The organism is Sphingobium jiangsuense (assembly GCF_014196495.1).
GTDB lineage: Bacteria > Pseudomonadota > Alphaproteobacteria > Sphingomonadales > Sphingomonadaceae > Sphingobium > Sphingobium jiangsuense.
The window spans coordinates 1-56,208 of sequence record NZ_JACIDT010000023.1; the positions used below are offsets into that span (position 1 = coordinate 1).

The following is a 56,208-nucleotide window of genomic DNA, read 5'->3' on the forward strand; positions in this document are numbered from 1 at the left end:
ATACAAACTGGCCTCCCTCGCCAGTCAGCCCTTGAATCACATCCCGGCCCCCTTGGGAATCCCCCAATGATTCAATCTATTCCCCGAACGCTCTAGCGGCAATCAGGGGGAAATCCCTGCCGCAACTGCCAGCGAACCGGACACCGACAGCGACAATGATGATGAAGAGGAAAACGGGTTTTATACCGGCATGATTGGAAGGGATGGGTGACAGCCATCACCCTCCTTTCCGGTCGCGGGATCGCTTATTGATGATGACAGCTGCTGGTGAGCCGATCCATCGCAACGGCAAAGCCAGCCATATTTTCCATGATATCGGTGAGGCGCGGCACCTGGTCGGGGAAATATTTTTTCATCCAGCCGAGGCTGCAAGGCACCAGTGATATGGCGCGGTCCATCTCCTCTATGGCCGCCAGCATATACTGCTCCCCGCGCTTCAGCATCCGCAGCCTGTAGGTGAAATCCTGCACGCCTTGCGCATAGGCGGCGTTGAAGAAGTCGATGTCGATCCATCCCGCGCCCGATTTGAGGGGCCGCACATCCTTCACGCGAATCGGCGAGTGATAGGCGGTGTCGCCATAGCCCGGATACATGGTCATCCCGTACCATTTGCCCTTTTCCAGCGTGAAGCGCGTCACGACGGTTCCTCTTCCCTGCGGGCCGCGTCGAGCAGCGCGGCGATCGCCTCCTCCCAGTCCTGTGCATGGTCGGGCAGCAACTGCCCCAGCAGCGGCGCCGCGGTGCCGTTGGTGCTGACATAGCTCTGGGTCTTTCGGGTGACCTGACCCCCGATCAGGTCCGCCAGCCGTGCCAGATAGGCGAGCACCGCCTCCTGCGGGGCGGTGCCCTGCACATAATTGGTCCACAGCTTCCCGTTCTTCTCGATCATGCCCAAGTTCACCGGCTTTGCCCGATCGGGAACAATGGCCCTGAGCGTAAGGGCCGCCTTGAGATCGGCATGGACGCCCAAGGGCTCCAGCCGGTCCAGGAACTGCCTCAGCGCAGCGGGCAGGGCCGGGTCCTGCTGCGCCAGCGCCTCATGGAACATCTCCTCGCTGATCGACTGCGCCTTCGGATTCGCCTGTGGCGATATGGGCTTGACCGAGGGCAGGCCGCTGTCGTCGATCACCACGATGCCCCGCTCGATCATCACCGTGCGGGCGAGGACGCCGGGCAGGGCGATGAGGCGGCCCGTCCCGTCGCGCCACAGGCCGATCTCCACCAGCGCGAAGGTGAAATGCGCCCCGGCATGGCTCTGGAGCAGATCGGCCAGCGCCTCTGTCTCCTGCCGGATGCCGTCACCGACCACCATCGCCAGAAAGCGCCCGCGCCGCAGGTTGCGGGACAGCGCATCGATGAACGCGGCTTCGGGCAGCGCATCGGGATGATGGGACACCAGCCTGTAGAGGCTTCCCTGCTTCTCTCCCCTTGCCCGCAATACCACTGCCTCGAACCGGTCCCAGCCCATCGCCATCAGCGCGGCGACATAGTCGAGCGTCTGGGCGACCACCTTGCGCCGGGCCTCCGGGTTCCGCCAGAGCTTGGTCTCGGCAAACACGATCTCCCCGGCAGGCGTCAGGTAGAGATTGTCGATATTGCCATGGCCGCAGGCCACTTCCCGCGCCGCCGGAATCAATGCGCCGAAGCCCGGTTCGATCGCCGATACCGGCAGCAGCGACGGATGCCGCTGGATCAGGGCCTGAAGCCATTTCTCATCCTGCTCATATCCCCCCAGCGAGCAGGGAACCAGCGGTTCGACACCACCATCGGGGCCGATGGCCACCGGCGTGCCGGTGGCCCTTTCTCCCTTGGCTGTTATCTCTCCGCCCATCCGGGTCATGACCTGCGCCATCATCAGATCTTCCCCGCCGCGGCTGCCCGGTTCTTCTCGATGATAGCGTCCATGATCTTTCCATATTCGCTATGTTGATAGGTCAGCAGATACCGTTCGAGATGCTGATACCGCTGTTCCAGGGTTATCGAGCTGACAGGGTTCGTCCAGCGTGTGATCATATTGTCATAGGTCTGGCCGGCCTGTGTCTGGAAGGGCTCTATGATGGACTTGCCTTCGCCGTAATTGCGTTTGAGCGCATCGAGAATTGCCGGGTAAAATTGATTGTTGGCCTTGACGCTGATCTGGAACAGCCGCCACGCGCCGTTGGCAATGATGAAGCGGAAGGTGGGAATTCCCGTGCCGGACCCCAGATCGATGAAGTGATTGGTCAATCCGCTGGGAGGGTAGAGGGCAAACCATTCGCAACTGACGATGTACCCCATCTCCGGTGGAGTGGACTGCCAATAATGGAGTCCCTTGGGAAGCACGTCGTTGCTGCAATATACCTGCGTTCCGCTTTTCCCATCAGCGGGAACGGGGATGGCCCTGAACTCTTCGAGCGTGATGCCGAGTTCCACGCCGCGCATGGCGAAGGGCTTTGCAGTGGCAAGCGAAGGAGCAGCGGGTGCAGCCATTACAGGCGACGGAACGGCAAGCAGCGTTGCGGCGATAACCGGTATTATGGACATCCTCATGGGTCTGGACACCTCCTCTATGGCGGTGCCCACCCCGGACGCCGCCCCTGTTGACGGGGCGACGGCCGAAGCCGGATGTTGGAAACCTGGCCATAAGATCAGGCGCGTGTATCTTTACCGGCAAGCCGGCTGGACATGCATACACGCCACCCGGCCTCCAAAACTGGTGACCGAGTTCTTATGGCTGGGGTTTCCACGCCCCACTCCCGACCTATCGGGAGCAGCACGACCATTGCTCGACAACGACCGACAGGCAAGTGAAAAGCGCCGATGAGTATCGGTGTCCGCCTCTTTGCTGGATATCGGGCTTATTCCGGAAAGCTGCTGTCTGTGGGCTTGTTGAAGAAGCCTGTCTGCGGGCGGTCTGTTCATACCGGGATAAAAGGGCGGCAGCTTCAGGACGGACGATTGGAGTGGGAGCGTTCATGCCCACCGGCATTTGATATTTGCCCCACAGAAAAGCTGTATCTGGACTTCGCCGGGCTATTCGGGCTTCGTCCTCCCATGTCAGAGGATGACGATATACAGCGCGAACTCATTGCCCGGATGTTCTGCCTCATTACGATCACGGCCGAGGATGCGGCGGCGTTGGCCACCGAGGGTCCGCCGCGCGAACGCGTCGTCATCGCCGCGCCCCATGTCTGCCGCTGTTGCGGCTCGAATCGTCTGTGCAAGCCGGGGGACGATATCACCAAGACCCTTGAGGGCGTGCCGCGCCAGTGGAACGTGGTCCAGACATGCGGGAGAAGTTCTCTTGCCGAGCCTGTGGAAAGATCACCCAACCGCCGGCGCTATTCCACGTCACGCCTCGTGGACTCTTCGGTCCCAGCTTTCTGGCGATGCTGCTGTTCGAGAAGTTCGGCGCGCATCAACCGCTTGACCGCCAGCGTGATCGCTGTGCCCGGGAAGGCGTGGACCTGAGCCTTTCGACCCTGGCTGATCAGGTCGGCACCTGCACCGCCGCGTGCTGATCGAAGCCCATGTCCTGGCCATCGAGCGGCTGCATGGCGAAGATACGACGGGGCCAGTGCTGGCCAAGAGCAAGACCAATACGGGCCGGATCTGGACCTATATTCGGGATGATCGACCTTTTGGCGGACCCGCGCCGCCTGCGGCAATCTTCCATTATTCCCGTGACCGGCGGGGCGAGCATCCTGTGGGCCATCTGCGCAGTTGGAAAGGCATTCTCCAGATCGATGCCTATGCCGGCTACAATGCGCTGTTCAATGGCGATCGCCTGCCGGCGCCGCTCATCTGTACTCTATGCCGGAGCCACGTGCGCCGCCATTTCTTCGAGTTGACCGATGTCGCAGCGCAGCTCGAGAAGCGCCGCAAGAAGGCGGCCGTCATCTCGCCGCTGGCGGTGGAGGCGGTCCGTCCTATCGACGCAATCTTCGATATCGAGCGCGCCATCAGGCGAGCAATCGATATTTCCAATATACGAGGGATGCCACTAAGCGTCGCTCCTCACTGCCGCGCTACGGATATGTTCAGCGAGGATATTGGGTATGCTAACCTGAGGAAAGTGTTTGCATGGCAATATTCCGATTTCAATTTGGGCGCGATGTGCCAATTGGACATTGCTAAAAAACATTCTCGCCTCGAACAAGCCGCCGATTGTCCATGTTATAGGTCTGTCGGTCAACATGGCGGGGTCAATGGGATCGTGCTTAATGCCTGTTACATATTTACGTATCCAGGTCGGGTAATTAAGCCAGAGCCGTTGATGAAAATCCTTACCTAAATCCTCCCACAATTTCGGGTCTTCATTCATAAGATGTGCGAAGAGTTGGGCGCATGCCTTCGAAACGCCCTCGTCATCTAGTGTTGCGAGGTTATGAAGCGGCGAGTCTTCGCCGCCTCCGGGGAGCGCCGCCTCATGAACCACCGCCTGTTTGACAAGGTGGGGATAGTCAACAACGAGATCGAGTGTTGCCAAGCCTGCCGAACTGCACCCATAAACAGTTGCATTCTTGATGTTGAGGGCTTCAAGCAGTTGGGCCACCTGACGGCCCAACGCGACCATCGAAACTTCGACCTCTCCGCTGATTTCGCTACGCGAGAATCCCGGCGTGTCGAATGTAGTTACACGGAATTGCGACCTCAAATCCGATACTACTCGGTCGAAAGATCCACAGTCACCTTCTCCCGACGGAACAAGGACTATATCAGGTCCTTTTCCGCTTTGTTCGACGTGCCAAATTATTGACCCGGCGGGCTCCAGCGTCTTAATCTTAAATTCCACCTGAAATTTCCTTGTGTCTCGTCAGGGTAAAGGCGGTGGACTCAGTCCTCTCGCTAGAACCTTGTCGACAGTCGAGCCCCATAGGTGCGCGGCTGTGCGTTGATCGAAACATAGAGGTTCGACCCCGGGACCTGCGTTGCGAAGGTCTGATAGCGATTGTTCTCGATGTTGCGCACAAACGCCGTGACGGACCAGCGCCCGTCATCAACGACAAGCGAGGCCTGCGCATTGGAAACCCAGGTGCTGCCTTGGTAATCCTGTGCCGTCAGAGTAAAGTTCGTGTACCTGCCGGAGCGATATTGCGTGTCGGCATCCAGCACGAGTGCCAGATCGTCGCTCAATACGAGCCGCTGTTGTGCAGCGAGGTTCACGGTCCATTTCGGAGCGTTGAACAGCGGGAAACCCGCACAGTTAACGGTGAATGGCGCTCCGGTCGGGCTTGCCGCGGGTGTGGTCGCGCACCCCGTATATGGCGGCGCGGGCGTTACATAGGTGAACGATGTATAGCGGCTGTCGAGATACTGCACGTTCGCCATAAGGCGAGTCGTGGCGGTGACCTGAGCAAGTGCTTCAACCTCGACGCCCTTGGCGACCGAACGCCCGATGTTGCTCGTCAGCAGTCCGACGGCGCCGACCGAGTTGATGCCCAGGAACGAGAGCTGCTGATCGCGATACTTCCAGTAGAAGCCTTCGATATTCAACTGCAGGCGATTGTCGAGGAAGCGGTTCTTGGAGCCGATTGTATAGGCTGTGATATGCTCCGGCCCGAAGGAGGCGTCCGGGTTGAAGCCGCCGGCGCGATAGCCCGTCTCAAGGCTCGCGTAGAGAAGCGACCGTGGCGCGACGTCGAATTCGACGGCGGCGCGATAGGTTATCTTGCTATCGTTGAACCGACCCGTTGCCGTCGTGTCGATGCGGCGAACAGAACCGCCATTGGCGATCGGCAGGGTAGCGAGATTGGCGGCGGGCCGCACTGGCTGACCTTCGAAGCTGGTCGTGTAGGGAAGCAGCGCCACATTCGGGCAGCCGCCCGACGCCGCGGGGATCGTGCACAGCAATTGCAGGGTCCGCGACGAACTGCTGAAGTTCTTACGCTCGCTGGTGTAGCGAGCGCCGCCGGTGAACCGCAGCGTGTCGGTCGCATTGAACGTCAGGCGACCATAGACCGATGGCGAGCGGGTGCGGACCTTGCTGATCTGGAAGGCGGCTTGCGAACCCGACGTGTTGTGCACGTCATCGTCAATGTCTTCGCTGAAGTAATAACCGCCCAGGATATAGTCGATGGTTCGGCCCGTCGGACTGACCAAGCGGATTTCGAGCGATGTCTGGTCGGCTTCGGCGGTATTGCCGATCTGCTGACCCGCATTGGCGCTCAGGATGTCGCGCAACGAGTGCCGCCAGGCGGGAATCACGCTGATCGTACCGAACGAGGTCTCGTAATCAATGTAGGCGGCGACGCCGTAGAGGTCGGAATCCACGTACTGCCGGAAGGCGAGCGGGTCGTTGAACCGGCCGGCGATGGTCCCGGCCGCGCCGGTCTGCCGGTACGCCTGCGCCGCCGGGGTGTACAGGCCTTCTGAGACGGGCAGATTCGATGGGGTGAAGGCGAAGGCTCCGGCCGCCGGATTGAAGGCGAACCGCCCGATATAGGTCGCGGCCGTTCCCGTGCCGCCTTGGTGAGCAAAATCCGCTGCGATGCGTATCGTCAGCTTGGGATCGAGCTCGACCTTCAATTGTCCGCGCAAACCGAGGGTCTTGTCCGAGCTGGTCCCGTCGCGCAGATACCCGTCATGCTGCGAATAGATGCCGGAGAAACGAAGTCCGGCGTTATCTCCAGCCGCGACGTTGATCGCGCCTTCGACACTGTAGGCGTCATAGTTGCCGTAGCTCGCAGTACCGTAGCCCGAAAACTCGCCCAGACGCGGCTGCGCCGGCAAGATATTTACGGCGCCAGCGGTCGCGTTGCGGCCGTAGAGCGTGCCCTGCGGGCCTTTGAGCAATTCAACCCGCTCCAGGTCGTAAAAAGCCCCGGTGGTCGAGCCCGAGCGGCCGACATATACGCCGTCGTAGTTGAACGCGACCGCCGGATCGCTCGTCGGCGAGACCGAAAAACTACCCACGCCACGAATGAAGATGAAATTTCCGGTCGAGGCATTTGCAACCTGTAACGCCGGCACATTCTTCTGCAACGTATCGACGCCGACGATGCCATCTTCCAGAAGCTCCTCGCCGGTCACAACCGAGATCGCGAGCGCCGCCTTCTGCAGATTTTCATTACGTTGCTGAGCGGTTACGACGATATCATCGAGCCCCGCTTTGTTCGAAGCCTGCGCCGCATCCGCTTCGCTGGCATCCGCCGGATTCTGTGGTGACGCGCTTGCACCGGGTGCGCTGCGGTCGAGCCGCGGCGGCGTCGACTGCGATTGGCCCTGGGCGTTGGCCGCCGCTGGCCAAAGGACAGCCGCGCTGGAAAGCAACAGCCAGGTCTTGTGCGCGTTCAACATATCCCCTCCTTCATCCGACGCCACCTTTTACCGGCGGCTTGTCAAACCGATCGCCTCGGCTGGAGCGATCTTGTCCAGGCCCCTCCTTGCGCGGCCATCTGACGGATGCCGAGAAAGAATTGGTCTACCAGGCTGCCGAAATGCCTCCCGCGTCGGCATCCGGGAAGATGGCAAATACCCGGTGTTGTTAACCGGCGGGCAACAGGTCGAATGGACACATCCGATCGACGCGCCGAGGATCGAAGCCGGCACGACGATGCGGCCGATGACTCCCTCTCGCGTGGTGCGCAACCGGCTTCTGGTCAAAGTGTTGGGGAAATGCGCCCGTCAGGTCGAACCGAGCAAGGTCGATCGGTTGATCGAGGATGGCGACAGTCCGGATTTCGCGCACGGCATGACGGCGCTCCACGTGCCCGGTCACTGCGCCGGCCAAGTCGCGCTGCCGTGGCGCCGAGACGGCGGCTCCTTTTTCACCGCCGACGCCTGCGTCAATCGAAGCGGCCTCCAATTCGCGGCGGCTACAGAGGATCCCCGACCGGCGTTGACCTCGTTGGCGAGACTGGTCAAACTTAAATTCGTTAAAGCCTGCGTGGTGCATCGCCCACGGATCTTGTCGAGCGGCGCGCAAAAGTTTCGGCGGATGAATTTCGACACCTTAAATTTAATTCGAACAGCTTAGGCGGTGGCTTGCATCTCAACGGCGCTGATCGTCGGCGGCGGTATCACGGGAATGAACGCAGCGACGCGCTCGCAAACAGAGGGTCGCCGTCGACGTCGTCGCATTGCCGGCGCAGCCGCAGAGACATTGGTCGAGTTGAGGATTTACTACGAAGCCTACGCCACGGGTACCCCGTTCGGTCCGGACTCCACCGCTGTGAGCCTGCGCGATTCGACCGGATGCATTGTGAACCCCGGACCGAAACGGTCCGCCTGGCCCCAGCGCTGTCGACGGCACCGCTGTCTATTGGCCGGCGTTTCTCGAGGTCGCCACCAGACGGGCCGAACAGCTGGGCATGCGCGTTCGCAAGGGCGTGACCCCCCAAGTGCGCCACCGGCATGGGGCAACTTCGCCTGACAATGCCGTGCTGCCTGATTGATGTCTGGCATCAACTGCCGTCAGGTGCGCGACAATTGCAGGCGCAAGGTCTTCACCGATTTAACGGTCCGGCATGGCTCGAGCGCCGACCGCTCCACCAGTCGAACTTCTATGGGTGAACAACAATACTCCGGCGGCGGCGGCGACGATCGCGAAGGTGAATGACACGCCCGTTCGTGACATTCCATAGCCGAACATCAAGCCCGCGAAGTACGGGCCGAGTCCACCTAACAATAATCCGAAGCCGGAAACGAAGCCGATGCCCGACACACGCATTAACGGGGTAAAGGCCGTCGCTATACTAGCGTAGAAAACGGCTGTCGAAGCGGACAGAAAAAAGCCGCAGGCGCCGGCGGCGAAGATCAACGCGGGCCCCGTCGGCGGAACAATGCCTAGTAAAACCAACGCAAGGCCGAAGCCGACCATAGCCGCGCTCGCGACACCGACCGGCCTGAACCGCGTGGCGAAAGTTCCCGCGATCAGGGCGGACGGCACCCCGACCAGACTTGTGGTGATAGATATCAAGCTTGCAGTCGACGGCGGGAAGCCGGCATCCGCCACCATCTGGGGTAGCCAGCTGATGATATAGAACGCGGCCGTGACGGTCAGCATGTAGACGACCGCAAACCGGATCGTGGTGCTCGCCATCCCCCGGGCAAAAAGTGCCCGATAGGAACTTCGCTCGGCTTCCGGACGCAATGGTGCTTCCGTAACCGCGGGCTGTTCCAGCCGCGCGAGCACGCCGTTCAATCGCTCAAACGCACTCTTCGGCCATCGGGCGATCAGAAAAGCCGGGGACTCCGGCAGCGCGATCAACGCCAGGAAGAACAAGACCGCTCCTAGCAACGCCGCGAGTCCGAACACCCACTCCCAGCCGCAGGTCTCGAGCAATGCCGCCGCCGCGAGTCCACCGAGCATTCCGCCCACCGAAACGCCGACGGTCGTCGCAGCAATCGCGAACGCTCGAGATCGACCGTTAGAAAATTCCGCAGCCACAGCCGTTGTCAGGGACATCATGACTCCGATCCCAAGGCCCGTGACGCCGCGGCTAATCCCCAACTCCCATATGGTTCGCGAGAGTGCTGAAGCGAGCGAGCCTAACGTCAGGAGCGCGAGCGCTAGTAAGACCATCGGCCTTCGCCCGACCACATCGGCAAGCGGCGACAATCCCAAAGAGCCCGCAGCCATCCCGATGAGACTCGATGCCAGCAATAGGCCCAAAATCTCCTTGGAAACGCCCCAAGCCTCACTCACTGCTGGCGCGACAAATGCCATTGCCTGCAAGTCATAGCCATCCAGCCCCGCGATGAGCACCGCGACGACAATGGCGACAACCTGAGCTCGGGTCATTCGCGCGTCGTCGAGCGATTGGCGAATACTCTCGACAGTGACTGGCGACCTCATATTTCATCCTCTCTGTTGGCTGCATGGCCAATTCATATTCAGCAACGGCCGCAATCCGGTTGAACTACGAGGTTATTCAAGCCACGATCTGGCCGAGTACGAAGCGCTGCTCGGCGGTGGGGGGAGTGAAAGGCATCTGATATTATTTTCCAGCAAATTGCTTGCAACGGTCCGAGGTTCAGAAACCGACGCGATCGCCGCCCTTGAGGCCCAGGATCTTCCGAGCGTCTTCCGGGGTCGCCACCTCGAGTCCCAATCCTTCGATGATCTGGCGAACGCGGCGCACCTGGGCGGCGTTGGTGTCGGCCAACGTGCCTGCGCCGAGCCACAGCGAGTCCTCCAGCCCGACGCGGACATTGCCGCCCATCGCTGCCGCCATGGCTGCGATCGGCATCTGACTCCGGCCCGCGCCGAGCACCGACCACCGATACTGGTCTCCGAACAGCCGGTCGGCGGTCCGCTTCATGTGCATGACCTCGTCAGGATGTGCACCGATACCACCCAGCAGCCCGAACACCGTTTGGATGAACAGAGGGCCCTTCACGAGTCCCTCACGGTAAAAATGGTTCAGATTGTGCAGGTGACTGGTATCGTAACACTCGAATTCGTAGCGTGCGCCAGTTTCGTTGAGTGTCTCCAGTGCGTAGCGAATGTCCTTGAACGTATTGCGGAACACGAGGTCTTCGGTGCCCGCGAGCATCGCGGGTTCCCAATCATGCTTGAACTCCTTGAACCGCTTCAGCATCGGAAACAGCGCAAAGTTCATCGAGCCCATGTTCAGGCTGGCGACCTCCGGCTTCCACACCGCTGCAGGCCTCAGTCGCTCTTCCACGCTCATAAATGGGGCTCCGCCCGTCGTAAGGTTGCACACGACGTCCGAGCGCTGCTTGATTGAGCGCAGAATGGGCTCAAAGGCTTCGGGCGACTGGTCGGGGCGACCGTCAGCGGCATTGCGAGCGTGCAGATGCACGATTGCTGCTCCGGCCTCCGCCGCCTCCACGGCGGAGTCAGCGATCTCCTCCGCCGTCACGGGCAGGTGGGGCGACATGGATGGCGTGTGGATCGACCCGGTAATCGCGCAGGTGATGATGATTTTCGAGGCTGCCAAAGATCAATCCTTCGGAACTTGGGCCGGTTCGTGACCGGCGTGAACGGGGCGGAAAGCGGAAATCAGCGCTGCCGCCAGCAGAGGCGTCGCGGCGAACATCAGCGACACGGTCGGTTGCCGCCGTCCGAGCGGCGCACTCCCCCGCGAGCCCGCCTGTAGCGACCAGGTGGCCGGGGTCACTACAGAACTCTCTTCATCGCGTCAGCTGTCGAGGCACAGCGCGGCCGGGATCGCGCCGAGCGCTCAAGACGCCTTCACCCGGTTCTCGATGGCGCCGATCCCATCGACTTCGCATCGGACCACGTCGCCGGGTTGCAGAAAGCGCGGCGGCTGCATGGCAATGCCGACCCCCGACGGTGTTCCGGTCGCGATCAGGTCGCCCGGATCAAGCGTGAAGGCAGTCGAGAGATAAGAGATCTGCTGCCACACATTGTGGACCAGTTCGCTTGTGTTGCCATCCTGACGCAACTCGCCGTTGACGAAGCAACGCAGTCCCAACACATGTGGGTCCGGGCGCTCCGTCGCAGGCGATGCTCGACGCGGTCGGCGCATTGCGGCGCGGCGGCCGCCTGGTCGATGTGGGCGGCATGAGCGCGCCCATTTCGGTCAACATGCACCAGCTCATGTGCGCACAGATCAGCCTGATCGGGTCGCTCTGGTTCACCGTTGCCGAAGGTCAGGACATGGCCGCGATGGCGGCCGCCGGAACCCTCGATCTGTCGGTATTCGATCACCGCGTCTTTCCGCTCGATCAGGTGAACGAGGCGCTGGCCCTCGCCGAACGGCGCGTGGGCGGCTTCGTCAATGTGGTGGTCAGGCCCTGAGAGGCGAGCGAGGAGGAGAACAGCTATGGTAAGACGCATCGTCACGGCGGAACGGGATGGCCGATCCTATGTCCTGTCCGATGGATTGGTTGAAAACACCCATGATTTCGTTTCCGTTCCGGGTTTCCGGACGACTCTTGCATGGATGGCGCCCGCTGTTCCCGCCTTGCCCTTCGATGGTGCCGACCCGGTCGCCCAGGTCACGACGATGGTGCCGCAGCCGCACGGCTCCACACTCATCATCGTGCAGTTCCCGCCGGACAGCGTCATGACCGCGCCGGACTTCGATGCCGCCGCCGCGGGGACGGAGCAGGCGCGATTCCTGCCGGGCCTTGCCGAAACATTCGATCCCGACGGCTCCGGCAAGCATCGGACACAGACGCTGGATTACGACATCATTCTGGAAGGCGAACTCTGGATGGAACTGGACGACGGGGAACTGCGCCATCTCAAGGCGGGCGATGTCGTGATCCAGAACGGCACACGGCATGCCTGGCGCAATCTGGGCGACAAACCCGCGCGCATGGCGGCCGTGCTCATCGGCGCCGATCGCTGAAAACATTTCGGCACCCTGAAACCGGCGGTGCCGAGGCCGGGACCGCACACCGCCCTGCAATGCCGCGTCACGCTGTACCGAAAGCTGTTTGAGATGAACGAAACCCCCCTTCATTATCATGATCTTGTCGACATGGCCGCGCTGCTGCGGCGAGGCGTGCTGTCGGCCGGCGAACTGATGGAGCATATGCTGGAGCGGATCGAGAGGCTCGATCCGGCATTGCACAGCTTCGCATTCCTCGATCCCGATGCCGCGCGGCGGCAGGCCAGGAACGCGGATAGCCTGCTGGCGTCAAATGCTGGTGGACCGCTGGCCGGTGTTCCGATCGCGGTGAAGGATATCTTCTGGACCGCCGACATGCCCACGGCCGCCGGTATGCCGCTTCACAGGGATTTTCGTCCCGATGAGGATGCGACCGTCGTTCGTCGGTTGAGGGAGGCGGGCGCTCTGATATTCGGCAAGCTCCAGATGACCGAGGGCGCCTTTGCGCTGCATCATCCTTCGATCGATCCGCCGGTCAATCCCTGGGGCGAGGGGTTGTGGACAGGGGCGTCCTCCAGCGGGTCGGGCGTGGCGGTCGCCGCGGGCCTCAGCTTCGCCTCGCTGGGATCGGATACCGGCGGTTCCATCCGGTTTCCATGCGCAGCCAATGGACTGACGGGCCTGAAGCCGAGCTGGGGGCGCGTTAGCCGCCATGGCGCCTTCGAGCTGGCCGCCAGTCTGGACCATGCAGGCCCCATGGCGCGGAGCGCACGCGACGTCGCCTTGCTCTACGGCATCATCGCCGGTCGCGACCCTGCCGATCCGACCAGTTGGGCCGGTCGGTCCGATCCTGTGGAGATCGACGCGGCCATCGATCCCGCGGCGCTGCGTATCGGTTATGTCCCGGCGGTTCATGAAAGAGAGTGCGACGCCGAACTGGGGGCGACGCTGGACGAGGTGGTCGGAGTCTTCCGGTCCATGGGCGCGATGCCCCGAGCGGTCGAGCCGCCCGCGCTTGTCGAGGGCGCCGCGCAATGGGAATTGCTGGCCGGGGTTGAGGCCGCCGTCGCCCATGCCGCGACCTATCCGCAACAGAGCGATCGGTACGGCATTGCGCTCAGCCGTCTGATCGGCCTTGGCCGGGACGCCAGCGCCATGGACTATCAGCGCGCCAACCTGATCCGCATGGCGCTGCGCGATGCGCTCGACGCCTTGCTGGCCGATATCGACGTGCTGATCCTGCCGGTCATGCCCTTTGCCGCGCCGACGCTGGAGAGGCTGGGTTCGCTCGCTGAAGATCCGGATGCCAATACGCGCCTGATCGCGTTCACCGCGCCGTTCAATCTGGGCGGGCAGCCTGCGATCTGCCTGCCTTGCCGCCCCGCATCCAATGGCGCGCCGCTTGGATTCCAGCTGATTGCCGCGAGGGGGCGGGAGGATATCCTGTTGCGCGCCGCCATGGCCTTTCAACGCGAGACGGGGTGGCATCGGCGCCACCCCGTGGACTGACGGGAGACGCGACCATGCCTTCGGCCCTGCTGTGCGCCTCCCACACCCCGCTGATGCGGGAAGGGAACATCGCCCCTGATACGGAACTCAAGGTCGCGGCCATATTCGACGATCTGGCGGAGCGGGTGCGCGCCTATGCGCCCGACCTGATCGTCCAGTTCGCGCCGGATCATTTCAACGGTTTCTTCTACGATCTGATGCCCTCCTTCTGCGTGGGCGCCGCCGCGACGTCCATCGGCGATTGGGGCACGCAGCCCGGCCCGCTGCCGGTGCCCGAAGATATCGCCCTTGATCTGGCGGCGGCGGTGCAGGCGGATGATATCGATCTCGCGCTGTCCTATGCGATGAAGGTCGATCATGGCACGACCCAGATCTGGGAGGAGATGTTCGGGACAGCCCGCCAATTCCCGGTCGTTCCTATTTTCGTCAACGCGATCGCCCCGCCGGTGCCGAGCTATCGTCGGGCGCGGATGCTGGGGGAGGCTGTCGGGCGCTATTTCGCGCAATCGGGGCGCCGCGTCCTGTTCGCGGCATCGGGCGGCCTTTCCCACGATCCCCCCATTCCTGAAATGGCGACCGCCGAAGGCGAAGCGCGGGCGCGCCTGATCGACAACCGTAATCCGACCGAAGAAGCGCGCGCCGCGCGTCAGGAACGCGTTCGAACGGCGGGCCGCGATGCGGCGGCGGGGGCGGGAACGCGTTTGCCGCTCAATCCCGAATGGGACCGGCAGGTGCTCGCCTGTCTGGCGGCAGGAGATCTTCTCGCCTGCGATCGCTTCGACACCGCCGAAGTCGCGAGAACCGCCGGGCTCGCCGCCAATGAAACGCTGTGCTGGATCGCCGCCTCCGCCGCGCATGCGGTTTATGGCGCGAGCGACACGCAGGTTCTTTTTTATGAAGCGATACCGGGCTGGATCGCCGGCATGGCCATGTTGTTCGGGACCACGCGCAACGGCGCCTGCCCCCAAAATCAGGAGAAACAATGAGATGAATGGCGATAGACCCTTTGGCAGCGTCTGGAGCGATCTGACCGGGGTGAGCTTCACCCAGGGTTTTCTCGACGCCGGTGGCGTAAGGACACGCTATCTGTCTTCGGGCGACCCCGACAAGCCGTTGCTGCTGCTGCATGGCGTCGGAGGGCATGCCGAGGCCTATTCGCGCAATCTTGGGCCGCATGGCGCGCATTTCTGGGTGGTGGCGATCGACATGCTGGGGCATGGCTGGACCGACAAGCCCGAGATCGACTATCAGGTGGGCGATTATGCGCGCCATGTCCTGAACGTGATGAAGGCGCTTGGGCGCGAGCGGGCGTCCTTCAGCGGAGAATCGCTGGGAGGCTGGGTCGCGACCCATATCGCGGTCCATCATCCCGATGTGGTCGACAGGCTCGTCCTCAATACCGCAGGCGGCTGGACCGCCCATCCGGAGGTGATGCAGCGCCTGAAGCAGCTTTCCAACGAAGCCGCAAGCGATCCCAGCCCGGAACGGATCAGGACCCGGCTGGAGTTTCTGATGTACGACAAGACGCTGGTCAGCGACGACCTGATCGAAACCCGACGGGCCATCTATGCGCAGCCCGGCTTCGCGGACACCATGCGCAGGATCATGTGCCTTCAGGAAATGGAGATTCGCCGCCCCAACATGATTACCGAGGCCCAATATCGATCCATAGCGGCGCCGTCGCTGGTGGTGTGGACCTCGCATGATCCCACGGCGACGCCGGAGGAGGGCCGTCAGATCGCGGAGATGATTCCCGATTGCCGCTATGTCGTCATGAACCGGTGCGGGCACTGGCCGCAATATGAGGACGCGGACCGGTTCAATGCGCTGCATATCGCCTTTCTGCGCGGGGAAGCGCTTCCCGCCGATGCTTTGGGCTGAAAGGCGGGAGGAGGGCTCATCATGGACCTGGCAGGCAAATATGGCCTTGTGACAGGCGCGGGCAGCGGCATGGGCCGGGCGGCCGCGCTGGCAATGGCGCGCGAGGGCGCCACGCTGCTGCTGATCGGGCGGCGCATCGAGCCGTTGGAAACCGTGGCGCGGGAGATCGAGGCCGCAGGGGGAGAGGCATTCGCATGGTCCGCCGACGTCACGATCCGCGAAGAAATTCAGGGCGCGGTGGCCGAAGCCGTGACGCGTTTCGGCCGCCTCGATCTCGCCTTCAACAATGCGGGCGGCCATGCGGATTTCAAGCCGATCGACCGGACATCGGAGCAGGAAAGCGAATGGGTCATCGACCTGAATTTCAAGGCCGCCTATTGGGGGGTGAAATATCAGGTCGAAGCCATGCGCGCCAATGGGGGCGGGGCTATCGTCAATAACGCCTCGATCTTCGGCCTGAAGGCGATGCCCGGCATCGCGCATTATGTCGCCAGCAAATTCGCGGTGGTCGGCCTGACCCGCGCCGTGGCGCTGGAAAGCGCGGATGCCGGGATCCGCGTCAACGCTATATGCCCCGGTGGCACGGAAACGCCCAATTTCCTCAGGGTAACCGGCGGCGATGCGCATGCGATGGATGACGTCGTTCCGATGAAGCGCATCGGTCAGCCGCAGGAGATCGCGGAGGCGGTGGTCTGGCTGATGTCCTCCCGCGCTGCCTATGTGACCGGAGCCACCCTTTCGGTAGATGGTGGAATGTCGGCCGGCTAACCGGTAACCGCGTCGGGAGCAGCCATATTCCCTTCCGGCGAAGGGAGATGGTGATGCTGCGGTTCAGGCAGATGAAATCGCCGCAGAAATTCGCCTCGGTCCATATCAATATCTACAGCCCCACGAGGATAGACGCCCAGCCGCTGGCATAGCGAGCAGCGATGCGGCCAGTGCCGAATGTGCCGCAAACCCGCTCGCTCTCGTCGCGCAGCAGGGTTCTGGATACGGTGTTTCGGCGCATATGATCGCCTATGATTCCACCGGGCCTGCGAAAGTTGAGTCCGCCTTCACACCCGTCGCCCGCTGCATCATCAGGCGCGCATAGGTTGCGCCCGCATCGATGTTGAGCGCACGCAATCTGGCGGCGGGGTGGGCGTTGATATAGGCCTGCTGCGCTTCCAGCACCTCGATATCCTGCTGCACCACCCGGCGCATCGCGGCGTTGAACCGCGCCTGCATGGCGGCATCGGCGTCGAGCGCGAAGTCGCGCGCCTGGATCAGGAAATAATAGCAGCTCTGTTCCGTCGACGGCGTGATGAGGTTGATGACCTGGCCGGTGACGCCCTGCGCGCGGTCGCCCCCGAAGCCGCCGCTGCCCACGGGCGCGACTCCGGAATCGATCAGCACCGTCGAGGGCAGGGTGAAGCGGCACACCTGCCAGCGGTCGACCCGGCCCGGCTTGCCCAGCATCTGCGCCCAATAGGGCGGCGGATCGATATCGGGCATGAAGCGCTCCAGAATGGCGGCGTCGGCCTCGCGCCGCGCGGCGACCGGCGCTTCCATCAATTCGGTCTGGCCGATGGTTTCGGGATGGACATAGGCCTCATGCGTCAGGTCCATCAGATTGTCGATGACGAAGCGGTGGTCGCACGCGATCGAGAAGGATTCGCGCGTCTGCGCCCAGCCGGGGCTTTCGAGCCAGGGCAGGTCGGGCAGCTTTGCCGGATCCGCCGCCGCATCGCCGATCCATACCCAGATCATGCCGTACCGCTCGGCGGTCTCGTAAATGCGCTCGACAGTGAGCGCGAGACTCGCGCCCTTGCCTGGCGCCTGCAGGCAGCGGCCGGTGGGACTGAACACCATGCCGTGATATTTGCATCGGATATTGTCGCCCTCGACCATGCCGATGGAAAGCGGGACGAGGCGGTGGGGGCAGCCGTCATGCATCGCGACGGCGCCGCCGTCGGACTTGCGGTAAAGAAGGATCGCCTCGCCGCAGATGGTTCGCGCCAGAGGCGCAGGGCCGAGCTGCTCGGCGAAGGCGGCGACATACCAGTGGTTGCGGATGAACATCTCTTCCCCTCCCGAAATTCTGATATTGAACTGACTTATAGAAAAATCAGGCTTGAGTTTGTCCATATCCGTCGTCTATGTCAATGTTTACGAGGTTTGATGCCATTTATAAAATAGATACTGGTAAGGAAGCTTTACGGGAGGATAGTGGCATATGCGGCCACCGCAAACGCAGATAGAACGCTATTGCCGGGCAGGTCTCTGGGGAACGGAGACGATCGATTCGCGCTTCCGCGCCAATGTCGCGCAGGTGCCGGATCGGTTGGCGCTGGTCGACGCCCCCAATCGCGAGAGCTTCACCGACGGCGCTCCCCGCCGGTTGAGCTATGCGGAGCTCGATCGCGCGGTGGACCGGGTCGCCGCGTTGATCCGCGCGCGCGGCGTGGCGCCGGGGGATATCGTCGTCTACCAGCTGCCCAATATCGTCGAATCGGTGATCGTGCTGCTCGCCTGCGCCCGTGCGGGTGCGGTCGCCAGCCCGCTGCTCGTCCAGTTCGACACCAATGAGATCGGCTTCGTCATCGACAAGCTGAAGCCGCGCCTGTTCATCGGCGGGCGGTTCAAGAAACGGGATCTGGCGGACAATGTCGCCGCGCTCTGCGACGCCGCGGGCTGTGCGCTGGTACGCGTGGAGGATCTGCTCATCGGGGAGGACGAGCCGCGCACCGTAGCGCCGTCCGGCCGCGACGCCGACGACGTCGCCACCATCTGCTGGACATCGGGCACCGAGGGGCGGCCCAAGGGCGTGATGCGCACGCCGAACAACTGGTTCGTGACCGGCCGGAACATGATCCACGGCGCCGCGCTGCGCGACGGCGAGGTGATCCTCAACATCCGTCCGCTGGTCAATATGGCGGCGATCGGCGGCAGCTTCATGTCGTGGCTGGGCACCGCCTCGACGCTGGTGCTGCACCATCCGCTCGATATCGGGCTGGTCGTCCGCCAGATCCGTGAGGAGCGCGTCACCGTCACCTTCATGCCGCCCGCCTTCTTCGTGTCGCTGCTGAAGGACGAGGAGATGCGCGCCGAGGCCGATCTGTCGAGCCTGCGGCTGATGGGCACCGGCTCGGCGGCGATCCCGGCTTGGGCGATCGACGGCATAGAGCGGGAATTCGGCATAGAGATCATCAACTTCTTCGGGTCGAACGAGGGCACCAGTCTGCTGAGCACGCCGCGCGAGGTTCCCGACCCGGCGATGCGCGCGACGCTGTTCCCCCGCTTCGGCCGGGCGGAGTTCGACTGGCCGACCTTCGCGCCCGCGCACGACTTCACCACCCATCTGGTCGACCCCGACAGCGGCGAGGAGATTGTCGAGCCGAAGCGGGCGGGCGAGCTGCGGATCGCCGGACCCGGCATTTTCGTCGGCTATTTCGGCGAGCCGGAGATGACCGGCGCGGCATTCGACGAGCAGGGGCGCTATCGCACCGGCGACCTGTTCGAAATCGCCGGGGAAGGCGAGCTGTCGCGCTTCTACCGCTTCGTCGGGCGGTGCAAGGACATCATCATCCGCGGCGGCCTCAAGATCGCGCCCGCGGAGCTGGACGATCTGATCGCGGGCTTCGATGATGCGGTCGAGGCGGCCTTTTTCGGCTGCGACGACGACCGGCTGGGCGAGATCGTCGGCGTCGCGGTGGTGCCCAAGCCGGGCCGCACCGTCACGCTCGACGATGTGATCGCTTATCTGAAAAGCCGCCATGTGGCGGTGTACAAGCTGCCGCAGGCCTTCCTGCTGCTCGATGCGCTGCCGCGCAACGCGCTGATGAAGGTGCAGCGCGACCGCCTGCGCGAGCTTGCCCGCGCCGGGCAGACCGGGGAGGAAAAGAGATGCTGATCGTCGCACTGCTGGTCTGGCTGGCGCTTGCGCTGGCATGGCGGCTGGCGATGCCCGCCGACGCGCGCGGGCGGCGCTGGAACATCGTCCATATGCTGCTGCCGGGCGTGGCGATTGCCGCATGGGTGCTGGCGCCTGCCGACCTGGAAAGGCCGCTCGCCGCGTTCATCCGGGGCGGCGGGGCGATGATCCTGCTGGGCGCCATCGGCTGGGCGATCGGCGAGGGGCGGCGCAACCACAGCATCATGGATATCGTCTATCCGGTGATCAGTTTCGGCACGGCGCTGGCCATGGTGGCGGGTTCGGCGCCGGAGCCGACCCTTCGCCTGCTTGTGCTGATGGGGCTGATGCTGGTCTGGATGCTGCGCCTCGCGCGTCATGCGACGGGCACCAATCTGCATGTCGAGCAGGATCCCTATGCCAGCCTGCGCCGCCGGTTCGGATCGCGCTGGCCGTTGTGGAGCTTCTTTTCGGTCTATATGCTGCAAGGCACGATCCTGTGGGTCTGGTGCCTGCCCTTCGCCTTCGCGGGGCAGGCCGGGGCGGCGGGGCTGCGGCCGCTCGACTGGATCGGCATCTTCGTGTGGGCCGTGGGCTTCGCCTTTCAGGCGATCGGCGATCATCAGATGAACAGGTTCAAGGCCGATCCCGCCAATCGCGGCGGCATCATGGACCGGGGCCTGTGGGCCTATACGCGCCACCCCAATTATTTCGGCGAAGCGCTGATGTGGTGGGGCTATTTCTGCTTCGCGCTGGCTCATCCCTGGGGCTGGCTCGCCGCGATCGGCCCCGCCTATGTCACCTGGTTCATGGGCTGGGGGTCGGCGACGCCCGGCAATGAGCGGCATATGCGCAAGACGCGCGGGCAGGCGTTCGAGGATTATGCGCGCCGCGTGCCGATGTTCGTCCCGCGCCCGTGGAAGCGCCACTCATGAGCGGGGTCCATCTTGCAGGCCGCGTGGCGGTCGTCACCGGGGCGGGCAAGGGGCTGGGCCGCGCCTATGCGCTCGAACTCGCGCGCGGGGGCGCGGCGGTGGTCGTCAACAACCGCCGCCATCCCGGCGAGAGCGACGCGGAGACATCGGCCGCGCGCGTCGTGGCGGAGATCGTGGCGGCGGGCGGGCGGGCCGTCGCCGACCATTCGCCGGTCGAGGCGGCCGACAGCGGCGAGCGCATGGTCGCGGCCGCGCTCGATCATTTCGGGCGGCTCGACATCGTCGTCGCCAATGCCGCCGCGCCGCAGGCCGCCAGCTTACACAAGCTGTCCCCAGCCGACTTCCGGACGATATTCGACGTCGGCTTCTATGGGACGCTGCATCTGGTGCAGGCGGCCTGGCCGCTGCTGCGCGATCAGGGCTATGGCCGCGTCGTGATGACCAGTTCGAGCGCGGGCCGCTATGGCCAGCATGGCCTCAGCGCCTATGGCGCGGCGAAGGGCGCGGTCGACAGCCTCGTGCGCACGCTGGCGAGCGAGGGCGCGGGGCGGGACATAAAGGTCAATGCGGTATCGCCCTATGCGGCGTCGCAGATGACCGCCGCGCATATGCGCGACGACGTGGCGCGGCGATTCACGCCGGAGCGCGTCGCGCCGCTGGTCGCCTGGCTGGCGAGCGAGGGCTGCTCGGTCAGCGGCCGGGTGATCGTCGCGGGCGGCGGGCGTTTCCGCCTTACCGAGACGGTCGAGACGGACAGCCTGCCGGCGGACGGCGATTTCGCCGATCTGCTGGCGCGGCTGGAGCGGCAGCCACGGCGTACCCATCCCCATTCCAACCATGCGTTCGACACGCTGCTGGTCGAATGCGGCCTTGCGCCCCGTGCGCCCCTATCAGAATGAGAGAAGCGATCCTTGACTGACATCGATAGAGAATCATCCCTCCGCCGCCGTGGACTGCTGCAAGATCGCTTGCGCCTGCCGGTGATTGCCGCGCCGATGTTCCTCGTTTCCGGGCCCGAACTGGTCATCGGGGCAAGCCGCTCCGGCATCGTCGGCACCTTTCCCGCCGCCAATTGCCGCACCAGCGAGGATCTGGAGCGCTGGCTGGCCGAGATCACCGCAGCGATCGGCAATAATGACGGCGCGGTGGACGGCGCCGCGCCCTGGGGGATCAATCTGGTCGCCCATCGCCTGAACAAGCGGCTGGGCGCCGATCTGGAACTGGCGGTGCGCTATAGGGCGCCGCTCGTCATCACCTCGCTCGGCGGCCCGCGCGACGTGGTGGACGCCGTGCACGGCTATGGCGGGCTGGTCTTCGCCGACGTGGTATCGGTCGCGCATGCGCGCAAGGCCGCCGCGCTCGGCGTCGACGGGCTGGTGCTCGTCTCGGCGGGCGCGGGGGGGCATACCGGCTTCCTGTCGCCTTTCGCCTTCGTGCCCGCCGTGCGGTCCTTCTGGGACGGCGAACTGGTCGTGGGCGGCGGCATCCATACCGGCGCGGCGGTGCGCGCCGCGCTCGCGCTGGGCGCCGACTATGCTTATGTCGGCACCCATTTCATCGCCTCGGAAGAAAGCATGGCCAAGCCCGGCTACAAGGAGATGCTGGTCGCTTCCGACGAGGCGGACATCATCGTCACCGACGCCTTCACCGGCATCCGCAACAGCATGCTGCGGCCGAGCATCGTCGCGGCGGGGCTGGACCCCGACAATATCCCGGCGTCGGAGCGCGGCAAGATCGACTTCGACGATCCGCACAACGGCGCGAAGGCATGGCGCGACATCTGGTCGGCCGGGCAGGGCGTCGGCGCGATCGGGCAGGTCGAGCCGATCGCCGATCAGGTGGCCCGGATGGAAACGGAATATCGCGCGGGCGGTTCGCTCGCCTGACCGGTAAGGATTGTCCAGGGAAAAGCGCCCGGCATCGTGGGATGCCGGGCGTTTCTTTTGCGCAGGGGCGGGGTGGGATCAGCCGGAATCGGCGGCCAGCGCGGCACTCGCGCTCGATGTCTCTGTCGTGCCCGCCGTCATTTCGTCGCGCCGGGCGAACAGGACGCTGCCCCGCAAGAGTGTTATCGCGGCGGCGGGAAGGACGACCAGCCCGACCAGCCATAGCGAATTGCCGACCGCATCCGGGCGGGCGAACAGCCTGTCGGTGAGCAGCGCGACGACCAGCGGCCCCAGCCCGAGGCCGAGCAGATTGCCGATCAGGATGAAGAAGCCGCCCGCCTGTCCGCGCAGCGTCGGCGGCGTGATGAGCTGGAGCGCGGCGGCGTTGAGTCCGGCCGGAAAGCCGACCAGCGCGATCGCGACGGTGCCGCAGGCGAAGGCGGCCCAGGGATGGGACAGCATCGTCGCGCCGGTGATCGCCACCAGCTGCGCCAGACAGGCATAGGCGGTGGTCGACAGCTGGCTTTCGCGGCTGCCCCGCCGTTCGCGCGCCTCGGCCAGCACGCCGCCGAGCCAGGCGCCCAGCGGTCCCATGATCATGATTGCGACGCCGAAGGCGAGTCCGGCGACCGCGGGCGGCATCTGGTGGACGCGCATGAAGGTCACCGGCAGCCAGGCGGTGATCGCATAGCCGAAGCAGATATGAAGGCCGAAACCCAGATGATGGGTGAAATAGAGCTGGCCGTGCGCGCGATACTGGCGCACGAACGCGCCGAAGCTCGCGCGCGGTCCGGCCAGCGCCGCATCGCCCGCCATCGTGCCGCGCGCCGGCTCGCGGCAGAACAGCAGCGCGAACGCGACCACGAGGCCCGGCAGCCCGGCGATGAAGAAGGCGATCTGCCAGCTCTTGATCGTCAGGCCCGCCCAGGACAGGGTTTCGAGATGGGCGAACATCTGCACCAGCGATCCGCCCATCGCGAAGGCCAGCCCGGCGCCCAGATACATGCCCATCGTATAGATGGCGAAGGCGCGGCCCCGGCGTCCGGCGGGATAGACGTCGGCGATCAGCGAATAGGCGGCGGGCGCCAGCGCGGCCTCGCCGACGCCGACGAGCATGCGCGCGACGAAGAGTTGCGGAAAGTTGGTGGCGAGGCCGCAGAAAATCGTCGCGAGGCTCCACAGGGCGACGCAGAGCGCGAGCACCCGTGTGCGGTTCGCCGAATCGATCAACCGGCCGAAGGCCAGCCCCAGCACCGTGTAGAAGGTCGCGAAAGCGAAGCCGTAGAGCAGGCTGAAATCGGTATCGGACAGCCCGAAATCGCGCTTGATCGGGTCGATCATCATCACGAGGATCTGCCGGTCCAGAAAGGACAGCAGATAGCCCGTCATCAACAGAAAGAGCAGATAGCCCGGCCGGGTCGATCGCAATCGTCCGCCGGCGTCCGAATCCAACATGCCTGTCACTTGCCTCTCCTCGGCTATGGTTTTGCCAACTATCGTTGACGAAGCTTCATTATGCAATAGGAAGATTGAGAGGGCCAAAAATACCGGAATATGAGCGTACTTATGCTGGGTATTGACAGGTATCGACTCGGTGATCTAGAAGATATCGCTAATGAAGCTAATTTGTTCCAGGAGTATGGAAATGGTCAAGGTTACGGTCGAAAACTCCTACGCGTCCGATGTGATGGAAGAGGGTAATGATTATCTGTCCGGCATTTTCGAGCCGGTTTTCGACGAGATCACCGCGACCGATCTGGACAGCGACCGGCCGATTCCGGCGGATATCGACGGCATCTATCTGCGCAACGGACATAATCCCCTCTTCCGGCCGCAGAGCGGGCGCTATCACTGGTTCGACGGCGATTCGATGGTGCATGCGGTGGCGTTCGAAAACGGGCGCGCGACCTATCGCAACCGGCTGGTGCTGACCGCCGGGCTGCTCGCCGAGATGGAGAAGGGCAAGGGGCTGTTCCCCAGCCTGCGCGACGGCTTCGCCGCGGAGGAAGGGCTGAAGAATAATTCGGGCACCGACATCGTGTTGCACAATGGCGAGATCAAGACGATGTTCTCCCGCTGCGGCCAGCCCTACAGGCTCGATCCCTATACGCTGACGACGCTGGGTCCGGACAGCTTCGGCGGCGCGTGGACCAAGGGTGTGTCGGCCCATTCCAAGACCGACGAGCGCACCGGCGAGTTCATCTTCTTCAACTACAGCTTCAACACCGCGCCCTATATGGAATATGGCGTGGTCAGCCCCGACAATCGCCTGCTCACCGTGACCGAGATCGAGCTGCCCGGCGCGCGCCTGCCGCACGACAGCTGGATCACCGAGCAGTATACGGTCCTGCACGATCTGCCGCTGTTCTGGGATCCGCAGTTGATCGAACAGGGCAAGAAGAAGCTGTCGTTCGACCGGTCGATGCGGACGCGCTTCGGCGTGATCCCCCGCTACGGCAAGGGCGACGAGATCCGCTGGTTCGAGTTCGAGCCGACCTATATGCTGCACACGGTCAACGCCTGGGAGGAAGGCGACGAGATCGTCGCCTATGGCTTCAGCCTCGAAGTGCCGGTGCCGGAGGTGCCGGAGGGCACGCCCAGCGTGAAGGTGCAGAATTATTTCCTGTCCTTCCTCTACCAGAAGCCCCGGTTGACCGAATATCGCATGAACCTGAAGACTGGCGCGTCGTCGGAGCGGTTCGTGGACGATACGATGGCCGAGATGCCGTGCATCAACAACCGGTTCATGGGCATCAAGAGCCGCTACGCCTATAATACGCTGGTGTCGCAGACGCCGCTGTTCGTGATGAGCGGAATCCAGAAATGGGATTTCGAGAAGATGGCGGAGGTCGATCGGTACGAGCTGCCCGAAGGCCGCTATATGGGCCAGCCGGTCTTCGCGCCGAAGGGCGATGCGACCGGCGAGGACGAAGGCTATCTGATCGCTTTCGTGAGCGGCGCGGACAAGTCCGAAGTCTATATCTGGGATGCACAGGCGATAGGCGCGGGGCCGGTTTCGATCGTCTTGCTGCCGCAGCGGGTGCCGGGCGGGTCGCACGCCTATTTCGCGCGCGGGCAGGATATCCGCGCCGCGCGCGAACGCCGCCAGCACCGCGAGGCCGCATGATGGCGGAGGTTCGGCAGGCCTATCTGTTCGACGCGATCCGGGTGCCGCGCGGCAAGGGGCGCGATACCGGTGCGCTGCACGGCGTGCCGCCGGTTGCGCTGCTGTCCGGCCTGTTCCGCGAGATGGCGGCGCGTCACCCGCAGACGCCCGCGGCGGTCGACGGGGCGGTCATCGGCTGCGTCACCCAGACCGGCGATCAGGGCGGCAATATCGGGCAGGCGGCGATGCTCTCGGCCGGGTGGGACGGGTCGGGCAGCGCCACCATGGTCAACAGCTTCTGCACTTCCGGCCTCACCGCGACGGCGACGGGCGCGGCCCGCGTCCGGCTGGGCGAGGCGGATCTGATGGCGGTCGGTGGCGTCGAGAGCATGTCGCGGGTGCCGATGATGTCGGACAAGGGCCCGCTGGCGGGCGATCCGGCGATCGCGCGCGCGATCCCGTTCATCCCCAATCCGATCATCGCCGATTATGTCGCGACCGTAGAGGGCTTCACCCGTGACGACATCAGCGCCTATGCCGCCCGCTCGCACCGCAAGGCCGACGCCGCCACCCGAAACGGCCACTTCGTCCGGTCGCTGATCCCGGTGACCGATGCCGAAGGTTCCGTCCTGCTCGACCGCGACGAGGCGGTGCGGGGCGACAGCACGCCCGAGGGCATGGCGCGGCTTGAGCCGCTGTTCGACGAGGCGCGGGCGGCCTGGGGGGATGCCGAGCTGATCCGCCGCTTCGGCGGCACCGACAAGGTCGCGCACATCCACCATGCGGCGGCGGCGCCCGCGATCGTCGACGGCGCTTCGCTCGCGCTGGTCGGCAGCCGCGAGGGCGGCGAGCGCGCGGGCCTCAAGCCGCGTGCGCGCCTTCTCGCCTGTTCGAGCGCCAACAGCCCCGCCGCCATGGGGCTGGGCGGCGGCGCGGTGGCGGCGCGGGATGCGCTGGCCAGAGCGGGCATGACCGCGGACGATATCGACCTGTGGGAATTCAACGAGGGCTTTGCCGCGATCGCGATGGCGTTCGCGCGCCAACTGAAAGTGCCGGAAGACCGGCTGAACGTGAACGGCGGAGGAATTGCCATGGGACATGCGATGGGCGCCACGGGCGTCAATCTGATTGGTATCCTGCTCGATGAGCTGGAACGCCGTGACCTCAATACCGGCCTGATCGCCATATCGGGCGCGACCGGCATCGGCGGGGCGCTGATCGTGGAGCGGGCGGTATGACGCGCGCGCGCATCCTGCCCGACTATAGCGTCACCGGCGCGGGCGACGTCACGATTTTCCTGCTGCATGGCGCGTTCGGGGCCAAGGAATATTGGCGCAGCCAGATCGGCGCGCTGTCGGCGGCAGGCTATCGGGTGATCGCGTGGGACTGTCCCGGCTACGGCTTCAGCCCGCTGCCCGACAATTTCGGCGTCGAAACCTGCGCGGAGGCCTGCGCGCGGCTGATCGACCATGAAGGCGGCGACGTGAACGTCCTGCTCGGGCACAGCATGGGCGGCATGATCGCGCAGCGCGCCTTCGATTACCGGACCGACCGCGTCGCCGGGCTGGTGCTGTCGGCGACCAGCGCCGCCTTCGGCCGCCCGGACGGCGAATGGCAGAAGGCGTTCGTGCGCGACCGGGTGGCCCCGCTCGACGCCGGGCAGACGCTGGCAGACTATGCGCCGGGCATGTTGCGCGCGATGATGGCGCCCGACGCCAGCTCGCCGGAGATAAAGCTGGTCATCGACGTCGTGTCGCAGATGCGCGAGGAAACCTTTCGCGCGGCGATCGAGGCGATCACCCGGTTCGACGGACGCGATATCCTGCCCAGGATGGAAAAGGTGCCGGTGCTCTGCGTCGCGGGCGAGCATGATCTCACCGCCGCGCCGCCCAAGGTGATGGAGAAGCTGGCGGACAAGATCGGCGGGGAATTCGTCTGTATGCGGAACGTCGGCCATTTCGCCTGGGCGGAACAGCCGGACGCCTTCAACCGGGTGTTGCTCGACTTCCTCGGCCGCCACTTCGCAAGCGGTGCGTGACATTCGCCGAAACAGGATGCTAAGCCCCCTTCGGAACTGAACTGGAGGGATTCGCGCGCATCATGGAAGCATTCGCCGGCATGGAGGCACGGCGCAGTTCGGTCTCCGCGACCTTCGATATCGTCGGCGATCACTGGATGCTGCTCCTGCTCGACCAGCTTTTCCGGGGGCGGACGAACTGGTCGATCCTCCTGCAAAAGCTCGAGGTTTCCCCCTCCACGCTCAGCAAGCGGCTGGGGCAGCTTATCGATGCCGAATGCCTCGAAAAGATCCATTCGGGCGGACGGGCGATCGACTATCGATTGACGGAGCGCGGCGAGGATCTCTTCTACACGCTGCTGGCGGGCGAAGAATGGCAGCGGCGCTGGGGCGGCGCCGATACGCCGCCGCTGTGGCGCCATAGCTGCGGCGCGCCGCTTTCGGTGCGCTCGGCCTGCCGGGCGTGCGACCGCGACGTCCAGATCGTCGAGGTCGCGTTCCGGCCAGGGCCAGGGACCAGCGATGCGATCGCCGCGCAGCCGGGACGACGGTTCCGCAACAACAAGGCGGGCGTATCCGACTGGGCCGATTCGGACCATCCGCTTGGCCTGCTGCTTCAGGTGCTGGGCGACCGGCGGGCCATGCCGCTGCTCGCGGCGCTCTATCTCGGCCTGCACCGCTTCGACGAGATAGAGCGCTGGACCGGCATTCATCCGGCGATCATTTCCGACCGGCTGCGCAAGCTCCAGTTGCTCGGCCTCATCAAGATGCGCCTCTATCAGGAGCGCCCCGACCGCTATCTCTACAGCCTCGCCGCGTCCGGGCGGGCGATGTTCTCGGTCACGCTGCAGATGATGAAATGGGGCGACAAATGGTGCTATGGCGAAGGCAATGAACCGCTGATCCTGACGCACAAGCCCTGCGGGGAACGGCTCCATTCGGACCTCCAATGCCGGAACTGCGGTAAGCCGGTCGCCTATCGCGACTGCCAGCCGATGGCCGAAGACTGACAGTCGACTGATCGAAAATCACAGCGCCTGTTCGGTCCCTCCTTGGGGGACCGGTTCGGTTGCGTGCGCCGGTCGCCGGGCACCGCCGCCGTTGCCGCCTGCCCGCCGGGCATGCTTTTGCCGACGCAGGGGCAATTCCTTCAATAAGTTCATTATCGAGACTTAAAGGGAAGGTCGGAAAAGCCGGCCTATTTTCGTCATTTTCCCCATATTTCTCCCCATTTTTGCAAAATTCCCTTTTCTTACGCTTGACAGATTGCGTGAATGAGGCAAGGTTTCTTCTATAACAATAGTAGGAGAGGGAAGTGACGGGATTCGCTTTGATGCCATCTCGCGGGACCAGGGTTGCCGTTGCCGGAGGGTGCGGCGGAATGGGGCGCGCGTTCGTGCGCGCCGCTGCCGATGCCGGTCTCGATGTGGTGGTGCTCGACCTTCCCGGCGCGATCGAGGCGTTCCCGCCGCCGCAAGGCGTGCGGGCTATCGCCTGCGACGCATCGGACGAGGCGCAGGTCGTCGCGGCGTTCGACGCCATGGCCAAGGATGCCCCGCATCTCGACGCCTTTATCAATTTCGTCGGCTTCACCAATGAGCCCAGGCCCCTTGAGGCGATGGCGCTTGCCGAGTGGAACGAGATCATCACCGGATCGCTGACCAGCGCCTTCCTGCTCAGCCGCGCGGCCATCCCGCTGCTGCGCGCGGCGGACAGCGCGGCGATCGTCCATGTGTCGTCCACCTTCGGCGTGTGGGTGCCGCAAAGCGGCTTCGGCCCCTATGCCGTTTCCAAGGCGGGGGTCATCAATCTGGTGCGCGTGCTGGCGACCGAGTGCGGGCCGGATATCCGCGTCAACGGGCTGGCGCCGGGGATCACCCGCACCGCCTTTCTCGACGGCGGCACGGGCCGCCCGGCGAAGCAGAAGAAAACCGATACGGAGATGGTTGCGGCGATGGTCCCGGCCAAGAGGATCGCCCAGCCGGAGGACATGCTTGGCGCGCTGTTCTTCCTGATCGGGCCGGGGTCGCATTATGTCACGTCGCAGACGCTGCACGTCAACGGGGGGCTTTGGTCATGACGGTCGCGCACCAGACGGTCACCAGTTTCATCGACGGCGCGTTCGTACCCGCGCGCGGCGAGCCGCTCGCCATCGTCAACCCGGCCGACGAGAGTATCGCCGGAACGTTGCACGAAGCCGACGAGGCCGAGGTGGCGGCGGCGGTGGATGGGGCAGCGCGGGCGTTCCGTTCCGGCCCCTGGCCCCGCATGGTCATGGCCGAGCGCAGGAAAGTCTTTCAGCGCATAATCGAAGCCGTGCGCGACAATATGGACGAACTGGCTGCGCTGGAAACCGCCGCGACCGGTCAGCCGATCCACTATTCGCGCTTCATCCAGTTGCCCCGGATCATCGCCAATTTCGAATTCTACGCCGAATGGCCCGCCTATGCGTTGGAAACCGCCACCAGCGAGCGCGGCCGGTCGCTGCGCTATGTGCTGCGCGAGCCGCTTGGGCCGGTGGCGCTGATCTCGCCGTCCAACGCGCCGACCGCGCTGGCTTCCACCAAAGTCGCCGCCGCTCTTGCCTTCGGCAATACATGCGTGGTCAAGACGTCCGAGAACACGCCGATGGCGCTCGCCCGCTTCGTCCAGTTGCTGCATGAGGCCGGGGTGCCGGAGGGCGTCGTCAACATGGTCAACGGGCGCGGGCAGGTGACGGGCGACGCGCTGGTGCGGCATCCGGCGATCAAGGCGGTGTCCTTCACCGGCGGCACCGCGACCGCGCGCCATATCGCGGCGGCGGCGGGGCAGGGGCTGAAGCGCGTCGACCTCGAACTGGGCGGCAAGTCGGCGAACATCGTCATGCCCTCGGCCGATCTGGACAAGGCGCTCGACGCGGCGTTGATCGCGGTGTTCACCAACAGCGGCCAGCAATGCTTCGCCGGGTCGCGGCTCGTTCTCCACCGGTCGATCGCCGAGGATTTCCTCGGTCGTTTCGCGGAGCGGGCGGACGCGATCCGGGTCGGTCATCCTTATGAAGAGGGCGTCGAGAACGGCCCGCTGGCGCATGCGAACAGCTACAGGCGGGTCGAGCGGATGATCGCGGAAGCGCGTGAGGATGGCTGCGCGGTGCTGGCCGGAGGGCGGCGGGCGGACGGTTTCGACAAGGGCTATTATTACCGCCCGACCGTGTTGCGCGCGCCGTCCAACGACGTGCGCATCTGTCAGGAGGAAGTGTTCGGCCCGGTCGCGGCGGCGATCGTCGTCGATTCGCTGGACGAGGCGATCGCAGTGGCGAATGGCTCGCGTTATGGGCTGGTCTCCTATGTCTGGACCAACGACCTGCGCGAGGCGATGCGCGCGGCGGAATCGATCGAGGCGGGATGGGTGCATGTGAACACGCCGATGCTGGCACTCGACCCGCGCTTCCCGTTCGGTGGCTATAAGGAATCGGGTGTCGGGCGCGACGGAGCGCCCGCGGCCCGCAGCTTCTTCACCGAGGAGAAGACGGTGAACTACGCGATGCAATTGCCCCCGCTGCCGCAGCTCGGCAAAGTTTAATCAATAAACATAGTTTTGAATTGCTCCGCTTTCGCGGAGAAAAAACCGGAATTTTGCGAGAAATGCGATTCCATATGGGAATTCTGCATCTTGATTATATAGTAACTTCATTATATGTATTAATCAAACGGCTGCGGCTCGACACGCGAAGCCGATGAGGGAGGATTAGCTGACATGACCAGATCCATTTGCTTTTTGATGACGTCCCTGACCGCGATCGCCGCGGCGACCGGCGCCCCGGCGCGCGCCGGGGCGGCCGCGCCGGAACAGCAGCAGCGCGCATCCATCAATGACGAGATCGTCGTCACCGCCCAGCGCCGCGAGGAGCGGTTGCAGGACGTCCCGCTGTCGATTTCGGCGGTCAGTGGCGAAGCGCTCGAAAAGACCGGCACGTCGAACATCAACGGGCTTGCGACCTTCACCCCCAGCCTGACCTATGCCGAATTCAATGCGTCGGACCCCAATATCTATATTCGCGGCATCGGCTCGCACTTCGACGGCGGCGGGCTGGAGCGCTCGGTCGCGGTGTTCGTGGACGACGTCTATCTGGGCCGTGCGGCAGGCGGCACGGCGGATATTTTCGACCTCGACCGGGTCGAGGTGCTGCGCGGGCCGCAGGGCACGCTGTTCGGCAAGAACACCGTCGGCGGCGCGATCAACCTGATCAGCGCGGCGCCGAACGCCACCACCCGGTTCAAGGCCGGTGCCGAGGTCGGCAGCTATGGCACGATCAATGTGCGGGGCATGGCCAATGCCGCGCTGACGGACGGCATCAACGGCCGCTTCTCTTTCGTTTCGCGGCGGCATAACGGCTATGCGCGCAGCGCGCTGACCGGCAACAGGATCGAGGATCTGCAAAGCACCGCGCTGCGTGGCGCGCTGTCGACGGAGCCGAGCGACCGGCTGAAGATCACCCTGTCGGCCGATTATTACAAGCGCACCGGCAAGGGTCTCAACAAATGGGCGGTCAGCCAGGTGAGCGACGCCTATACCCGCGCCAACGGCCCCAGCCGCCGCAACAACTATGTGCCCGACGGCCGTCAGGACAATGAGGCCTGGGGCACGTCGCTGCGGATCAACTATGATGCGGGCATCGGCGACATCACCTCGATCACCGCCGTCCGCGGGTCGCATTCGAAAATCGATGTCGCGCTGGCGGGCGTCCGCGTCGACAAGACCCGGCCCGACATATCGGCGCCGTTCAACCTGGTCAGCAACGCGATCGATGAAAAGGCGGTCCAATATTCACAGGAATTCCGTTTCGCGTCCGACTTTTCCGGGCCGTTCAACTTCCTTGCGGGCGCCTTCCTCTATCGTGAGATAGTCGATCGTGACGAGCACAGCACCATCGTCTTCCGCACGGCGGCCGCCGACCAGTCCGACGACTTCAGGACCAGGAGCAAGGCCAACAGCGTCGCGGCTTTCGTCGACGGCACGCTGAACGTGAGCGATGCTTTCTCGCTGACGGCGGGCATCCGCTTCACCCATGACCACAAGAAGTTCCGCAATGTCGCCAACAGCAACCGCTTTCCGACCGGCGGCTTTCCGTTCGACGTGACGGCCAAATATTCGTCGGATGCGACGACCCCGCGCTTCACCGCCAAATATCAGTTCAACCCCAATTCGATGGCCTATGCGACTATTTCCAGGGGCTTCAAGTCCGGGGGGTTCGACGGGCAGCCGACCAGCCGGCTCGCGGCGGTCTTCCCGGTGAAGCCGGAGCATGTGACCAACTATGAAATCGGCACCAAGAACAGCTTCTTCGACCGCAAGCTGACGCTCGACCTGTCGGCCTTCCACATGCGCTACACCGATCTTCAGGTGCAGAGCCTTGTCGATATACCGGGCTCCAACGTTCCCATCACCGCGCTGTTCAACGCCGGGAAATCCGACATCAACGGCTTCGAGGTGTCGGGGTCGCTGGCGCTGGCGCGGGACACGCGGATCGGCTTCAACTATGGGTATCTGGACGCCAAGTTCAAAAGCGATCTCATCATCAGCGGGGTCAACGTCAACGGCAAATATCTGGAGCGCGCGCCCAAGCATACTTTCGGCGTCACGCTGAACCACAGCAGCGAGCTCAGCGATAATTTCGCCCTCGACGTGAACTCGGGCCTCACCTATTCGGGCAAATATTATTCCGAGATCACCAATAACGAGAATGCCGCCGTCAGCGCCTATGCCGTGTGGGATGGCGAGGTGCGGCTGCGTTCGACCAGCGCGAACTGGTATGTCGGGGTGTGGGCGAAGAACATCACCAACACCTATTATCCGACCTATGTATTGCTGACGGCGAATACCGGCTTCGTCAACTATGCCGCGCCGCGCACGATCGGCGGAACCTTCGGCATCGAGTTCTGATCAGCTAAAAGAATGGGGTTGGAAGGCCGATATGCCGGCCCTCCAACCCCTTTCGCTGTTTCAAAACGTCGCCCGAGACTATCCGGCCGGTGATGATGATGCATGTGCGCTTTTTACCTGAACCTGCGAAACATGGAGAACCTGCTTTCGAGCGCGGCATCGATATCAGCCATGAACGGTGCGCTTGTTGGAACAGGTTCGGCCCTCTGTTCACCAACGACATCCGTCGACAGCGAGTGAGTCGGATACGAGGTTTTCGGCACTGGAAATGGCATCTCGATGATATAGTGAAGGCGGTCGGTGAGATCGTCTACCTTTGCGTGCAGTCGATCAGGAAGGCGAGGTCCCGGAGAGTTAGGCGCGACAAGCGGGCGGTACTCGCATTTGGGAAGAAAGCGCTCAAGGGGCATGGGTCACCTGAAGCGATCCCCACTGACGGCCGGCGCTCCACGGCGTCGCCATGGCTGAACGGGGGAAATCGGGAAAGGAAGAGATCGAATGCTGGGTCAACAACCGGTTAAGAACAGCCATCTTCCCTTCCGACGGCGGCAACGGGCAACGCTGCGGTTCAGGCAGATAGAGGCACTGCAGAAATTTGCTTCCGTCTACGCCAACGTCCACAAACCACTTTTCTCCGGAGGGCCACCTCGTTGACCGACAAACCTAAAGGATAGACGCTCCGCCGCCTTGGCCAGATGGCTGTCCCTATGAACTAGGATGTTGCTCCCGATATCCGATATGAATCCTATGGAGACGAGTTCGCGTTCGTCTAACAGGGCCACCAGTTCTCTATGATAGTTGGCTGATTTTATTATAGAAATACAAAAATCAACAATGTGAGGCACCCATTTTTGTTTTCTGGCTATTTATGCCATCGATCTTCTGTCTGGAGACACCAGAAGAGTCTTTCCCACAAGGTAGCTGAGGCTTCTCTCCGCCGTCGCCTCGCGTTCGAACTGGGCGAAGGACAGCATCATATTGGGGTAAGATGCGTATGCTGGTGGTGTTGAACGACAGGATGGTGCTCAAAGATTGCATGGCATTGATGAGAGAGTGATTCCTTTGTTCGACGGTGTAGGATCGGGCAGCACCCTGCGCAGCTTCCCACGGCGTCACTGTATAAAAGTATAACATATTGCACATTGTTAAAATTGCGCTACCTTGCTGTGGATAGACAGCGGAGGGGATATGAACGCGGAGGACGTCGCCAAGGCAGATTTGCTTCACGCTGTCGATCCGATGGATCCGGAGATCCTGGCGGAACCGTTTTCCTTTCTTGCGATGCTCCGGCAGAGCGCGCCGGTCTGGCGCGATCCCCGGACGCGGATCGTGCATGTGTCGACGCATGCTCTGGTGGTGGAGGTCAACAAGCGACCCAAATTATTCTCCAGCGCGATGGCGCATCTGCTCAAATCGGGTGGCACTGGGGCCATCGATGCGGAAGAGGCGGCGATCATGGCGCAGGGCTTGCCCTGGATCGATACGATGATCACCGCCGATCCCCCGGTCCATTCCCGGTACAAGCGCATCGCCATGAAGGCGTTCACGCCCCTGCGGGTGGAGGCGATGGCCGATTATATCCGTGAGACCACCCACAGGCTGATCGACGGTTTCGCAGCGAAGGGCTCGGTCGAGTTCAAGAGCTGTTTCGCGGACCAGTTGCCCTCGATCATCATCGCGGACATGCTGGGCGTGCCCCGGTCCGATATTCCGCGTTTCCAGCAATGGTTGCGATCCGTCGTCAGCCGCATTGCGGGCGGAGCCTCGCGCGAGGCGCGGATCGCCGCGGCGCGGGATGAGATCGCGTTGCAGCGCTATCTGCTCGCCGCGATAGAGGAACGCCGGGCCGTCCCGCGCGACGATGTGATTTCCGACCTTGTCCATGCGACGCTGGCCGATGAGGGCGATCCAAGGCCGCTGGAAAATGTGGAACTGCTGGGCATACTCCATCAGATATTCACCGCCGGGCAGGAGACGACGGCGCAGGCACTCAGCTATGGCGTCTATCAGCTCCTCCGGCATCCGGACCAGTTGCAGGCGGCGAGAGCGGATGCCTCTCTTTACATGGGACATGTCGAGGAGACGCTGCGGCATCTGACGCCAGTCAGCGCGATGTGGCGGATCGTGCGCCAGGACACCGAACTGGGCGGTGTCCGGCTTTACCAAGGCGACATAATATTACTGCGCTACACTTCGGCCAATCGCGACGAAATGCGCTTCCCCGATCCGGATGCTTTCGATCTGGCGCGCGCCAATGCGCGAGATCATCTCGCCTTCGGCGCGGGTATCCATAGCTGCCTGGGCATGGCGTTGGCACGTAAGGAAATGCAGCTCGCCTTTCCTATCCTTTTCGAACGGCTCGACGGGCTGCGGCTCTCGGCGGGTGACAGCTTCTCGTTCCTGCCGAGCCTGCTGCTGCGCGGCGTGGCGTGTCTGAATCTGGAGTTCGACCCGAAATGACAACGAATATTCAAAAGGTTGAAGCCTTTGTCGCAGCCTGGAATGAGGGCAATGCCGCGCATATCATCGCCGCTTTCGCGCCCGATGCGATCTATCACAACATCCCTATGCCTGCTGTGGAGGGCAAGGACCAGATCGCCGGGACGATCCAGGGACTGCTCGCCGCCATGACGGAGATCGATTGGCGGATCATGGCGATTGCGCAGGCGGGCGACGGCTCCGTCCTGACCGAGCGGGTCGATGCCTTTGTGATGGGCGGCCAGCGGATTTCTCTGCCGGTTATGGGCATTTTCGAATTCCGGGACGGGTCGATCCGCCGCTGGGCAGACTATTTTGATCTGGAAAGCTATCAGCGCCAATTGGCGGGGACGACCGCCGCGGAGTAAGGAAAGCAGGCCGATGACCGTTCCTCTTCTTAGCCTTGCGTCCGGGGTGTTGCCGGAGCATCCGGCGGAGACCCTCGCCGATGCGGCCTCGGCGGCCGGCTTTGCGGCCTTCGGCGTGCGGATCGAGCCTTGCGAATGGAGCGACCGGCGGGCGCATGACCTCGCCCGGCGGGCGGAGGACGAGGGCCTCCTCATCCTCGACGCGGAAGTGCTCTGGATCAAGGCCGGGAAGCTTCCGCCCGACCTGTTCCGGCTGATCGATCTGGCGGCAATCATGGGCGCGAAGAACCTGCTGGCGGTCAGTTCCGATCCGGACGAGGGCAGCACGGTGGAGAAGTTCGCGCGGCTTTGCGATCATGCCCGGCCGATCGGAATCCCCGTTTCACTCGAGTTCGGCCGGTTCACCACCGTGCCTGATATCCATGCCGCCCGGCGCATTCTCGGTGCGGCGGCCCGGCCCAATGCCCGCCTGCTTGTCGATCCGCTGCACTGGTCGCGTTCCGGGGGCTGCGTCGAGGATGTGGCGTCGGCGCCCGCTTCGCTGTTCGCCTATGCCCAGCTTTGCGATGCGGGGCCGGACCGGCCCGATCCAGAGGATTTCAACGCCATCCGCGCCGAGGCGCTGGACGGACGTCTGTTGCCCGGCGAGGGAGTGCTGCCCCTGCGCGCGCTGCTGGACGCCTTGCCGCCCGGCCTGCCGTTGAGCATCGAATTGCGATCCCGCGCCTTGCGCGACCGGTTTCCCGATCCCATCGCGCGCGCCGCGCATTTGCTGGAGCGGACGCTGGGATGGTATCGTCGATAACCGACCCAAGCCGAAAAGGAGCCTCCGCCATGACCCCCGTTCAACGCCCGCTCGGCCGCAGCGGCCTTTCCACCACGCCGTTGGTGCTGGGCGGCAATGTCTTCGGCTGGACTTGCGACACGGCGCAGGGTTTCGCGGTGCTCGATGCCTTTGTCGGCGGCGGTGGGCAGATGATCGACACCGCCGACATGTACACCAACTGGATTCCGGGCCTGTCTGGCGGCGAATCCGAGCGGCTGATCGGCAACTGGCAGCATGACCGCCGGTGCCGCGATCGTATAGTGATCGCTACCAAGATAGGCCGAGACAATCCGCCATGCAGCGGGCTGTCCCGCGCATCGATCGTTGCCGGGGTGGAGCGGTCGCTGCAACGCTTGCGGACGGATTATATCGATATCTATTTTGCCCATCTGGACGACGCCAGCGTACCGCTGGAAGAGACGCTGCGCGCGTTCGACGATCTGGTGCGCGCGGGCAAGGTCCGGGCGCTGGGGGCGTCGCATTATGATGCGGAGCGGATGAAGGAAGCTGCGGCTTTGTGTGCCGCCAACGGCCTTGCCCGTTACGAGGTGTTGCAGCCTCGCTATAATCTGCTGACGCGGGGCGATTTCGAAGGGGCGCTGCAGGACTATTGCATGGCCAATGACGTCGCCGTCGTCCCTTTCTATGCGCTGGCGAGCGGGTTTCTGACCGGGAAATATCGCTCGGCCGACGATCTTGCGGGCAAGCATCGCGGCCCGGAGGTCGCGCCCTATCTGACGGACAGGGGCTTTGCCGTTCTGGCCGCGCTGGATGCGGTCGCCGCCGAAACGGGACTGCAACCGGCGCAGATCGCGCTGGCCTGGCTGAACGCCCAGCCGGGGATCACCGCGCCGATTGCCAGCGCGACCAACGTCGAACAGGTCGAGGAACTGCTCGCCGTGCTGACGCTGGAGCTTTCGCCGGAGCAGCTCTCCATGCTCGATGCTGCTGGACGGTAGCTAATCCGTTCCGAGAGCATTTGCGAGGATCGTATTCGTCCAGGCAAAGGCTTCCCGCGCCCGATCGAGGGGCGGCATGTCGGCTTGTCTTCTGCCGGACTGGGGCGCTTCCACATCCAGATCGGCGTTTTCGTGCAGCGCGCGCAGAAAATCGGCGAGGGGGAAGTTGCCTGTTCCCGGCATCAGCCTGTCGAGCGCCTCGGCGTGATAGTCTGCTGACCGGTGCAGGCCGATGCCGTCGCAAATCTGGGCATAGACGATCCGCCGGGGAGGGACGGCGCGGATGTCCTCGACGCTGCCGCCGCTACGGATGAGATGCAGCGCGTCGACGCCGATACCGATGGTGTCCCGGCCGGCTTGCTCGACGAACCACAAGGCGCGTTGCAGCGAATTGCAGGCGGGGGACAGGCCCATGAATTCCAGCCCCACGCCCACGCCATATTCGGCGGCGATATCGGTCAGTTCCCCCAGCTTATGCAGTGCCCGTGCCTCGTCGCGGTCATGGATATGGGTGACGGCCCGCCGCGCGCCCAGTTCCGCACCCAGAGCGATGGCATCCCGATAGCTTTCGACCGGTACCTCGGCGGCGATCGGGAAATATTCGAAACTGGTCACACCTACGCCATGGTCGCGCAGGCTGTTCCGCACAGCGCGGATATTCCGCCGGTCCACCGTCGGAAAAGCGGCCTTGCCTCCGCCCGTCAAGGTGATAGCGGGCACATGAGTGAACAGGCAGACATGGCCGAATCCCGCCGTCGCCGCAATTTGAGGCAGGGCGGCGGGCGGCACCTCCCGAACGGTCAGCTGATGCAGCGCCAGCGCCCTTTGCCTGCCTGTGCGCTGCGGTTCCTCGCCAGGATGGTGCGGGGTCACGGATCGACGGTCAGCACGACCTTGCCGAATTGCTGCCCCTGTTCCAGCCATTTATGGGCCTGCGCGGCTTCTTCCAATGGAAAGCGCCGGTCTATCGGGATTTGCACCTTTCCTTGCTCGACCCAGGGCCATGCCTGCTCGCGAATGGCGGCGGTCAGCCGGGCCTTTTCAGCGGCGGGCCGCCCGCGCAGGGTGGATGCGCACAGGGTGAGGCGCTTGAACATAAAGCGCAGCAGATCGGTTTCCACGATATTGCCGCCCAGCGTGGCGATCTGGACCAGCCTGCCGTCCTCGTTCAGGGCATCGATATTGCAGTTGAAATAATCGCCGCCGATGATGTCGAGCACGACATCGGCGCCGCCATTATCCTTCACCACCTGGGCGAAATCCTCGCTCGTCACGTCTATCGCCAGATCGGCGCCGAGCCGGACCGCGGTGGCGCATTTCGCCTCCCCCCGCGCCGTGACGAAAACCCGCGCGCCCGCCGCCTTCGCCATGGCGATCGCGGTGACGCCGATGCCGCTGTTGGCGCCGTGGATCAGCGCGGTTTCCCCAGCCTTCAATCGCCCGCGCTCGAACAGGTTGGTGAACACCGTGAAGACGGTTTCCGGCAGACCCGCTGCTTGCTCGAGCGAAAGCCCTTCGGGAACGGGCAGCGCATGGCGGGCGTCGACAACGGTATATTCTGCATAGCCCCCGCCTGGCAGCAGCGCGCAGACCCGGTCGCCGGCCTGCCAGTGCGAGACGGCGGCGCCGACCTTCACCACAGTGCCCGCCACCTCGAGACCGAGGATGTCGGACGCGCCGGGGGGAGGGGGATAATTGCCCTCGCGCTGGGCGATGTCGGGCCGGTTGACGCCCGCCGCCGCCACCCGGATCAGGATTTCATGAGGCTGGGGAACGGGGCGGGGCGCTTCGGTTATCTTCAGGGCTTCGGCCGGACCTTTGCCCCCTTCGATGGTGATGGCTCGCATGGATTTTCCTCGGGATTATTGGGGTTCTTTACGGTTGGCCGCCGCCATGGATTGCGCATCCATATTGGCGATGGCGCTTCCGGACATCAAATCGTTCTGGGCATGGGCAAAATGGTGCATGTGAAACACGGCGTCCATCGCGGTGCGCTTGCCGCGCAAATCCTCGACATGGTTGAGCGCCTGCTTGGTCAGCCAGTTGCCGAGGCGCGGGCGGGTCGCGATTTCGGTAGCCATTGCCCGAACCTTGTCGCGCAGTTCGTCGCGCGGAAAGACTTCGTTGACCATGCCGAATTGCCATGCGCGCTGCGCGGGCATCGGCTCGCCGAGCAGAAGGAAGCCCTTGGCGATGCGTGGCGGCAGCTCAAAGCCATGGGCGAAATATTCGACGCCGGGAATGCCCATACGGTTGACCGGATCCTGGAAATAGGCGTCCTCGCTCGCGACGATCAGGTCGCATACCCATGCCAGCATCAGTCCGCCGGCGATGCACGCGCCCTGCACCATCGCGATGGTCGGCTTGGGAATGTCGCGCCAGCGGCGGCACATGCCGAGATATACCTCATGCTCGCGCGTATAGAGCAGTTCCGCGCCGGGCCTGTCGCTATGGTCGGGCAGCAGATGCCTGCGTTCGAACGGGACGAGGTGGTCGCGCCCCGGCGTGCCGATATCGTGCCCGGCGGAAAAATGCTTGCCTTCGCCGCCGAGGATGATGACCTTCACGGCGTCGTCATCGGTGGCGCGGCGGAAGGCGTCGTCCAGTGCATAGGTCATCTGGCTGTTCTGGGCATTGTGATACTGGGGCCGGTCCATCATGATCCAGGCCAGGGGTCCTTCCACCTGATAGCGCACCGGCCGCGCCGTTTCATAAACCGGGTTGCGGCCTTTGGGAGCGGTAGGGCCCTGGGTCATTTCGCGGTCTCCAGCAACAGGCCGATCCGTCGTCGTCCGCGCAGCGCCATGATGGTTGCCAGCAGCGCGCTGACGCCGCAGACCAGCGACAGCGCCTTGCCGATCCCGCGCGCGTCGCCGAGGAACAGGGCGTCCGCGATGCCGCCGATCAGCGCCGAGCCGACCGCGAGGCCGCCCATGCTGACGATCAGCGTCAGCATTGCGGAGTTGGTGGCGCGTAGGTTGTTCGGCGTCAGGGTCTGCAAGGTGGCGACGGTCACGCCATAATAGGCGTTGGAAAAGAGGATGGCGAAGAACCACATGCCGACCGTCAGTTCCAGCGTCGGCACGAGCGGGGCCATGAAGAACAGGCCCGCGATCGGCGCGACGATGGAGATTGTCCGCATCGGCGCATCGTGAAATCCTCGTGCCATGAATTTCTCGGTCAGTACGGTGGCCAGCGTCGCGCCGAGGATCGGGCTGATGATGTGGATGGTGCCGAGAATGATCCCCGTCTGGCCGGGCGTCAGGCCATAGACCCGGATGAGATGGGTGGGAAACCATGTCAGGCCGCCATAGCTCAGCACCGCCATGAAGGTCGCGGCCAGATAGAGAGGGGCATAATCGCCGCGCCGGCTCCAAAGATAGGTGAAGGCCTCTCCGAAACCGGACTGGCCCTGCGCCTTGCCGCCGCGCCGCGCCGGTTCGTGCACCATCAGGAACAGCGCGGCCACCAGAATGCCCGGCAGGCCGACTGCGATGAAGGTGAACTGCCAGGGCTTGAGGCTGTCGAGGCCGAACGGACTCGACCCGGCATGAGTCGCATAATCGATCACCTGCCCGCCGACGAGAAAGGCCAGTCCCCCGCCGATCATCCCGCCCAGCGTGAACACCGACATGGCGCGGACGAGTCGTTCCTTCCGATACATGTCGGCCAATAGTGAATAACCGGCGGGCGCCAGCGCGGCCTCCCCGACGCCGACGCCTATCCGCGCGAAGAACAGCATCGCATAGCTGTTGGCGAGGCCGCAGGCGAGCGTCATGATGCTCCACAGCAGCACGCCCGCGCCGATGATATGCTTGCGGCTGTACCGATCTGCCAGGCGGCCGAAGGGGATGCCGAGAATGCAGAAGAAAAGGGCGAAGGCGAAGCCCTGAAGCAGGCTCATCTGGAAATCGCTGACGCCGAGGTCGGCCTTGATCGGCTGGACCATCAGCGAGAGGATCTGCCGGTCGATGAACGACACGATATAGCCGATCATCAGGACGACCAGCGCGAACAGCGCCTGGCCCCTTGTCGGCCAGGGCATGGCCCTGTCGCCGGGGCAGGCAGACCATTCAACCCCGTCCCCTTGCGTTTGCTTCAACATTTTTCCGGCTGCCTCTTCTAAAAAATATACAATGTTATATAATTGATCCCTGTGCAAGGGGCAAGGAGAGGCACGAATGGATAAAAGGGCGGATTTGTCGGTGATGGACGAGATGACGGTGCGAACCCGGCGGGAGTTGGCCGCATGCTATCGATTGGTCCATCATTTCCGCATGTCGGATCTGATCGCGTCCCATATTTCCTCACGGATTCCGGGGAAGGAAGGTCGGCTGCTGATCAATCCGTTCGGTTCCCTGTTCAACGAGGTAACCGCCAGCAATCTCGTGGAGATCTCCTGTGAAGGACAAGTGCATGAGCCGGCGGGCGCGATCATAAACCCCGCCGGCCTGCTGATCCATTCGGCGGTGCATGCGGCGCGTCCCGAAATCGCCTGCGTCATTCATGTCCATTCGGCCGCGGGAGTCGCGGTTTCGGCGCAGGAAGAGGGACTGCTGCCGATCAGCCAGCAGGCGCTGGTGGTGATGGATCGTCTAGCCTATCATGATTATGAGGGCGTCGCACTGCTGGAAGGGGAAAAGGCGCGCCTGCAAGCGGATTTGGGCGACGCGCGGGCGATGATCCTGCGCAATCATGGCCTGCTGGCCGTAGGGGAAAGCATCGGTGAGGCCTTTTATTGGCTCTATATGCTGCAAAAGGCGTGCGAAATCCAGCTTCTCGCCCAGTCCGGCGGGGCCGCGCTGCGGATGGCCCCGACAGCCATCCGCCAACTGGTCACCGAACAAACGTGCCAGTTCGCTGGTGCCACCATGGGATCGCGCGAATGGGTTGCACTGATGCGCGAGGTAGAGAGGATCGCGCCGGATTACGCGGATTGAGCCTGCGGGCGGCGGAGAACTACACCCCGCCGCCGGGTTTTCAGAACCGGCGATCCATGAAGGTCAGGATTTCTTTCTCGACCCAGCTGTCGAGCTTTCCGCGCAGGTCGTCGCCGGGTGACAGCTTCCCGATGGAACGGGCGTAAGCGGCGCGGAAATGCTCCATATCATCCATTTCCCAAATGTCGATGATGGTGTTCCGCGGTCCGGTGACGCCTGTATAACAGGCCAGCATCTTCACCCCTTCGCCTTCCATCATCGGCTTGATCGTGTGCTCCAGCAGGTTCAGCATGTCATTCATATGGCCGGGCCGGACATGGATTTCGGCGTGCAGATAAACGGTCATTCTCGCATACTCCTGTGAGTCAGATCACGGCTTCGATCAGATGCGGCCCGGTTTTGGCCAGCGCAGCGGCCAGTTGCGCCTCGAACTCTTGGGGGGTCGTGGCGCGGCTGGCCTCTACCCCCATGGCCTCGGCCAGTTTCGTCCAGTCGAGATCGGGATTGCCGAGATCGAACATGGACAGGGCGCGCGGCCCGGCGTCGGACGCGCCGACGCGCTGCAATTCCTGCGTCAGGATCGCATAGCTCCGGTTGGAGAAGAGGATGGTGACGACGTCGAGCCGCTCACGCGCCTGTGTCCAGAGCGCTTGCAGCGTGTACATGGCGCTGCCGTCGGCCTGAAGATTGATGACTTTGCGGCCCGGCGCGCCGACCGCCGCACCGGTTGCCAGCGGTATGCCCTGGCCGATCGCCCCGCCGGTATTGCTGAGCCAGTCATGCATGGGTGCGCCTGCGGTCGCCATCATCGGCCCCAGCCCGTTGGTCGCGGCTTCGTCGGAGATGATGGCCTGTTCCGGCATCAGCCGGGCGAGGATCGCGCCGATCGCGAACTGGTCGAGCGACCCGGACGGGCAGCCCGGTAGCTCCGCAGCAGAGACGGGCCGTGACTGGCCCCCGCCATCCACCATGCCCGCTACGGCGGCCAGCGCCGCCACCCCATCCTCATGCTCCTGCGCGAGATAGTGGATGGTCATGCCTTCGGGCAGAATCCAGCTGGGATAGTTGGGATAGGCGAAGACCGGCACCGGCGGATGGGTTCCGACGAGGATCAGATTGGCGATCCCGGCGAAGCGTTCCATCGCCGTTTCCGCGCGATAGGGCACCCGTTCGACCGCAGGCAGGCCACTGCCACGGGTGACGCGGGGCGCCTGTCCGTCGCACATCAACTCGGCTCCGGTGGCGGCGGCGATGCGGCCGAGCTGGTGCAGCCCGTCGCGCTGCAAGGCCGGGCCGCGCGCCATTATGACGGTGCGCCGGCCGGATTTCAGCAGCGTCGCGGCGCGATCGATGGCGGCGTCCGAGGGCATGGCGGCGGCGATCGGGACGATAGGCGGGGCGGGCGCGCCACCTTCGCTCCATGCCGCGTCGGCGGGCAGAATCAGGGTGGCGACGCCGCCGGGCGCCCCTCGCGCTGCCGCCACTGCCTGTGCGGCGTCCGCGCCGACCGTGGCCGCGCTCTGCGTCCGGCGCACCCAGCGGGAAACCGGGCGTGCCAGCGACTCGATGTCCGACACCAGGGGCGTGTCCCATTGCAGATGATAGGTCGCATGTTCGCCCACGATATTGACGACCGGACTCTGCGCCCGCTTGGCGTTGTGCAGATTGGCGATGCCGTTGCCGAGGCCGGAACCGAGATGCAGCAGCGTGACGGCAGGCTTGCCTGTCATCCGCGCATAGCCGTCCGCCATGCCGGTGACTGCGCCCTCGAACAGGCCCAATATCGGGCGGATCGACAGGATGCGGTCCAGCGCCACGACGAAATGCATTTCGGACGTGCCGGGATTGGCGAAGCAGATGTCCACGCCGCTGGCGGCAAGGCTGTGGATGAGACTTTCCGCCCCGGTCGGGGTGGAATTGCGGGGGGTGTCCTGAACCATGTCGATCTCGCTGATGGGGCTTATTGGGGCAGGCTGGAGCTGGCGAAGCCGGCCGGTGCGGAATGATGGGCCGGAGGTGCCTGCCCTGCCACCGACAGGCCGGAATCGACGACGATGATCTGCCCGGTGATGTGACATGCCTCGTCCGAGGCGAGAAAGACGATAGTCGCCGCGATCTCGCTCGCTTCGCAGGCGGTGCCCAGCGGGGATGCTGCAACGGCGGCCTCGATGGCGGCCTCGCGCCCGCCGCGGAGATGATCGATCAGCGGCGTGACCGTCACGCCGGGACCGATTGCGTTGATCCTGATGCCGAGAGGCGACAGCTCCGACGCGGCGGAGCGGGTCAGACCGACGACGGCATGCTTCACCGCCGTATAGCAATGCGGCCCCATGCCACCCTTGGTGCCCGCCACGCTGGAAAGGGAAATGATCGAACCACTTCGCCTGTCCTTCATTGCGCGGGACGCATGTTTCACGCCGAAGAAAACGCCGTCCAGCATGATCTGCACGGTTCGGGTCCAGTCTTCCGCGCGGATTTCCGTGATCGATCCGATCGCGCCCAGCACACCGGCGCTGTTCACCATTACATCAAGCCTGCCGCAGCGGTGCATCGCTTGCGCGACGGCGGCTTCGACATCCTGTTCGCGGGTCACATCGGTCCTGACATAGGCGCCGCCCAACTCGTCGGCGAGTGCCGTTCCCCGATCGTCATTGAGATCGGCGATCACCACATGGGCGCCCCGCGAGGCCAGCAATCGCGCGGTTGCCTCACCAATTCCGTTGGCTCCGCCCGTGATGACGGCAGACTTGCCGTGAAACTGATTTGACATAGATCAATGATCCTCCCGACGCTTCGACCGATTAGCCTTGCAAAAATTGATACACGCTGCATAAATGGTCGTCAACCAAAGGAGAGGACTCGAAAATGGCCGAAGCTGACACCCCTTCGATGGAGGAGTTGCGTCGCCGTTCGCATCAGGATCTGCGTCGGCGGACCATCGCGCATATGCAGGCCCGGACCACCGATCTGTCCGATGGCCCCCGCCGCATCGATCCCGCCGTCTATGTCGATCCGCGGCGGTTTGAGGAGGAAAAGCGGGAATTGTTCCGCAAGCGCCCGGTCTGTGTCGCGTTGACCGGCGATATTCCCAACCCCGGCGACAAGATGCTGGTGGATGCGCTCGGCCCGGCGATCTTGCTGACGCGCGGAAAGGACGGCGTGCTGCGCGGTTTCCTCAACATGTGCCCGCACCGCGCCGCCCGGCTGGTGAACGAATGTGACGCGCGCAGCCGAATGACCTGCCGGTTCCACGGCTGGACCTTCAATCTGGAAGGCGAGTTGATCGGCCTGCCCGGCAAGGAGGGGTTCGCGGGCATCGACAAGGCCGAACTGGGCCTGATCCCGGTGCCGGTGGCCGAATGGCACGGGATGATCTTCGTCCGGGCGGCGCCGAACGGCGATCCGATCGATGTCGAGGAATGGCTGGGGCCGATGGCCGGCGAACTGGCCCATCTCGAACTCGCGGCGGCGCGTCCGGTGAAAAGCTCGATGATCCCTGCCGGGGCGAACTGGAAATATGCGTTCGACACCTACGGCGAAAGCTATCATTTCGCGACGCTGCATCCGACCACCATCGGCTCGCTGGCCTTTTCCAACACGATGACGCATCGATCCCATGGGCGCCATTTCCGCATCGGCTTCCCGCGCGCGGATTTCATCGATTATGGCGACAAGCCGGAGGACCAGTGGCCGCCGTCCGATTATGGTGGCCTCTACATGGTGTTTCCGGCGATGGTCATCAATGTGAACACGCTGCCGGACGGCGGTATGTTCTACGGCATCAGCCGGGTCTTTCCCGGCGAGACGCCTGACCAGTGCGTCACGCTGATGACGACCTATCGTCCGGGGCATGAGTTGGACGGGCGGCCCGACGATGCGTGGGCGGCCATGCATGATTTCATCGAAAAGGTAGTGCGGACGGAGGATTACAGCGTGTCGGCCGAAGGGCAGCGCAACCTTGCCCATGCGCCGGAGGGATTCCGCATGGTCTTCGGCGCGAACGAGGCCGTTCTGCAGAAACAGCATGCCGAAATCGACCGCATATTGGCGCAAAGCAATGAAAGTTGAGGCAATGAAAAGTCCGATTTCCGATCTGGGTACGGTGTGCCAACTCGCTTATTGTCCGCGCGATTTCGATGCGGCGATCCGTTTCTGGACCGAAACCATGGGGGTCGGCCCGTTCTTCCGCCGTGGCCCGCTGCACTTTCCGGGCATGCTCTATCGAGGCGAACCCACGGACGTGTCGTTCAGCGTCGCGATCGCCTATTGGGGCCACATCCAGATCGAACTGACGCAGGCGCATAACGACGCGCCGTCCATCTATCGCGACTGGCATGAGCAGGGACTGGACGGCCTCAATCATGTCTGCATCGTGGTGGAGGATATCCATGCCGCCCGCGCGCTCTGCGTAGAGCGTGGCCATTCGATCGAGCAGGAGCTTTATTATGAGGGTGGCGGCGCCATCTATGTCGATGCCGGGGGCGGGCCGGGCACGCTGACGGAAATGGTTCAGCTCTCGCCCGAGCAGAAGGAGCGCTTCGCCTCCTATCAGGCGACGGCGCGGAATTGGGACGGCAGCCAGCCGGTGCGGGATCTGTGACCATGGCCAGGCTGTCCGGGAAAACCGCCCTCGTCATGGGTGCGTCAGGTCGTGACAATATGGGACAGGTCATCGCCCGCAGGCTGGTCGACGAGGGCGCGAAGATCGTCCTTTCCGGGCGGCGGCTGGACGAGCTGGAGCGCTTTGCGGGCGAGATCGGCGGCTCTGGCATTGCGGCGGATATCACCAGCAAGGCGGACAATGATGCTCTGGCCGCACAGATCGGCAATCGCTTTGGCGGGGTGGACATCGTCGTCAACGCGACGGGCTGGGGGCTGCTCAAGCCGTTCGAACTGACCACCGAAGAGGAACTGCGGCGCATGGTCGATTTGCAGTTCGTCGGCCCTTTCCTCTTCTTCCAGTCCATCCTGCCGCAGGTGCGCGAAGGCGGATCGCTGATCCAGATCAGCTCCGCGACGGCGACGATCATGCTGGACGATCATGCCGCCTATATGGGAACGAAGGCCGGTTTCGATCATGTGATGCGCTGCCTTGCCAATGAATATGGCAGGCGCGGCATTCGGGCCAATTCGGTATCGCCCGGCTTCACCGAAACGCCGATGACGGCGGGTGCGGCCAAGGTGCCGGGGTTGCTGGAAACCTACGCCAGCCGGTATCCGCTGGGGCGGGTGGGACGGACCGACGACATCGCCGATGCGGTGGCCTGGCTCGCCAGCGACGGCTGCTTCATGTCGGGGCAGAATTTGCAGGTCAATGGCGGGCTGACCCTGCGCGGCAACCCCAGCCGCGAGGAAATCGACGCGGCGGTGATGGCTGCAACCGGCAGACCGCGCCCGCGCCCTTGGGGAAATGGCCGCACAGGCAGCGGAAGGAACGGATAATGGCTGAATCAGACCCCCATGCCAAGCGCGGTCCCGGCCGCAGTTGGAATGAACTGGCGTTGCAGGACACCAACGGCGTGCCGGACTATCTGCTGGCCGATTATGAGCCCGATCTGGGTGACGAGCCGCTCGACGTCTCGCGCTTCGTATCGCGGGCGTTCTTCGACCTCGAAATGGAGCGCATGTGGCCGCGCGTATGGCAATTCGCCGCGCGGGAAGAAGAAATGCCTGATCCGGGCGACACCGTCGTCTATGAATATGGCGAAAAATCCTTCCTGCTGGTGCGTCAGGCCGACAGGACGATCCGCGCCTTCTACAATGCCTGCCTCCATCGCGGCCGCAAGCTGCGGCTGACCGGCGGCAAGGTGAAGGACCTGCGCTGCCCCTATCATGCCTTCACCTGGAATGCCGACGGTTCGCTGAAGACCATTCCCTGCCGCTGGGATTTCAAGCATCTGGAAGGCAAGGACATGGCTCTGCCCGAAGTGCAGGTAGGGCTGTGGGGCGGCTATGTCTTCATCAAGGAAGAGTCGGGCGGGATGAGCTTGGAGGACTATCTCGCCCCACTGCCCGACCATTTTCGCGACTGGCGGCCGGAGGAATGCTACACCGTCAAATGGGGCGGCAAGGTTCTCAAAGCGAATTGGAAGGTCTGCATGGAAGCCTTCATCGAAGCCTTCCACGTCATTGCGACCCATCCCCAGATCCTGCCGTTCACGGCGGATACCAACAGCAAATATACGCTGTTCAGCGATCACACCAACCTCACCATAACGCCGTTCGGCGTCACCTCCACCCATGTTCCGGCGGCAGACCGGGAAGAGCAATGGGTGATCGACCAGTTCCTCAAATATAATGGCCGCGTGGTGGAGCCGGGAATGGAGGTCGTCGTCAACGAGGGCGAAACGGCGCGGCAGGCGATGGGTGCGTTCAACCGCAAGCGGTTCGGCAAGATGATCGGCCGGGACATCAGCCATGTCTCCGATGCCGAGGTGCAGGATGCGTTCACCTATAACGTGTTCCCCAATTTCAGCCCTTGGGGCGGCTATGGCCCGGCGGTGGTTTATCGCTGGCGGCCATGGCCGGACGAGAATCATACGTTGATGGAGGTGCGCCTCATCCAGCGGGCGAAGCCGGACGAAACCCCGCCGAAATGCCCGGAGATGGTGCTGATCCCGGAAGATGTGGACTGGGAGCCGATGTTCGGCCAGTTGGGTGCGGTGCTCAATCAGGACATGGCGAACATTCCCCATGTCCACAGCGGCATGAAGGCGCTGCGCGACGGCAAGGTCGAGCTGGCCCATTATCAGGAAAGCCGGATCAGGCACTGGCACCGCACGATCGACAAATATCTGGCGGGTGAACTATGACCTCCGGCATCGATCTGGGCATCGCCGGCAGGCGGGCGATCGTGTGCGGGTCGAGCGCGGGGCTGGGCTATGCCTGTGCTGCCGCACTGGCCGGTGCGGGTGCCGAGGTGGTCCTCAACGGCAGGGATGCTGCCCGCCTTGATGCGGCGGCGGATCGTCTTGCCGCCGACAGCGGGCGGAGGCCGCTTGCCGTCGCCAGCGACGTAACCACGGCGGAAGGGCGCGCCGCTCTGGTCGAGGTCGCGGGCGGCGGATGCGACATCCTCGTCACCAATGCGGGCGGTCCGCCGCCGGGCGATTTCCGGGAGTTCGATGAGGAGGCCTGGCTGGCCGCATTCAACACCAATGCGGTGTCGGCTATCATGCTGATCCGCTCACTGATCGACGGGATGATCGCGCGGCGCTGGGGGCGGATCATCAACATCACCTCGGCTGCGGTGAAGCAGCCGCGCAGCGCCCTGCCGCTGTCCAACACGGCGCGCAGCGGCCTTACCGCTTTTGCCGCCGGTCTTGCCCGGCAGGTGGCCGAGCACGGCGTCACCGTGAACAATCTGCTGCCTGGTTCCTTCGCGACCCACCGCCTGCGCGGCTATGCCGAGCGCCTCGCCAGGCAAAAGGGTACGTCGCTGGCGGAGGAGATTGCGCTGATGGCGGCGGAGTCCCCGACCGGGCAGATCGGCGATCCGGCGGATTTCGGAGCGTGGTGTGCCTTCTTCGCCAGCGATCGCGCGGGCTATGTGACCGGCCAGAATCTACTGCTCGACGGCGGGGCCTATCCGGGGATGCTGTGACGCGATGACGCCCCGATCGCTGGCCGATTACAAGCACCTTGCGGAAAGACGGCTGCCCCGTTTCCTGTTCGAATATGTCGAGGCGGGTTCCTATCTCGAACAGACGCGGCTGGCGAACCGGCGCGATCTGGCGGGCATCGGCCTGCGCCAGCGCGTGCTGCGCGATGTCTCGCGGATAGATATGTCGGCCACGGTGCTTGGTCATCACCTTCCTTTCCCCGTGGCGCTGGCCCCGGTCGGCATGGCCGGGATGATGGCCCGCCGCGGCGAGGTGCAGGCAGCGCGGGCGGCGCGGGAAATCGGCGTGCCCTTCACCCTTTCCTCGGCCTCTTGCTGCCGGGTGGAAGAGGTAGGTGCGGCGTCGGGCGGAGGTCCGTTCTGGTTCCAGCTCTATATGCTGAAGGACCGGGGCTATATGGCGAGCCTGCTCACCCGCGCCCGCGAGGCGGGCTGTACCGCCTTGCTGGTGACGGTCGATCTGCCCTGTCTCGGCGCGCGCTATCGCGATTATCGCAGCGGCATTTCCAACGATCCCTGGCCGGTGCGGATAGCGCGCATGGCGGGGCAGGTGCTGCCGCGCCCGCATTGGTTGTGGAATGTCGGGTTGCGCGGCCGTCCGCATACCCTCGGCAACATAGCCGACGGGGTGGAGAGGGGCGCTTCGCTGGCCCGCGTCATGGGCTTCATGCAGGCCAATCTGGAAAATGCTGCCGGCTGGAACATAATCGACTGGCTTCGCCGGCATTGGGACGGTCCCATCGTCGTCAAGGGCGTGCTGGATGCTGAGGATGCGCGCGAGGCCGTGCGCGGCGGGGCCGACGGAATCGTGGTTTCAAACCATGGCGGCCGCCAGCTCGACGGGGTGCCCTCGACCGCCCGTGCCCTTCCCGCGATCGCCGATGCGGTGGGCGGGGAACTGACCGTGCTGGTCGATGGTGGCGTGCGGACCGGGCTGGATGTCGCCCGGATGCTCGCGCTCGGCGCGGAGGGCGTATTGATCGGCCGCGCCTGGGCCTATCCACTGGCGGCGCAGGGGCAACGCGGGGTCGCGCATATGCTGGGCCTGCTGCGCGACGAGCTACGTGTCGCCATGGCGCTGACCGGCGCGACCCGCATCGCCGAATTAACTAGAACGTCGCTTCTCCAGTCCTGAAAGGGAAGACCTATGACAGACCCGATTTCCCCGCCCGAATTGATCTGGGCAGAGAGTGTGGAGCATTGGAGCGGCAGCGCCGATGTGCTGGTTGTCGGTTATGGCATAGCGGGCGCCTGCGCGGCGCTGGAGGCGCAGCGATCCGGGGCGGACGTGCTGGTTATAGAGCGCGCCTCTGGCGGGGGCGGGGCGAGTGCCCTGTCGGCCGGGATATTCTATTTCGGTGGAGGCACCGAGGCGCAGCGCGCTGCGGGTTATGAGGATACATCCGATGCCATGTTCGACTTCCTGATGGCGAGCACCGGCGCGCCCGATGCGCGGCTGGTTCGCCGCTATTGCGATAATTCGGTTGCCCAGTTTGAATGGCTCGAGGCGCAGGGCGTGCCGTTCAACCGGGGCTATTACAAGGGCAAGGCGGTGATCGCCCCGACGGACGATTGCCTTGCGTCAACCGGCAATGAGAAGGTCTGGCCCTATCACGGCATCGCCACACCCGCGCCGCGCGGCCACAAGGTTGCCAAGGAGGGCGATGGCGGCGGCGCGCTTGCCATGAATGCGCTGATCGTGGCCTGCGAGCAGGAAGGTGTGCGGGTAGCATCCGACAGCCGTGTCAACGCGCTGATAGGTGACGCCGCAGGGCGGATCGTCGGCGTGCGTGCCCGGCAGAGCGACGGGCAGAAATATTTCCGGGCGCGTCGCGGCGTGATCCTCGCGGCCGGGGCGTTCGGTATGAACAGGGAGATGCTGGACCATTATGCCCCAACCCTGCCAGACAGTTGCGTCCCGCTGGGCATACCGAATAATGACGGTGATGCGATCCGGCTCGGCCTGTCTGCGGGTGCTGCGCTGCGCTCGATGGGTGGGATCATCGCGACCGCCAGCTATTATCCGCCGGAGCAGCTCATCAAGGGCATATTGGTCAATAATCGCGGGGAACGCTTCGTCGCGGAGGACAGCTATCATGGGCGGACGGGGCAGGCGATACGCGAGCAGCCGGGGACCGTCGCCTATCTGATCGTCGATTCCGAAACCTTCGCCTATCCCGAGGTGAGCCGGGCGCAGCATCGTTTCGTGGACGGCTGGGAGACGGTCCCCGAAATGGAGCAGGGGCTGGAGCTGCCGCCCGGCTCGCTGCAGCGCACGCTGGCGGATTATAATGAAGGAGCCGGGCATGGCGAGGATCCGCTTTACCACAAGCACGCCGACTGGTTGCAGCCGCTGGACAAACCGCCTTATGCGGCGTTCGAACTGTCCTATTCCAACTCCTATTATTACTATATCACGCTGGGCGGCATGGCGACCGACGCGGATGCGCGCGTGCTGGGTGTGGATGGACAGCCGATTTCGGGACTTTTTGCCGCCGGTGCCTGCGTTTCCAGCATCGCGCAGGACGGCAAGGGCTATGCAAGCGGCCTGATGCTGGGGCCTGCTTCCTATTTCGGGCGCGTCGCCGGGCAGAATGCAGCGCAGGCGAACGGAGAGGGGTAACGCGGGACCCGGAGGGGTCAGTCCTCCCCTGCGCCGTGGGGCGGGCTATAAACGGGCTTCGGAAACTCCGGCAGTTCGCCCGTGGCGCGGATACGGCGCAGCATGGCGATCGCCATTTCCTTGTCGTCCCCCCGGATCGAACCGACCACATGGGTGAGCACCGCGGTGATCAGCCGGCGGACATAATCCTCATCGGTGATCCGCCCCTGCGCCCAATCATTGATCGTTGCATATTCGATATTGGCGATCTCATTGGCCAGTTCATCGACCCTGACCCAATCCTCGAGCAGGTCGTCACGCACCAGCCGGTTCAGCCATTGGCGCAGGTTCATATCGACCATTTCGCGCATGGCGACCCAGATGTCATGGCTGGCTGCCGGCGAGAAATAGATGGCGGCGACCGCCTGCGTGTAATTGCGTGCCCGCAAATTACGGGTGTTGACCGAGATCAGCCGATCGACAATGCCTTCCATCGTTTCGGCCGAGGTGCGATAGCGCATATAGCGGTTGACGTCCTCGTATGCCTCCCGGATCGCCAGCGCCATGATCCGGTCGCGGTTGTGAAACGCGTTGTAGAGCGTCCGCTGGGCGACATCGGCGCGCTTGCACAGCTTGCGGATGCTGAATTTCTCGATCCCGCCTTCTGCCAGAAGCTTGCGCGCTTCCCTCAGGATGCGGCGGCGGCGTTCATGGATAGATGAGCTGGAATAGACCAACTGCTTTTCCGGGTGAGAAGTCAATTCGGATTGAGGGGCCAGTTCAGTAGTCTGCGTCTGCTGGGAGGAGAGGGGGGAATCCGTCATCGGTACGCACTCAGTTTATACAGATGGCATCAAAAAGATAAGATCGCTCTATCGGACAGGTCGGCCCTTGCCTCTTGACCATCGGAAAAGCAGCCATGCACCAAGCCGCTGCCGAGCGCAAGTGGCATAAAAATGCACGATGTACGAATTTATTGCGACGCCAAAAGTAGTGCACTGTGCTATTTTGTTGACGCATGCATGGGGGAGGCGTAATACCCGCCTATCAATCAAGCTCCATGAAGAGTGTGGGAGGGAGAAGCGATTATGAAAGGCGTGGGAATTCGGATCATCCAGTTGACGGGGACCGCCGCATGCGCGCTGGCTGCGGCAATGCCTGCACCGGTCCTTGCGCAGGAAACGGCTGCGGAGGAAGCGCGTATGGCGGTCCATTCCGGATCGGGCGACATCATCGTCACTGCCCGCAAGCGCGACGAGACGCTGATCGATGTGCCGGTCGCCGTCAGCGCGCTATCTAGCGAAACGCTCACCCGATACAATGTCGCTGACCTCAACGCCGTCTCGTCGCTCATCCCCAATGTGACGATCGTCAAGGCGGCCTCGGGCACCGGCGCCAGCATGACCATTCGCGGCGTGGGATCGACTTTCAACGATTTCGGCATCGACCAGACGGTGTCGATCAATATCGACGGCATCCAGATCAGCCGCGGCTTCATCACCAACGTCGCCTTCTTCGACGTCGCACAGGTGGAAGTGCTCAAGGGGCCGCAGGCGCTCTTCTTCGGCAAGAACAGCCCCGGTGGCGTCGTTTCGGTACGCTCGCGTGGCGCGACCAGCCAGTTCGAGGCGGGTCTGAAGGTCGGTTATGAATTCGTCGCCGATGAGCGCTATGCCGAAGGTTATGTTTCTGGTCCACTTTCCGACACATTGGGCGCGCGCCTCGCCGTCCGCTATGCCAAGATGGAAGGTTGGCTGCACAATAATGCGGTTGACGGCCCGAACCCCACCGATGCGAGCTTTCCTCTCCGTCGCGGCGGCGACAGCCGTGCCGTGGGCAGCGAAACGATCACCGGACGCCTGACGCTCGACTGGAAGCCCAGCGACCGGTTCAACGCGGAACTCAAGGTTCTCGGCAACGCTTATGACGATGACGGCATGGGCAATATCGCTCAGCCGGTGCGCTGCGCCGACGGTTACAGCCTGCCGACCGACACCAATTTGATTTCCGACCCGACCGGCGATTGCCGGGCCGACAACCAGATTTCCAGCGGCGGCCTGCCCGTCGGGGTGGAGGCGGGCTATCCGGGCGGCGACCGCCGCAACGGCAAGCTCTGGTCCACTGTGGATTCGGTTCTGACGACGCTCGCCCTGCGCTATGACATGGATGCGATCCGGTTCGAGAGCGTCACCGGATACAGCTATGGCGATTTCAAGACGCTGTCCAACTATGGCTATACCAGCTTCACTCGCTTTCCCGGCTATGTGACTGAGCGGTCGGAACTGTTCACCCAGGAACTGCGCTTCAACACCGATCTGGGCGGGCCGATCAATTTCGCGGGCGGCGCTTATTATGAGAATAGCGATCGCCGGGGCAATATCGGCACGCGTTTCCCCCTCGGCTATACGCCTGACCCCACCAATGGCAACACCAACCAGACCTATCGCCTGCACACGATCAAGAACACCGCATGGTCGTTCTTCGGCCAGGCGATCTGGAATATCACCGATAGGATCGAGCTGGCGGGCGGCGTCCGCTATACCGACGAGAAGAAAACCACCCGTCAGGGCAATCTCTACGCCGATGCACGGCTACCCGCCTCGCTCAACGTGATGCCGCAGGGGATATTCCTGACCAACAGGTTCGAGGACACCAACTGGTCGCCCGAAGCGACGCTCAGTTACAAGCCGACGCCCGATCTCAACATCTATGCCGCGTACAAGACCGGCTACAAATCGGGCGGCGCCTCCATCCCGACCACGATCACCGCCAATTTGACCGATGAATCGATCGGCTTCGGACCGGAGGAATCGGAAGGAGGCGAGATCGGTTTCAAGGGGCGCGCGCTCGACGGCCGTATGACCTTCTCCAGCGTGCTCTATAAATATAAGCTCAAGGGCCTTCAACTGGTGATGCCGGAGACGGCTCTGTTGCAAAAATCGTGAAGCTTGAGCATGCTTGGCGGAGATTGGACGGACGGAACGATGACGGATTTCAAGTGGCGCCATTTCCAGGGTG

At 63.7% G+C, this 56,208-nt stretch carries 50 protein-coding genes and 1 pseudogene; 32 read left to right on the forward strand and 19 right to left on the reverse strand.

All coding sequences use genetic code 11. The annotated features are described in order from the left end of the window. Nucleotides 1-245: 245 nt before the first annotated feature. The 4 genes from GGR43_RS20365 to GGR43_RS23815 all read right to left on the reverse strand — a co-directional run bounded on the left by GGR43_RS20365 (nt 246) and on the right by GGR43_RS23815 (nt 3,168). Entirely contained in the window at nt 246-638 is a 393-nt protein-coding gene (locus tag GGR43_RS20365) for a hypothetical protein (protein WP_188073650.1), read from the reverse strand. Then, a complete protein-coding gene (locus tag GGR43_RS20370) occupies nt 635-1,855 on the reverse strand; it encodes a PDDEXK family nuclease (protein ID WP_188073651.1) in 1,221 nt (406 codons plus the stop codon). The genes GGR43_RS20365 and GGR43_RS20370 overlap by 4 nt, the downstream gene beginning before the upstream one ends. Further along, the gene (locus GGR43_RS20375) at nt 1,855-2,529 is read right to left on the reverse strand and encodes a hypothetical protein (RefSeq protein ID WP_188073652.1); all 675 of its coding nucleotides are present in this window, start codon (nt 2,527-2,529) and stop codon (nt 1,855-1,857) included. Before GGR43_RS20375 ends, GGR43_RS20370 begins: the two co-directional genes overlap by 1 nt. 507 nt (nt 2,530-3,036) lie before the next feature. Further along, nucleotides 3,037-3,168, reverse strand: coding sequence for a hypothetical protein (locus GGR43_RS23815; RefSeq protein ID WP_281392556.1), 132 nt, complete (start codon nt 3,166-3,168; stop codon nt 3,037-3,039). On the opposite strand from GGR43_RS23815, the pseudogene tnpC reads away from it, so the two are divergent. After that, nucleotides 3,136-3,943, forward strand: a pseudogene (gene tnpC, locus GGR43_RS23615) (IS66 family transposase); the annotation flags it as partial. The gene GGR43_RS23815 and the pseudogene tnpC sit on opposite strands and share 33 nt — an antisense overlap. 39 nt (nt 3,944-3,982) lie before the next feature. On the opposite strand, the gene GGR43_RS23965 reads toward tnpC, so the two are convergent. After that, nucleotides 3,983-4,774 (reverse strand): alpha/beta fold hydrolase, encoded by a 792-nt coding sequence (locus GGR43_RS23965; RefSeq protein ID WP_188073654.1) that lies wholly within the window; start codon nt 4,772-4,774, stop codon nt 3,983-3,985. 53 nt (nt 4,775-4,827) lie between these two features. Then, nucleotides 4,828-7,278, reverse strand: coding sequence for a TonB-dependent receptor (locus tag GGR43_RS20390; protein WP_188073655.1), 2,451 nt, complete (start codon nt 7,276-7,278; stop codon nt 4,828-4,830). Nucleotides 7,279-7,459: 181 nt separating this feature from the next. Here GGR43_RS20390 and GGR43_RS20395 point away from each other — a divergent pair, with 181 nt between their 5' ends. After that, nucleotides 7,460-7,957: an MBL fold metallo-hydrolase gene (locus GGR43_RS20395; RefSeq protein ID WP_188073656.1), complete on the forward strand. Its 498-nt coding sequence runs from the start codon at nt 7,460-7,462 to the stop codon at nt 7,955-7,957. A gap of 477 nt (nt 7,958-8,434) precedes the next feature. Here the strand turns inward: GGR43_RS20395 and GGR43_RS20400 are convergent, their stop codons facing one another. From GGR43_RS20400 to GGR43_RS20410, 3 genes are all read right to left on the reverse strand, one after another. Beyond that, on the reverse strand, nt 8,435-9,778 hold the full coding sequence (locus GGR43_RS20400; RefSeq protein ID WP_188073657.1) for an MFS transporter: 1,344 nt from the start codon (nt 9,776-9,778) through the stop codon (nt 8,435-8,437). 178 nt (nt 9,779-9,956) lie between these two features. Further along, nucleotides 9,957-10,886, reverse strand: a complete 930-nt coding sequence (gene kce, locus GGR43_RS20405; protein WP_188073658.1) for a 3,5-dioxohexanoate:acetyl-CoA acetone transferase — start codon at nt 10,884-10,886, stop codon at nt 9,957-9,959. 243 nt (nt 10,887-11,129) lie between these two features. Further along, nucleotides 11,130-11,387, reverse strand: coding sequence for a fumarylacetoacetate hydrolase family protein (locus tag GGR43_RS20410; protein WP_284277194.1), 258 nt, complete (start codon nt 11,385-11,387; stop codon nt 11,130-11,132). A 2-nt stretch (nt 11,388-11,389) separates the two neighbouring features. On the opposite strand from GGR43_RS20410, the gene GGR43_RS20415 reads away from it, so the two are divergent. From GGR43_RS20415 to GGR43_RS20440, 6 genes are all read left to right on the forward strand, one after another. Beyond that, on the forward strand, nt 11,390-11,710 hold the full coding sequence (locus tag GGR43_RS20415) for a hypothetical protein (RefSeq protein ID WP_246343947.1): 321 nt from the start codon (nt 11,390-11,392) through the stop codon (nt 11,708-11,710). Nucleotides 11,711-11,735: 25 nt separating this feature from the next. After that, entirely contained in the window at nt 11,736-12,266 is a 531-nt protein-coding gene (locus GGR43_RS20420; RefSeq protein WP_188073660.1) for a cupin domain-containing protein, read from the forward strand. Between the two features lie 93 nt (nt 12,267-12,359). Then, nucleotides 12,360-13,757 carry an amidase gene (locus tag GGR43_RS20425; RefSeq protein WP_188073661.1) on the forward strand — a complete coding sequence of 466 codons (1,398 nt, stop codon included), beginning with the start codon at nt 12,360-12,362 and terminating at the stop codon, nt 13,755-13,757. Nucleotides 13,758-13,771: 14 nt separating this feature from the next. Beyond that, nucleotides 13,772-14,743: a 3-carboxyethylcatechol 2,3-dioxygenase gene (locus GGR43_RS20430; protein ID WP_188073662.1), complete on the forward strand. Its 972-nt coding sequence runs from the start codon at nt 13,772-13,774 to the stop codon at nt 14,741-14,743. Nucleotide 14,744: 1 nt separating this feature from the next. Further along, a complete protein-coding gene (locus GGR43_RS20435; protein WP_188073663.1) occupies nt 14,745-15,638 on the forward strand; it encodes an alpha/beta fold hydrolase in 894 nt (297 codons plus the stop codon). A 21-nt stretch (nt 15,639-15,659) separates the two neighbouring features. Next, on the forward strand, nt 15,660-16,406 hold the full coding sequence (locus GGR43_RS20440; protein WP_188073664.1) for an SDR family NAD(P)-dependent oxidoreductase: 747 nt from the start codon (nt 15,660-15,662) through the stop codon (nt 16,404-16,406). Between the two features lie 249 nt (nt 16,407-16,655). Here the strand turns inward: GGR43_RS20440 and GGR43_RS20445 are convergent, their stop codons facing one another. Beyond that, the gene (locus tag GGR43_RS20445) at nt 16,656-17,699 is read right to left on the reverse strand and encodes an aromatic ring-hydroxylating oxygenase subunit alpha (RefSeq protein ID WP_188073665.1); all 1,044 of its coding nucleotides are present in this window, start codon (nt 17,697-17,699) and stop codon (nt 16,656-16,658) included. A 154-nt stretch (nt 17,700-17,853) separates the two neighbouring features. Between GGR43_RS20445 and GGR43_RS20450 the strand changes: the two genes are divergently transcribed. The 4 genes from GGR43_RS20450 to GGR43_RS20465 are packed head-to-tail and all read left to right on the forward strand — an operon-like array spanning nt 17,854 to nt 22,351. Continuing rightward, on the forward strand, nt 17,854-19,530 hold the full coding sequence (locus tag GGR43_RS20450) for a class I adenylate-forming enzyme family protein (RefSeq protein ID WP_188073666.1): 1,677 nt from the start codon (nt 17,854-17,856) through the stop codon (nt 19,528-19,530). Next, a complete protein-coding gene (locus tag GGR43_RS20455; protein WP_188073667.1) occupies nt 19,524-20,465 on the forward strand; it encodes a DUF1295 domain-containing protein in 942 nt (313 codons plus the stop codon). The genes GGR43_RS20450 and GGR43_RS20455 overlap by 7 nt, the downstream gene beginning before the upstream one ends. Beyond that, nucleotides 20,462-21,364, forward strand: a complete 903-nt coding sequence (locus GGR43_RS20460; RefSeq protein WP_188073668.1) for an SDR family NAD(P)-dependent oxidoreductase — start codon at nt 20,462-20,464, stop codon at nt 21,362-21,364. Before GGR43_RS20455 ends, GGR43_RS20460 begins: the two co-directional genes overlap by 4 nt. A 12-nt stretch (nt 21,365-21,376) precedes the next feature. Beyond that, nucleotides 21,377-22,351 carry an NAD(P)H-dependent flavin oxidoreductase gene (locus tag GGR43_RS20465; protein WP_246343948.1) on the forward strand — a complete coding sequence of 325 codons (975 nt, stop codon included), beginning with the start codon at nt 21,377-21,379 and terminating at the stop codon, nt 22,349-22,351. Between the two features lie 78 nt (nt 22,352-22,429). On the opposite strand, the gene GGR43_RS20470 is transcribed toward GGR43_RS20465, so the two are convergent. After that, nucleotides 22,430-23,806 carry a spinster family MFS transporter gene (locus GGR43_RS20470; RefSeq protein ID WP_246343953.1) on the reverse strand — a complete coding sequence of 459 codons (1,377 nt, stop codon included), beginning with the start codon at nt 23,804-23,806 and terminating at the stop codon, nt 22,430-22,432. Nucleotides 23,807-23,996: 190 nt separating this feature from the next. On the opposite strand from GGR43_RS20470, the gene GGR43_RS20475 reads away from it, so the two are divergent. The 11 genes from GGR43_RS20475 (at nt 23,997) to GGR43_RS20525 (ending at nt 38,027) form a co-directional block, all read left to right on the forward strand. Further along, a complete protein-coding gene (locus GGR43_RS20475) occupies nt 23,997-25,478 on the forward strand; it encodes a carotenoid oxygenase family protein (protein WP_188073670.1) in 1,482 nt (493 codons plus the stop codon). Beyond that, nucleotides 25,475-26,695, forward strand: a complete 1,221-nt coding sequence (locus tag GGR43_RS20480) for an acetyl-CoA C-acyltransferase (protein ID WP_188073671.1) — start codon at nt 25,475-25,477, stop codon at nt 26,693-26,695. Before GGR43_RS20475 ends, GGR43_RS20480 begins: the two co-directional genes overlap by 4 nt. After that, nucleotides 26,692-27,495, forward strand: a complete 804-nt coding sequence (locus GGR43_RS20485) for an alpha/beta fold hydrolase (protein ID WP_188073672.1) — start codon at nt 26,692-26,694, stop codon at nt 27,493-27,495. Before GGR43_RS20480 ends, GGR43_RS20485 begins: the two co-directional genes overlap by 4 nt. A 62-nt stretch (nt 27,496-27,557) precedes the next feature. After that, nucleotides 27,558-28,484, forward strand: coding sequence for a winged helix-turn-helix transcriptional regulator (locus tag GGR43_RS20490; protein WP_188073673.1), 927 nt, complete (start codon nt 27,558-27,560; stop codon nt 28,482-28,484). A gap of 323 nt (nt 28,485-28,807) precedes the next feature. Next, on the forward strand, nt 28,808-29,554 hold the full coding sequence (locus GGR43_RS20495) for an SDR family NAD(P)-dependent oxidoreductase (protein ID WP_188073674.1): 747 nt from the start codon (nt 28,808-28,810) through the stop codon (nt 29,552-29,554). Beyond that, nucleotides 29,551-31,035, forward strand: a complete 1,485-nt coding sequence (locus tag GGR43_RS20500; RefSeq protein WP_188073675.1) for an aldehyde dehydrogenase family protein — start codon at nt 29,551-29,553, stop codon at nt 31,033-31,035. The genes GGR43_RS20495 and GGR43_RS20500 overlap by 4 nt, the downstream gene beginning before the upstream one ends. A 174-nt stretch (nt 31,036-31,209) precedes the next feature. Then, nucleotides 31,210-33,396 carry a TonB-dependent receptor gene (locus GGR43_RS20505; protein WP_223177546.1) on the forward strand — a complete coding sequence of 729 codons (2,187 nt, stop codon included), beginning with the start codon at nt 31,210-31,212 and terminating at the stop codon, nt 33,394-33,396. A 1,188-nt stretch (nt 33,397-34,584) separates the two neighbouring features. Then, nucleotides 34,585-35,856, forward strand: coding sequence for a cytochrome P450 (locus tag GGR43_RS20510; protein ID WP_188073677.1), 1,272 nt, complete (start codon nt 34,585-34,587; stop codon nt 35,854-35,856). Continuing rightward, nucleotides 35,826-36,242: a limonene-1,2-epoxide hydrolase family protein gene (locus GGR43_RS20515; RefSeq protein WP_188073678.1), complete on the forward strand. Its 417-nt coding sequence runs from the start codon at nt 35,826-35,828 to the stop codon at nt 36,240-36,242. Before GGR43_RS20510 ends, GGR43_RS20515 begins: the two co-directional genes overlap by 31 nt. A gap of 13 nt (nt 36,243-36,255) precedes the next feature. Beyond that, entirely contained in the window at nt 36,256-37,047 is a 792-nt protein-coding gene (locus GGR43_RS20520) for a sugar phosphate isomerase/epimerase family protein (RefSeq protein ID WP_188073679.1), read from the forward strand. Nucleotides 37,048-37,076: 29 nt separating this feature from the next. Then, nucleotides 37,077-38,027, forward strand: coding sequence for an aldo/keto reductase (locus GGR43_RS20525; RefSeq protein WP_188073680.1), 951 nt, complete (start codon nt 37,077-37,079; stop codon nt 38,025-38,027). On the opposite strand, the gene GGR43_RS20530 is transcribed toward GGR43_RS20525, so the two are convergent. The 4 genes from GGR43_RS20530 to GGR43_RS20545 are packed head-to-tail and all read right to left on the reverse strand — an operon-like array spanning nt 38,028 to nt 42,072. Continuing rightward, the gene (locus GGR43_RS20530; protein ID WP_188073681.1) at nt 38,028-38,900 is read right to left on the reverse strand and encodes a sugar phosphate isomerase/epimerase family protein; all 873 of its coding nucleotides are present in this window, start codon (nt 38,898-38,900) and stop codon (nt 38,028-38,030) included. It abuts the gene before it with no gap. After that, nucleotides 38,897-39,874, reverse strand: a complete 978-nt coding sequence (locus GGR43_RS20535; protein WP_188073682.1) for an NAD(P)H-quinone oxidoreductase — start codon at nt 39,872-39,874, stop codon at nt 38,897-38,899. Before GGR43_RS20535 ends, GGR43_RS20530 begins: the two co-directional genes overlap by 4 nt. 15 nt (nt 39,875-39,889) lie before the next feature. Further along, nucleotides 39,890-40,783 carry an enoyl-CoA hydratase gene (locus GGR43_RS20540; protein WP_188073683.1) on the reverse strand — a complete coding sequence of 298 codons (894 nt, stop codon included), beginning with the start codon at nt 40,781-40,783 and terminating at the stop codon, nt 39,890-39,892. Further along, nucleotides 40,780-42,072: a spinster family MFS transporter gene (locus GGR43_RS20545; protein WP_188073684.1), complete on the reverse strand. Its 1,293-nt coding sequence runs from the start codon at nt 42,070-42,072 to the stop codon at nt 40,780-40,782. The genes GGR43_RS20540 and GGR43_RS20545 overlap by 4 nt, the downstream gene beginning before the upstream one ends. Nucleotides 42,073-42,235: 163 nt before the next feature. Here GGR43_RS20545 and GGR43_RS20550 point away from each other — a divergent pair, with 163 nt between their 5' ends. Continuing rightward, nucleotides 42,236-42,967, forward strand: coding sequence for a class II aldolase/adducin family protein (locus tag GGR43_RS20550; RefSeq protein WP_246343950.1), 732 nt, complete (start codon nt 42,236-42,238; stop codon nt 42,965-42,967). A gap of 40 nt (nt 42,968-43,007) precedes the next feature. Here GGR43_RS20550 and GGR43_RS20555 read toward each other — a convergent pair whose 3' ends face one another. From GGR43_RS20555 to GGR43_RS20565, 3 genes are read right to left on the reverse strand one after another with little or no spacing between them, the layout of a single operon-like run. Next, entirely contained in the window at nt 43,008-43,313 is a 306-nt protein-coding gene (locus tag GGR43_RS20555) for an NIPSNAP family protein (RefSeq protein ID WP_223177547.1), read from the reverse strand. 19 nt (nt 43,314-43,332) lie between these two features. Beyond that, entirely contained in the window at nt 43,333-44,907 is a 1,575-nt protein-coding gene (locus tag GGR43_RS20560; protein ID WP_188073687.1) for an acetolactate synthase large subunit, read from the reverse strand. Nucleotides 44,908-44,927: 20 nt separating this feature from the next. After that, nucleotides 44,928-45,737 (reverse strand): SDR family oxidoreductase, encoded by an 810-nt coding sequence (locus GGR43_RS20565; RefSeq protein WP_188073688.1) that lies wholly within the window; start codon nt 45,735-45,737, stop codon nt 44,928-44,930. 95 nt (nt 45,738-45,832) lie between these two features. Here GGR43_RS20565 and GGR43_RS20570 point away from each other — a divergent pair, with 95 nt between their 5' ends. From GGR43_RS20570 to GGR43_RS20600, 7 genes are read left to right on the forward strand one after another with little or no spacing between them, the layout of a single operon-like run. Beyond that, a complete protein-coding gene (locus GGR43_RS20570; RefSeq protein ID WP_188073689.1) occupies nt 45,833-47,035 on the forward strand; it encodes an aromatic ring-hydroxylating oxygenase subunit alpha in 1,203 nt (400 codons plus the stop codon). Between the two features lie 4 nt (nt 47,036-47,039). After that, nucleotides 47,040-47,567: a VOC family protein gene (locus GGR43_RS20575; protein ID WP_188073690.1), complete on the forward strand. Its 528-nt coding sequence runs from the start codon at nt 47,040-47,042 to the stop codon at nt 47,565-47,567. 2 nt (nt 47,568-47,569) lie between these two features. Further along, nucleotides 47,570-48,409 (forward strand): SDR family NAD(P)-dependent oxidoreductase, encoded by an 840-nt coding sequence (locus tag GGR43_RS20580; RefSeq protein ID WP_188073691.1) that lies wholly within the window; start codon nt 47,570-47,572, stop codon nt 48,407-48,409. Next, the gene (locus GGR43_RS20585) at nt 48,409-49,779 is read left to right on the forward strand and encodes an aromatic ring-hydroxylating oxygenase subunit alpha (protein ID WP_188073692.1); all 1,371 of its coding nucleotides are present in this window, start codon (nt 48,409-48,411) and stop codon (nt 49,777-49,779) included. The genes GGR43_RS20580 and GGR43_RS20585 overlap by 1 nt, the downstream gene beginning before the upstream one ends. Continuing rightward, on the forward strand, nt 49,776-50,570 hold the full coding sequence (locus GGR43_RS20590) for an SDR family oxidoreductase (RefSeq protein ID WP_223177548.1): 795 nt from the start codon (nt 49,776-49,778) through the stop codon (nt 50,568-50,570). The genes GGR43_RS20585 and GGR43_RS20590 overlap by 4 nt, the downstream gene beginning before the upstream one ends. Nucleotides 50,571-50,574: 4 nt before the next feature. Next, nucleotides 50,575-51,723 carry an L-lactate dehydrogenase gene (locus GGR43_RS20595; protein WP_188073693.1) on the forward strand — a complete coding sequence of 383 codons (1,149 nt, stop codon included), beginning with the start codon at nt 50,575-50,577 and terminating at the stop codon, nt 51,721-51,723. A gap of 12 nt (nt 51,724-51,735) precedes the next feature. Continuing rightward, nucleotides 51,736-53,211, forward strand: a complete 1,476-nt coding sequence (locus GGR43_RS20600) for an FAD-dependent oxidoreductase (RefSeq protein ID WP_188073694.1) — start codon at nt 51,736-51,738, stop codon at nt 53,209-53,211. A 17-nt stretch (nt 53,212-53,228) separates the two neighbouring features. Here the strand turns inward: GGR43_RS20600 and GGR43_RS20605 are convergent, their stop codons facing one another. Further along, the gene (locus GGR43_RS20605; protein WP_188073695.1) at nt 53,229-54,014 is read right to left on the reverse strand and encodes a TetR/AcrR family transcriptional regulator; all 786 of its coding nucleotides are present in this window, start codon (nt 54,012-54,014) and stop codon (nt 53,229-53,231) included. A gap of 378 nt (nt 54,015-54,392) precedes the next feature. Between GGR43_RS20605 and GGR43_RS20610 the strand changes: the two genes are divergently transcribed. Further along, nucleotides 54,393-56,135, forward strand: a complete 1,743-nt coding sequence (locus tag GGR43_RS20610; protein ID WP_188073696.1) for a TonB-dependent receptor — start codon at nt 54,393-54,395, stop codon at nt 56,133-56,135. Nucleotides 56,136-56,208 lie beyond the last annotated feature (73 nt).

Coding starts and splice junctions, on each gene's coding strand:
- GGR43_RS20400 (WP_188073657.1), bottom strand. CDS start 9,778: ATGAGGTCGCCAGTCACTGTCGAGAGTATTCGCCAATCGCTCGACGAC.
- GGR43_RS20375 (WP_188073652.1), bottom strand. CDS start 2,529: ATGAGGATGTCCATAATACCGGTTATCGCCGCAACGCTGCTTGCCGTT.
- GGR43_RS20475 (WP_188073670.1), top strand. CDS start 23,997: ATGGTCAAGGTTACGGTCGAAAACTCCTACGCGTCCGATGTGATGGAA.
- GGR43_RS23815 (WP_281392556.1), bottom strand. CDS start 3,168: ATGGGGCGCGGCGATGACGACGCGTTCGCGCGGCGGACCCTCGGTGGC.
- GGR43_RS20510 (WP_188073677.1), top strand. CDS start 34,585: ATGAACGCGGAGGACGTCGCCAAGGCAGATTTGCTTCACGCTGTCGAT.
- GGR43_RS20495 (WP_188073674.1), top strand. CDS start 28,808: ATGCCATCTCGCGGGACCAGGGTTGCCGTTGCCGGAGGGTGCGGCGGA.
- GGR43_RS20440 (WP_188073664.1), top strand. CDS start 15,660: ATGGACCTGGCAGGCAAATATGGCCTTGTGACAGGCGCGGGCAGCGGC.
- GGR43_RS20540 (WP_188073683.1), bottom strand. CDS start 40,783: ATGACCCAGGGCCCTACCGCTCCCAAAGGCCGCAACCCGGTTTATGAA.
- GGR43_RS20600 (WP_188073694.1), top strand. CDS start 51,736: ATGACAGACCCGATTTCCCCGCCCGAATTGATCTGGGCAGAGAGTGTG.
- GGR43_RS20425 (WP_188073661.1), top strand. CDS start 12,360: ATGAACGAAACCCCCCTTCATTATCATGATCTTGTCGACATGGCCGCG.
- GGR43_RS20430 (WP_188073662.1), top strand. CDS start 13,772: ATGCCTTCGGCCCTGCTGTGCGCCTCCCACACCCCGCTGATGCGGGAA.
- GGR43_RS20505 (WP_223177546.1), top strand. CDS start 31,210: ATGACCAGATCCATTTGCTTTTTGATGACGTCCCTGACCGCGATCGCC.
- GGR43_RS20565 (WP_188073688.1), bottom strand. CDS start 45,737: ATGTCAAATCAGTTTCACGGCAAGTCTGCCGTCATCACGGGCGGAGCC.
- GGR43_RS20560 (WP_188073687.1), bottom strand. CDS start 44,907: ATGGTTCAGGACACCCCCCGCAATTCCACCCCGACCGGGGCGGAAAGT.
- GGR43_RS20550 (WP_246343950.1), top strand. CDS start 42,236: ATGGACGAGATGACGGTGCGAACCCGGCGGGAGTTGGCCGCATGCTAT.
- GGR43_RS20490 (WP_188073673.1), top strand. CDS start 27,558: ATGGAAGCATTCGCCGGCATGGAGGCACGGCGCAGTTCGGTCTCCGCG.
- GGR43_RS20435 (WP_188073663.1), top strand. CDS start 14,745: ATGAATGGCGATAGACCCTTTGGCAGCGTCTGGAGCGATCTGACCGGG.
- GGR43_RS20480 (WP_188073671.1), top strand. CDS start 25,475: ATGATGGCGGAGGTTCGGCAGGCCTATCTGTTCGACGCGATCCGGGTG.
- GGR43_RS20500 (WP_188073675.1), top strand. CDS start 29,551: ATGACGGTCGCGCACCAGACGGTCACCAGTTTCATCGACGGCGCGTTC.
- GGR43_RS20520 (WP_188073679.1), top strand. CDS start 36,256: ATGACCGTTCCTCTTCTTAGCCTTGCGTCCGGGGTGTTGCCGGAGCAT.
- GGR43_RS20570 (WP_188073689.1), top strand. CDS start 45,833: ATGGCCGAAGCTGACACCCCTTCGATGGAGGAGTTGCGTCGCCGTTCG.
- GGR43_RS20485 (WP_188073672.1), top strand. CDS start 26,692: ATGACGCGCGCGCGCATCCTGCCCGACTATAGCGTCACCGGCGCGGGC.
- GGR43_RS20610 (WP_188073696.1), top strand. CDS start 54,393: ATGGCGGTCCATTCCGGATCGGGCGACATCATCGTCACTGCCCGCAAG.
- GGR43_RS20390 (WP_188073655.1), bottom strand. CDS start 7,278: ATGTTGAACGCGCACAAGACCTGGCTGTTGCTTTCCAGCGCGGCTGTC.
- GGR43_RS20595 (WP_188073693.1), top strand. CDS start 50,575: ATGACGCCCCGATCGCTGGCCGATTACAAGCACCTTGCGGAAAGACGG.
- GGR43_RS20585 (WP_188073692.1), top strand. CDS start 48,409: ATGGCTGAATCAGACCCCCATGCCAAGCGCGGTCCCGGCCGCAGTTGG.
- GGR43_RS20420 (WP_188073660.1), top strand. CDS start 11,736: ATGGTAAGACGCATCGTCACGGCGGAACGGGATGGCCGATCCTATGTC.
- GGR43_RS20605 (WP_188073695.1), bottom strand. CDS start 54,014: ATGACGGATTCCCCCCTCTCCTCCCAGCAGACGCAGACTACTGAACTG.
- GGR43_RS20460 (WP_188073668.1), top strand. CDS start 20,462: ATGAGCGGGGTCCATCTTGCAGGCCGCGTGGCGGTCGTCACCGGGGCG.
- GGR43_RS20555 (WP_223177547.1), bottom strand. CDS start 43,313: ATGACCGTTTATCTGCACGCCGAAATCCATGTCCGGCCCGGCCATATG.
- GGR43_RS20580 (WP_188073691.1), top strand. CDS start 47,570: ATGGCCAGGCTGTCCGGGAAAACCGCCCTCGTCATGGGTGCGTCAGGT.
- GGR43_RS20575 (WP_188073690.1), top strand. CDS start 47,040: ATGAAAAGTCCGATTTCCGATCTGGGTACGGTGTGCCAACTCGCTTAT.
- GGR43_RS20525 (WP_188073680.1), top strand. CDS start 37,077: ATGACCCCCGTTCAACGCCCGCTCGGCCGCAGCGGCCTTTCCACCACG.
- GGR43_RS20450 (WP_188073666.1), top strand. CDS start 17,854: ATGCGGCCACCGCAAACGCAGATAGAACGCTATTGCCGGGCAGGTCTC.
- GGR43_RS20535 (WP_188073682.1), bottom strand. CDS start 39,874: ATGCGAGCCATCACCATCGAAGGGGGCAAAGGTCCGGCCGAAGCCCTG.
- GGR43_RS20590 (WP_223177548.1), top strand. CDS start 49,776: ATGACCTCCGGCATCGATCTGGGCATCGCCGGCAGGCGGGCGATCGTG.
- GGR43_RS20545 (WP_188073684.1), bottom strand. CDS start 42,072: ATGCCCTGGCCGACAAGGGGCCAGGCGCTGTTCGCGCTGGTCGTCCTG.
- GGR43_RS20470 (WP_246343953.1), bottom strand. CDS start 23,806: ATGTTGGATTCGGACGCCGGCGGACGATTGCGATCGACCCGGCCGGGC.
- GGR43_RS20370 (WP_188073651.1), bottom strand. CDS start 1,855: ATGATGGCGCAGGTCATGACCCGGATGGGCGGAGAGATAACAGCCAAG.
- GGR43_RS20445 (WP_188073665.1), bottom strand. CDS start 17,699: ATGTTCATCCGCAACCACTGGTATGTCGCCGCCTTCGCCGAGCAGCTC.
- GGR43_RS20455 (WP_188073667.1), top strand. CDS start 19,524: ATGCTGATCGTCGCACTGCTGGTCTGGCTGGCGCTTGCGCTGGCATGG.